Raw genomic sequence first — 54664 nt, 5'->3', positions numbered from 1 at the left:
GCCCAGCTTCTTCGCCGTCGCGCTGATGATACGCAGGTTAGCCTGATGCGGCACCAGCCAGTCGAGGGCGGAGCGATCGAGATTGTTCGCTTCCAGCGTTTCTTCAACGATATGGGCCAGTTCAGTCACGGCAACCTTGAACACCTCGTTACCCGCCATCGTCAGATAAATCGAGCTGTCCGGGTTAACGCGATCGGCGTTAGGCAGCGTTAACAGCTCGCCGTAGCGACCGTCAGCATGAAGATGCGTGGAGATGATGCCCGGCTCGTCGGACTGCCCCAGCAGCACCGCGCCCGCACCGTCGCCAAAAATAATGATCGTGCCGCGATCGGCTGGATCGCAGGTACGCGCCAGCACGTCAGCACCGATTACCAGCGCATATTTGACGGCACCAGATTTTACGTACTGATCGGCGATGCTCAGCGCATAGGTAAAGCCCGCACACGCTGCTGCCACATCAAATGCCGGGCAGCCTTTAATGCCGAGCATGTTCTGTACCTGACACGCTGCGCTTGGGAAGGCATGCGTGGCGGAGGTTGTCGCCACCACGATAAGCCCGATCTGATCTTTATCAATCCCGGCCATTTCAAGCGCACGCTGTGCAGCTTCGAAGCCCATGGTAGAGACAGTTTCGTCTGGCGCGGCGATACGGCGTTCACGGATACCTGTGCGCGTGACAATCCACTCGTCAGACGTATCTACCATTTTTTCAAGATCGGCGTTGGTACGCACTTGTGTTGGCAGGTAGCTGCCGGTACCTAAAATCTTCGTATACATGTACGCTCAGTCACTTTTAGCTAATACAGATCCCAGGCGAGCGGCAATTCTCTGAGGAACTTGTCGCTGCACCGCCTGCACTGCCTGTTCAATCGCGACGGTAAATGCTCGCTGATTGGCGGCGCCATGACTCTTAATCACGATGCCGCGCAATCCTAACAGACAGGCGCCATTATACTGGTCGGGGTTGAGGTGACTGAATCGCCGCGTCAGGCTTTTTTGTAACCAACGCTTTAATAAAATCAGCCACCAGGACCTTTTTTTACCGTCTCCCTGAGATTTCAGCAGAGAAAGGAACATTCTTACGACCCCTTCCATGGTCTTCAACGTTACGTTTCCGGTGAAGCCATCACACACTAATACATCCGTTTTGCCCGTCAGCAGCTCATTGGCTTCGAGATAACCAATATAGTTGATGGACGGGACCTGTTTGAGTATTTCCGCAGCGTCGCGGATACTGTCCAGGCCTTTGGTTTCTTCTTCACCAATGTTCAACAACGCAACGCGGGGATGCGTAATCCCGACCACGTCTTCTGCCAGCACCGACCCCATGACGGCAAACTGAGCCAGCATTGTACTATCACAATCCACGTTAGCGCCCAGATCGAGCACCACCGTTTTGCCCTTCTGCTGATGCGGTAACACCGTCACCAGCGCCGGACGCTCAATGCCCTCAATCGGCTTGAGCAATAATTTCGACAGGCCCATCAGCGCGCCGGTATTTCCCGCGCTGACGCAAGCCTGCGCTCGCCCTTCTTTCACCAGCTCCAGCGCAATTCGCATAGAGCTGCCGCGGCTATTGCGAATAGCCTGCGATGGCCGGGCATCACTGGCAATAACTGACTGCGCAGGGATAATCTGCAGACGCGAACGTTGTTCAAAGTCAGCTTTAGCGAGTAATGGCGTGATTGTGTCGGGATTACCGACTAAAAGAAGTGTGAGTTGCGAATTAGAATTCAGTGCCTGCAAAGCTGCAGGCACTGTCACGGTAGGGCCAAAATCTCCCCCCATGACATCTAACGCCAGGGTTAGACGTGTCAAGGTATCGTCGCAGCCTGGTTCGGTAAACTCCCCGTTTGCACGGGGAAGTTCCTCACTAAGCCTAATCACGCTGACGCGTGATTACTTAGTGATAACCTTGCGGCCGCGGTAGAAACCGTCAGCGGTGATGTGGTGACGCAGGTGTTTCTCACCAGAAGTCTTGTCTACAGACAGGCTGGTAACTGCAGTCAGTGCGTCATGGGAACGACGCATGCCACGTTTGGAACGGGTTGGTTTATTCTGTTGTACGGCCATGGACCTTACTCCTCAATTACTTACGCTTTAAGCTGGCTAATACGGCAAATGGGTTTGGTTTTTGCGCTTCATCAGGCAGTTCCCCAAAGACCATGTCCGCCTCGGACACTTCACAGTGTTCAGAATCATGCACCGGAACCACTGGCAAGGTGAGGATGATTTCATCTTCAACCAGAGCCAGAAGATCGATTTCACCGAATTCGTTAACCTCAATCGGCTCATACGCTTCCGGGAGTGCTTCAGCCTGTTCGTCAGAACGAACCGGACTAAAACAATACGTTGTGTGAACATGCTGTACAAACGGTTTCCCGCAACGCTGGCACTCGAGCGTTACCGTTACCTTCGCATCACCGGTTAAAACGGCAAGACGCTGGTTGTCGATAGCGAACGACATGGAGCATTCTACATCACTGTCCACACTGACTACGGATTCGGCAATACGCTCCGCCTGATCGGAAGAATAGATTCCTTCGTAATCGAGGCGTTTTTGAGCCGTACGAACCGGATCAAGAGTCAGGGGTAATTTTACCTTTTGCATAGGGCGCGCATATTAACTTTGTAACGTCATAGAGTCAAAGAAAAAGGCAACCAGAGCTGCCTTTTGCCAATTATTCGCACACATTGCGGCCTGTAGTTTAAAATGGCTGGCATCGATACGCTATATCTGGTGATAAAAATATGCCAAATCTCGTACTTGCTTCCACTTCACCCTATCGCCGAATGCTGCTGGAAAAGCTCGGGATCCCGTTTGAATGTGCGGCACCGGACGTTGATGAGACCCCACAACCCGGCGAGTCGCCGCGACATCTGGTAACCCGTCTTGCGCAGGAGAAAGCGCAGTCGCTTGCCGAACGTTACCCTGCACATCTGATTATAGGCTCCGATCAGGTTTGTGTGCTTGACGGTGAAATCACCGGTAAACCGCATACCGAAGAGAACGCCTGCAAGCAGTTGATGTGCGCACGCGGCAGTATTGTGACCTTTTATACGGGCCTGGCGCTCTATAACTCGGCCTCCGGCCACCTGCAAACCGAATGCGAGCCGTTCGACGTCCATTTTCGCCATCTCAGCGAGCAGGAGATTATGGATTACGTGCGCCGGGAACGCCCGCTGAACTGCGCGGGGAGCTTCAAAAGTGAAGGTTTGGGGATTGCGCTATTCGATAAGCTGGACGGTCGAGACCCGAATACGCTGGTGGGGTTACCGCTGATTGCGCTATGCCAGATGTTTAGGCGAGAAGCGTGTAATCCGCTGACGGCGTAACCGCTGCGGCCTGATGCCCTCTCCCCAGGGAAAAGGTGCAAACATTAAAAACGGCAACGTCGTTGCCGTTTTACGTTTACCTTAGCCGCGCAGAACCTTGAGGCAGCGCTTCAGCTGCTCATCCAGCGGCGCTTCAATACGGATGATTTCACCGGTATTGGGATGGGTAAACTTCAGCGCAGCCGCATGCAGGAACAGACGAGACAGCCCCGTGCCCGCCAGCTGCTTGTCAAACTCGCGGTCACCGTAACGATCGTCAAAGGCAATCGGATGGCCTGCAAACTGGGTATGTACGCGGATCTGGTGGGTTCGCCCCGTCACCGGGCTACAGCGAACCAGCGTGGCAAATTCGTAGCGCTCTTCAACTTTAAAGCGCGTCTCGGACGGCTTCCCCTCCTGGTTCACGCGAACAATGCGCTCACCGCTTTGCAGAATATTTTTCAGCAGCGGTGCCTGCACCACTTTCACATGGGACTGCCACTGGCCGCGCACCAGCGCCAGGTAATCCTTCTGCATCCCTTTTTCACGCAGCTGTTCATGCAGCGAACGCAGCGCGGAACGTTTTTTTGCCACCAGCAGTACGCCAGAGGTATCACGGTCAAGGCGGTGAACCAGCTCAAGGAAACGCGCTTCCGGGCGCAGGGCCCGCAGCCCTTCAATTACGCCAAAGCTCAGTCCACTTCCCCCGTGCACCGCGGTTCCTGAAGGTTTGTTCAACACCAGGATGTGGTCGTCCTCATAAAGGATAACGTCACTCAGGGCCGCGACTTTTTGCAGCTTCGGCGAAACCGCCTCTTCTTCGCGCTCCGCAACGCGGACCGGTGGAATGCGCACTTCATCACCCGCTTCGAGCTTATATTCGGGCTTCACGCGCTTTTTGTTCACCCGCACCTCGCCCTTGCGCAGGATGCGGTAAATCATACTTTTTGGCACGCCTTTCAGCTGGGTGCGCAAAAAGTTATCGATACGTTGCCCCGCTTCGTCTTCGGCAATGGCAACCATTTTTACGGCTGGAGTCTCTGTTTTCATGGTTGGCGATTCTAAATATCGTCTGGCATTAGCGCCACTCATTTTTCTATGCTTATATTTACTTTTATCCGGAACGCTCCCCTTTCGCGCAATCGATTTGGTGGTTATTAAACCAATCGCCTCGTTGAAGTGAAGAAACTGTGAGTAACCGGGTGATAATTGGTAAAAGTCATCTTGCTATAACCCGGCGAGCAGTGGAATAATGAATCCGTTTTCCGCGTTAAATCCGGGTTTTGTAAGGATGTCGACGGAATGACCAATTTTGTCTGACCGATCATCCACGCAGCAATGGCGTAAGACGTATTGATCTTTCAGGCAGTTAGCGGGCTGCGGGTTGCAGTACTTCCCGGTATAAGGATTGTTCTCTGGAGAGTTTTCCCAGGCAATTCCCCTGATAATTGCGCTGTGTTTCCGTATGAAACACGGGCAACCGACACTCTGCGCCTCTTAAGCGAGCGACAACCGTGAGGTTGGCGACGTGAATAGACACGAGGCCATCGGTTCATACCCCGGAAAGCGTCACCTTGCCCGCAGCTTTGTCGTCAATGTAAGAATAACGAGTAAGTTACGATGAAAAGAATGTTAATCAACGCAACTCAGCAAGAAGAGTTGCGTGTCGCCCTTGTGGATGGGCAGCGCCTGTACGATCTGGATATCGAAAGTCCTGGACACGAACAGAAAAAAGCGAACATTTACAAAGGTAAAATCACCCGCATTGAACCAAGCCTTGAGGCTGCATTTGTCGATTACGGTGCTGAGCGTCATGGTTTCCTTCCTCTTAAAGAAATCGCCCGCGAATATTTTCCTGCGAACTACAGCTCCCATGGCCGTCCGAACATTAAAGATGTTCTGCGTGAAGGTCAGGAAGTTATCGTTCAGATCGATAAAGAAGAGCGCGGCAACAAAGGTGCCGCACTGACCACCTTTATCAGTCTGGCAGGAAGCTATCTGGTACTGATGCCAAACAACCCGCGTGCGGGTGGTATCTCACGCCGTATCGAAGGTGATGACCGTACCGAGCTGAAAGAAGCGCTGGCAAGCCTTGAGCTGCCGGACGGCATGGGGCTTATCGTGCGCACCGCAGGCGTCGGCAAATCTGCCGAAGCATTGCAGTGGGACCTGAGCTTCCGCCTGAAGCACTGGGAAGCCATTAAGAAAGCGGCGGAAAGCCGCCCTGCTCCGTTCCTGATCCACCAGGAAAGCAACGTCATCGTGCGTGCCTTCCGCGATTACCTGCGTCAGGACATCGGGGAAATCCTGATTGATAACCCGAAAGTGCTTGAGCTGGCTCGCCAGCACATCGCCGCGCTGGGCCGTCCGGATTTCACCAGCAAAATCAAACTGTACACCGGTGAAATCCCGCTGTTCAGCCACTATCAAATTGAATCCCAGATCGAGTCGGCCTTCCAGCGTGAAGTGCGTCTGCCATCCGGCGGCTCTATCGTTATCGATACAACCGAAGCGCTGACCGCCATCGACATCAACTCCGCGCGTGCAACCCGCGGCGGCGATATCGAAGAGACCGCCTTCAACACCAACCTTGAAGCCGCTGATGAAATTGCCCGCCAGCTTCGCCTGCGCGACCTGGGCGGTCTGATCGTCATCGACTTCATCGACATGACCCCGGTTCGCCACCAGCGTGCGGTTGAAAACCGCCTGCGTGAAGCCGTTCGCCAGGATCGTGCGCGTATTCAGATCAGCCATATTTCCCGCTTTGGCCTGCTGGAGATGTCCCGCCAGCGCCTCAGCCCGTCACTCGGCGAATCCAGCCATCACGTCTGCCCACGCTGTTCCGGTACGGGTACCGTGCGTGACAACGAATCTCTCTCCCTCTCCATTCTGCGTCTGATTGAAGAAGAAGCGCTGAAGGAGAACACCAAAGAGGTTCACGCCATCGTTCCGGTGCCAATTGCTTCTTACCTGCTGAACGAAAAACGTGCGGCGGTAAGCGCAATCGAAGCGCGCCAGGGCGGCGTTCGCTGCATCATCGTGCCAAACGACGAGATGCAGACTCCGCACTATCACGTGCTGCGTGTCCGTAAAGGTGAAGAGACAAGCACCCTCAGCTACCTGCTGCCTAAGCTGCATGAAGAAGAGATGGCACTGCCATCCGATGAGGAGCCTGCCGAGCGTAAACTGCCCGAGCAGCCGGCTTTAGCGACCTTCATCATGCCTGAAGCCCCGCCGGAAGCGACGCTGGAAAAACCGGCAGCCAAACCGGCTGAGCAAAAAGCTGCCCCTGCCGCGCCAAAAGCGCAGCCTGAGCAGCCTGGTCTCCTGAGCCGCCTCTTCGGTGCGCTGAAGAAGATGTTCGCTGGCGAAGAAGCGCAACCTGAGCAGCCGAAAGAGGCACCGAAAGAAGCGAAGCCAGAGCGTCAGCAGGAACGCCGCAAGCGTCAGAACAATCGTCGCGACCGCAACGACCGCAATGAGCGCAATGAGCGTGGCGATCGTAATGAACGCCGTGACAATCGTTCCGACAACAACGAAGGCCGCGAGCAGCGCGAGGACAACCGTCGCAACCGTCGCGAGAAGCAACAGCAGAATGTTGAAGATCGTGAAATTCGCCAGCAGGCGGGCGACGAGTCCGAGAAGAGCAAACCGCGTGACGAGCAGCAGCCGCGCCGCGAGCGTAACCGTCGCCGTAACGACGAGAAGCGCCAGGCGCAGCAGGAAGTTAAAAGCCTGAACCGCGAAGCGCCTGTTGAACAGCAGGAAGCCGAGCAGGAAGAGCGCACGCAGGTTATGCCGCGTCGCAAGCAGCGCCAGCTCGCACAGAAGGTGCGCGTGGGCGAAGTTCAGGCTGAAGAAATCGCCGTTGTCGCGGTTGAAGCAGCGGACAGCGCAACCGGTACGCAGGTGGCGAAAGTCGATCTGCCTGCGGTGGTAGAAAATCAGGTTGAGCAGGACGAAAGCGGTGAAAACCGCGACAACGCGGGTATGCCGCGTCGCTCACGCCGTTCTCCGCGTCATCTGCGCGTTAGCGGCCAGCGTCGTCGTCGCTATCGTGACGAGCGTTACCCTACCCAGTCACCGATGCCGCTGACCGTGGCGTGTGCGTCGCCTGAAATGGCCTCCGGTAAGGTCTGGATCCGCTATCCGGTTGCTCGTCCGGAGCAGGCTGTTGAAGAACAGGCTGTGACCGAAGAGGTAATTGCACCGGTAGTAGCGGCAGAAGAAGTCGTGACTGAAGCGGCAACCGTGGTTGAACCTCAGGAGGTTGAACCTCAGGCTGTAGAAACGACAGAGCCTCAGGCAGTGGAAGTTGAAACTACCCATCCTGAAGTTATTGCTGCGCCGGTTGATGCCGCACCGCAGATTATTGCCGAAGAAGATGCCGTAGTGGCTGAAGAGGTAGCGGAGCACGCTGAACCTGCACCAGCAGTGGAAGAAACCGCAGACTCTGCTGTCGAAACGGTTACCGAAGAGGTGGTTCAGGACGTCGAGATTCAGGTTGAGCCTGTTGTCGAAGAAGCGAAAGCGCCTGAAGTGAAGCCAGCTCCGGTTGAAGTTATCGCCGCACCAGCGCCTGCGCACGTTGCAACGGCACCTATGACCCGCGCGCCGGCACCAGAGTATGTGCCTGAAGCGCCGCGCCATAGCGACTGGGTACGCCCGGAATTCAACTTCGAAGGTAAAGGTGCTGCCGGTGGCCATAGCGCAACGCATAAGGCTACTGCCCCAGCTACCCGTCCGCAGTCCGTGGAATAACGCACGCTAAGTCAAAAAGCCGACCTCCGGGTCGGCTTTTTTTATGGCTGCTGCACGGGCTTTCTCATCCCCGTCAACTCCGGCATTATCTGGCGCATCATCTCAAGAAAGCGCCGCAGGCGCGCCGGATAATAACGAGACCATGGATAAACCAGATGCACCGGTAACGCCTCCGGTTGCCACTCCGGCAACAAATGCACCAGACGCCCTTCCCGAATATCGTTCTGAACCGTCCAGCTGGATACAACCGCCACGCCAAGCCCGGTTAGCGCCGTATTGCGTGCCACGTACAGGCTGTCGGTGCTCAGGCGTGGCGTAATGGCTACCCGCACCGGTACCGGGGAGGCATCATGGAAAAGCTCCACATGGCGCTGGTAAAAAGAGCTGATGGCAATCCAGGGAAGCTGCTGCAAATCTTCCGGCGTATTAACCGCCGGAAAGCGGGCCAGTAACTCCGGTGAAGCCACCACCGAGCGCGGCACTTCGGCCAGCAGCACGGATACGGTTGCCGGATCGACCTCAGCGCCCACCCGGATAGCGCAGTCGAGATTGTCCCCGAGAAAATCAGCTGACCGATCGTTGAGCAGCCACTCAATGGAAAGTAGCGGATAGCGCTGCAAAAATTCGGTTAATGGTTTCAGAAGCTGATCCTGACCAAACGCGTGCGGTGCCCGCACCCGCAGCACCCCCACCGGTTCATCCTCCGACTGCCCCACCTCATCTTCCAGCGCCAGCCAGCTGTCAATGACCCGGCGCGCGTGCTGATAGCAGCGTTCGCCGTCATCGGTCAGCCGCATCGTGTGGGTGGTGCGCAGCATCAGGCGCACCCCAAGCATTGTCTCAAGCGACTGTAGTCGCCGGCTTACCGTGGCCTGGGTTGTCGCCAGCTGCCGCGCCGCGGCGGAAAGCGATCCTGCCTCAACGATACGTACAAACGTCCGCATCAGTTCCACCCTGTCTATACGCTCAGCTCTTTTCATATTCCACCGCGCCATACGTCCAACGTATAAGCGTTTTACCACCGTGCCCGCTACCGCCGCAAGGCGTAGTGAGAAAAAATAGCCCCACACGATGAATGAGGAACGTCATATGAACACAACAACTGCCGCCCGGGCCGTAAGCCGCTGGGTAATCTTAATGCTGGCGCTCGGGGCTGGCTTCAGCGTGGCATCCATCTATTATGCCCAGCCTCTGCTGCCGCTGATGGGCGCAGACCTGCACCTGAGCATCGAAGGAATGGGCATGGTGCCGACGCTTACGCAGGCGGGTTACGCCTTAGGGATCCTGTTCCTGTTACCGCTCGGCGATCGCCATGACCGCAGGACGTTAATTCTGATAAAAAGCGCGGCCCTGGCGCTGTTCCTGCTGGCCTGTAGCCTGACAGGACAGCTGCACTCCCTGCTGCTCGCCAGCCTGCTGATCGGCATGGCCGCCACCATGGCGCAGGACATCGTCCCCGCCGCGGCGATCCTGGCGCCCGAAGGGAAACAGGGAAAAACCGTCGGCACGGTGATGACCGGCCTGCTGTTGGGCATTCTGCTCTCCCGAACCGTAAGCGGCGTGGTAGGTGAAGCCTTTGGCTGGCGGGTGATGTACCAGCTGGCTGCCGCAAGCATTGCGTTTGTCGGTGTGGTGATGTGGGCCGTGCTTCCCCGCTTTGCCGTTCACTCCACGCTGAGCTATCCGGCCCTTCTGCGCTCTATGGAGCACCTCTGGCGTCGCTACCCGGCGCTGCGTCGGGCCGCACTGGCACAGGGTTTTCTGTCGATTGCCTTTAGCGCGTTCTGGTCGACGCTGGCGGTGATGCTGCTGGAACGTTATCACCTCGGCAGCGCCGTGGCGGGTGGGTTTGGTATTGCCGGAGCCGCCGGGGCGCTGGCCGCACCGCTGGCAGGAGGCTTGGCCGATAAGCTGGGTGCCGGTAAAGTAACCCAGCTGGGTGCCGCGCTGGTGACCGTCTCGTTTGCCCTGATGTTCCTGATGCCGGCGCTGGGCGTACATGGCCAGCTGATCCTGATAGCCCTTTCCGCTGTCGGTTTCGATCTCGGCTTGCAGTCCAGCCTCGTGGCGCACCAGAATCTGGTTTACAGCCTTGAGCAGCAGGCGCGTGGACGCCTTAACGCCCTGCTGTTTACCGTCGTCTTTATCGGGATGGCGCTGGGTTCGGCATTAGGCAGCAATATCTATACCCTGGCAGGCTGGTCTGGCGTGGTGGCGCTGGCAACCCTGTGCGGCGCGATTGCGCTGGTCATCAGGCTGGTAGAAAGCGCCCGGGTGACGTCTGCGCAGGCTGAAGGTGTATAAAAAAAATGCCCAACCCCTGCGGGTTGGGCAGTCAAAACATACCCAGTTTCATGGCATGTTCTAAAAGGCGAAAGTCTTATCTGTTAAGCTGGAACAAAGACATACCCTGCATATCGCTAAAGGCCTTGTACGAGGCCTGCAGCGCCGCCTGCTGCATGGTGTAGGAGGAAATCGCAGCGTTCCAGTCCACGTCAACCAGGTCGCTCATCTGCTGAGTCTGCCCCAGCGCGCGCTCGTCACCCAGCGCATCCAGCTTGTCCAGCTCGTTCAGTTTGGTGCCCAGGTCAGCGCGCACCGTCAGTATGTTGTCCAGCGAGTTGCTGAGGCCGCGGTTAGCTTTATCAATACTTTGCGTCAGGGCCTCGGCTTTTGCAGCATCACCCTCGATTGGGTCTTTCAGCGCGGCAATCGCCGTATCGAGAATTTTGAACAGGTTCGTTTCCTGCGTGCTGCCTGCGGGTTCCGGCTTGGCATTACTGGTAAAGGTGTCAAAGACTTCAGTGCCGGTATGGCCGATCTGCATCGTGCGAGCGGAATCAACCTGCTGAGAAATCCCGATATCGCCGCCGCTGTAATTGCCGTTAGCCTGATCGAACGGCGCTTTATCCGTTTTGTATCCGGCAAAGATATAGCGGCCGTTACCGTCAGTGCTGTTTGCCAGGTTCATCAGCTGATCGCGAATACCCTGCAAGTCGTTCGCCAGCGAGGCCCGGTCGCTATCGCTTAATGAACCGTTGCCGGCGTACACGATTTTCTCCTGCGCCGACTGAATCGCGCTATTAACCTGGCCGAGAACGCTCTCTTCGAGGGACACTTTCTGCGTGGCAAAGGTGCGCGCCAGGGCAAACTGGCTATTCTGGGACTGCGCCTGAGAAAGTACCACCGCCTGGGATGCCGCAATCGGGTCGTCAGACGGACGGTTTACGCGCTTACCGGTGGACATCTGCTCGCCAAAGCCTAACCAGCGGCTCTGGGAATCGGTGATGCCACGCATGTTCTGTTCGTACATCATTTGGGTGCTAATACGCATTTTTCACCTCGTCTTTAGCGAATATTGATTAACGCGTCAAAAAGCGTATTGGCCGTTTGCAGAACCTGAGCATTCGCCAGGTAATACTGCTGGTAGCGCTGCAGGTTGCCGTACTCTTCGTCGAGGTTAACCCCGGAGATAGACTGCTGCTGGTTGCTTAACTGCGTCACCACGTTGGCTTTCGTCTGGCTGCTGGTTTTCAGCGATGCCGTAGTGCTGCCTACGGTACTGACCAGCGCGGCATAGGCGTCGTTGAAGGTTTTGTTGCCGCCAACGACTTTGCTGTTTTGCAGATCCACCAGCGCCTTGCCGTTACGGTTATCGCTCTCGCCGCCGTCAGCGGCTTCCGCCATCGCCAGCTGGGATTCATCAGAGATAGCCACGCTCATGTTGACGATGCTGTTAACGACCGGCTTGACGATAAAGCTGTCTTTAGTGGCGGCGGTGCCGGAGACGTTCACCGTCAGGCCGTCAAAGGTCATCTTACCGCTGGCATCCGGCGTGGCCTTGAAGGAGGTTTTGTCTGCCAGACGCGTAACCGTCCAGTCGGTACCGTTAAACTCGAGCCTGTAATCGGTCGCCTGCACGTCCGAGCTTTTCGCCACGGTCGCCGTCACGCTCGCGCCGGGCAACGAGTTTTTGCTGTTGCTCACCACGGCCGGCGAGCCAATGTTAAACAGCGCTTTACCCTGATCGCCGTTGGCATCAAAGCCCTTTTCATGCTGGGTATTCATCGCATCGGCAAAGGCCAGCGCCAGCTGGTTCAGGGTATTACGCGCTTTATCCAGATCTTCCGAACGGAAGGTTAACAGGCCGCCCAGCGATCCGGTGTTCAGCGCTTTTTCAGGAATTTCAATTGCGCCCGCGACTTCATCAACATACGCCACCGCGATGCGGGTTGGGTCTGCGCTGGAGCTTACCGCTGCCAGCTGATTCGCCTTGCTGCCCTGAACCAGGCTATAGCCGTTGCCGAACGAAACGTTATAGGTACCGCTGTCCTGGACAGAGACCTCAACGCCGACAATCTTGTTCAGTTCGCTGACCAGCTGATCGCGCTGATCGAGCAGGTTGTTTGGCGATGCGCCAGCCCCCACGCCCGTCAGACGGGAAATCTGATCGTTGAGGTTGGCGATCTGCTGCGCGTAGTTGTTGATCTGATCGACGCTGGTCGCAATCGCGGTATTCACCTGCGAATCCTGATCGCGGAGGTACTGATCGTTAACCTTGAACTGGTTTACCAGCCCGTCCGCCTTGCCCAGCACCGTCTGACGGGCAGCCGGATCTTCGGCGTTGCTCACCAGGGTTTGCAGGCTTTTGAAGAAATCCTGCAGAGTGCTGGAAACGGAGTTGGTGGTATCCGAGAGCACGTCGTCAATCTTTGACATCTGCTGGTAGCGCGTGGTCAGCCCGCTGCTCTGGTTCTGCGCCGCGCGCAGCTGGTTGGTGATAAAGGCGTCATATTCACGCTGAACACCGGAGACATACACTCCGTTACCCACCCAGCCACCGCCGGTCAGGGTGCTGTTTGATGCCCCCAGGATGGTAGTCTGGCGGGTATAACCTGCCACGTTATAGCTTGAAATATTATTACTGACGGTATTGAGTGCCGACTGGGCAGCACTGAGGCCACTCATGGCGCTGTTAATCAGACTGGACATGGGGGTTCCTTTTATACGTTCAGACACGAGTCCTGATGAAGGTTATCGGCAACCTCCACCGGGACTTGAGAACTTTCAGAACAGATTTTCGAGATCGGCGCTATAGGCTTTGCTGACCTTCTCGGACATGGATTTCAGCTGCTGGATCATGCTGGTCAGCTTGCGGGCATAGTTAGGATCGGTGGCGTATCCGGCATTCTGTAACGCCTGTGCGCCCTGCTCTGGCGTGGCCGCTTGCGTCACGGCGGTATAGCGCGGATTTCGGCTCAGCAGGCCGACATAATCCGACAAGGCTTCCAGATACGAGCTGTAGACGCGGAATTTGGCCTTCACCTTCACTGCCGTACCGTTTTCATATTCGGTGGTGGTGATTTCCGTGGTCGGCCCCTTCCAGCTGGAGGAGGCCTTCACGCCAAAGATGTTAAAGCTCGGCTCGCCGTTTTCCCTGCGGATTTGCCGCTGCCCCCAGCCGGACTCCAGCGCCGCCTGCGCCAGGATCAGGTGGTGCGGCACGCCGCTCTCCTCGCTGGCGAGACGGGCGGGCAGCGAAAGCTGCGCCAGGAAGTCTTTACTGTCTCCGGAAAGCGGTTCGCCACGCGCCTCTGCCGGCTTCGGCATCGCCTTACGCACCATCTGCGTCAGCGCCTGATTCTGATAACTGGTCACCTTTTCCAGATCGAACTTCAGCGGCACCTGCTGTGGAGCCTCCTCTGGCGGAAGCCCCTGCGCCGCTGCGGTCTGCTTAACAATCATGTCCGCCAGGCCGAGCCCCTTACCGGCGGTCATCTGCTGGGCAATCTGCTGATCGTACATGCTGGTGTAAAGCCGCGTGGAGTCGCTGCTGAACATGCCGTCTTTCGGCAGCGTTTCACGCATGCTTTTCAGCATCATCTGCACGAACATGCCTTCCACCTGGCGGGCGACCGGGCGGATATTCGCCGCCGGATCCTGGCCTGCTTTGGTCTTCAGCTCGTTGAGCGACTGGGCATCCCAGGCGGCACTGGTCAACAGTTTGCTATCGGTCAGCATTTAGATGATTTCCAGTTTGGCGCGCAGACAGCCTGCGCTTTGCATGGATTGCAGAATGGACATCAGATCCATTGGCGTTGCACCCAGCGCGTTCAGGGCACGCACCACGCTGTTCAGGTTGGCGCTGGAGCGCACGCTCTGCAGCGAACCGCCGCTCTGACGTAAATCAATCTGCGTTTGCGGCGTCACCACGGTCTGGCCGCCGCCGAACGGCGTATCGGGCTGGCTGACGTTGGCGGAACGGTTAACCGTCACGGAGAGGTTACCCTGCGCGACGGCACAGCTGTCCAGCGTCACTTCACGGTTCATGACCACCGAGCCGGTACGGGAGTTGATGATCACTTTCGCGTCCTGAAGCGGCACGTTCACTTCCATATTCTGGATATCGGCCAGCATTCGCACCTGGTTACTGCTGCCTGTAGAGGTACGGATCTGCACGGTGCGGGCATCCAGCGCGGTGGCGCTGCCGTAGCCGCGGCTGCGGTTGATGGTGTCAGCGATCTGCTGCGCCATCGTGAAGTCTTCCGTATTCAGCTGCAGGTTAATGGTGTTGCCGGTGCCGAACTGGGTCGGGAGTTCGCGTTCGATGATCGCGCCGTTGGTAATGCGTCCACCGTTCAGCTGGTTCACCTGCACGCTGCTGCCGCCCGCCGACGCGCCTGCCCCGCCAACCAGAATATTGCCCTGCGCCAGGGCGTACACCTGGCTGTCGACGCCCTTCAGCGGGGTCATCAGCAGCGTGCCGCCGCGCAGGCTTTTGGCGTTACCCATAGACGAGACCACCACGTCAATGGTCTGGCCCTGGCGCGCAAAGGCCGGATAAGACGCGGTCACCATCACGGCCGCCACGTTTTTCAGCTGCATATTGGTCCCGGCCGGTACGGTAATACCAAGCTGGGAGAGCATGTTGTTCAGGCTCTGGGTGGTGAACGGCGTCTGGGTCGTCTGGTCACCGGTACCGTCAAGCCCCACCACCAGACCATAGCCAATCAGGGAGTTTTCACGCACGCCCTGCACGCTGGTGAGATCGCGAATGCGGTCGGCCTGCGCAACGGCTGCAGCCAGCGACAGCGCCACGGCGAAGAGAAATTTATACATAGGTCACCTCGCTTACATCGGCGATAGGTTAAGGAAGAAGCGCTGCAGCCAGCCCATATTTTGCGCCTCGTTGATATAGCCGTTGCCGACGTATTCGATGCGCGCATCCGCCACCTGGGTGGACGGTACGGTGTTGGTGCCGCTGATGGTGCGAGGGTTAACCACACCGGAGAAGCGAATGAATTCCGTGCCCTGGTTAATGGCGATCTGTTTCTCACCCACCACGTGCAGGTTGCCGTTCACCAGAACCTGGTCGACCGTTACCGTCAGCGTGCCGCTGAAGGTATTGCTGGCGTTCGCCCCGCCTTTACCGTTAAAGGTGTTGCCGCCAGAGGCTTCCACGTCCGCACGGGCGTTGCCGAACAGACCCTGCAGATAGCGCGGCACGGTGTCGAAGCCAAAATTGGTTTTGCCGTCGCGGCTGGCGTTCGCCGACGAGCTCTTGCTCGCGCTGACGTTTTCCTGCAGCACAATGGTCAGCGTATCGCCAACGTTACGCGGACGACGGTCTTCAAACAGCGGCTGATAGCCGTAGTTAATCGGCTGCGCGGTCTGGAAAATGGAGCCGTTCACCACCGGCGCGGGGCCGGGAACGGGTTGGGCGGTAGTCGCACCCTGTACCAATGGTTTAGACGGGATCCAGGCACACCCGCTGAGGGTGACGGCCAGAACTGTCAGTATCGGATAACGAAACGCCGCGTTTTTTTGCATTGCCTTCATCTTCGAAAACAGGGAGCCGGTGCGGCGTTTACCGCACCGGGCTACGCCTTAGAGTTGCGTCAGTTTTTGCAGCATCTGGTCGGTCGTCGACACTGCTTTACTGTTAATTTCATACGCGCGCTGAACCTGGATCATATTCACCAGCTCTTCCGCCACGTTGACGTTCGAGGTTTCTACATACCCCTGGTACAGCAGCCCCGCACCGTTCAGGCCCGGAGTACTTTCATTTGGCGTACCGGAGGATTGCGTTTCGGTGTAGAGGTTCTCGCCGATGCTTTCGAGGCCGGTATCGTTCATGAAGGTCGTCAGGTTGAGCTGGCCAACCTGAACCGGTGCCGCCTGGCCCTGCTGAGTCACGCTCACGATGCCGTCGCGACCAATGGTAATGCTCAGGGCGTTCGCCGGAATGGTGATTGCAGGCTGAACCTGGAAACCGCCCGCCGTCACCAGCTGACCGTTCTGGTCCACCTGGAAGGAGCCATCGCGCGTGTAGGCAGAGGTGCCGTCCGGCAGCTGGACCTGGAAGAAGCCCTGGCCTTTAATAGCAACGTCTTTACTGTTGTTGGTCTGGGACAGGTTACCCTGGCTGTGCAGACGCTCGGTGGCAACCGGGCGCACGCCGGTACCGATTTGCAGACCGGAAGGCAGCGTGGTTTGCTCGGATGACTGCGCCCCCGGCTGACGAATCGTTTGGTAAAGCAAATCTTCGAAAACCGCACGCTGGCGCTTGAAACCGTTGGTGCTGACGTTAGCCAGGTTGTTGGCAATGACATCCATGTTGGTTTGCTGGGCGTCCAGACCGGTTTTCGCGATCCATAAAGAACTGATCATAAGGAGTCCTGTTAGCTGATAGCCAGAAGTTGGTTAGCCTTGCCCGCGTTTTCATTGACGCTGCTGATGATCTTCATCTGCATTTCAAAGCGGCGGGCGCTGGCGATCATGTCGGTCATGGCTTCTACCGGTTTGACGTTACTGCCTTCCAGCACGCCGGACATCACGCGGATGGTCGGGTCGGCCTGTAACGTCGCACCGCGGGCGGCCTGGGCCGCCTGGGTCAGACGGAACATCCCGTCATCGCCACGCTGCACTTCATTGCCTTCCGCTTTCACCAGCTTGAGGCGACCAACGGGCGCAACGGTGTTGGCCGGGTCGCCCGGATTTAACGCCGAGATCGTCCCGTCTGCCGCAATGGTCAGCTCTGACCCTTCAGGCACCGTCAGCGGTCCCGCTTCGCCCATAACCGGATGACCCTGAATCGTCAGCTGTCCGGTGGCGCTCACCTGAATATTGCCGTTGCGGGTATAACCTTCCCCGCCGTCAGGCGTCTGCACCGCCAGCCAGCCGTCCTGCTGAAGGGCAACGTCCAGCGGACGCGCGGTGTAATCCATCTGGCCCGGCGTCATGTCGGCGCCCGGCGTGGAGGCGGTCACCAGCGTACGCGTCGGCAGCGTCAGACCTTCTACCGGCACCGCGCGCAGGGCGTTAAGCTGGGCGCGAAAGCCAGGCGTTGAGGCGTTCGCCAGGTTGCTGGCGGTAACAGCCTGCTGATTGAGCGTCTGGCTTGCCGCGCCCATCGCTGTATATATTGCGTGATCCATTGCGCTTTCCCGTCAGCTGCTTAACGCAGGTTAACCAGCGTGTTGAGGATCTGATCCTGGGTTTTGATGGTCTGCGCATTGGACTGGTAGTTACGTTGCGCGACGATCATGTTCACCAGCTCTTTACTCAGATCGACGTTGGAGGCTTCCAGCGCGCCGTTGGTCAGCGTGCCGAAGTTACCGGAACCCGCGGTACCCAGCAGGGCAACGCCGGAGGACTGGGTGGCAGACCAGACGTTATTTCCTTCGGACTTCAGACCTTCGTTGTTGGCGAAGTTTGCCAGCACGATCTGGCCCAGCACCTGGGTCTGTTCGTTTGAATAGTTACCCACAACGGTGCCGTCATCGTTAATCTGGTAGCTCACCAGATCGCCCGGCTTGTAGCCGTTCTGGTTAGTCGCCACGATGTTGTTCGCGCCGGTGTTTTGCTGCATGGAGTTAGCGAAGCTCATGGCAAACGTGGCCGGCGTTGCGCCCGGAACGGTACCCGTCGTGATATTGACGTTTCCGCCGCCCGTCAGCACGCCGCTCTCGTTAAAGGTCAGCGTGGTCTCTTCCGTTATCGCGCCGCCCGCCACGCTGCCGTCCTGGGAAAAGACTTTCCACGAGTTGGCCGGCGTTGCGTTCTTAACGTAGAACAGGTTCATGTTGTGGGCATTACCCTGGCTGTCAAACACCGTCACGGTGCCTTTCTTGTTGTAAGAGTCAGGGTTGGCCGGGTCGAAGGCGACGGTTGGCGCGGTATCGGTGGAGTTCAGGTTGATCTGCTGAGAAGCCGTGGTGGTGGATTTCGCCGCCATCAGCGTCGTTGGAATGGAAATCGCCTGCGGGTTCGCACCGGTTTGCACCGTTGGCGGCGTACCCGCAACCGGATAACCGGTTAACTGAAGCCCCTGCATGTTCACCAGGTTACGGTTTTCGTCCAGCTTGAACTGGCCGTTACGGCTGTAGAACACGGAACCGTTAGCATCCACCATGCGGAAGAAACCGTTCTGGCTGATGGCAACGTCCAGACCGCGACCGGTGTTGGTGGTCGTGCCGTCGGTGAAGTCCTGGGTGATGCCCGCGACCTTCACGCCCAGGCCCACCTTAGAGCCTGCAAACATGTCTGCGAAAGACGCAGTACCGGATTTAAAACCATAGGTCGCGGAGTTGGCGATGTTGTTGCCAATGACGTCCAGGTTGGTGGCCGCAGCATTCAGGCCGCTGACCGCTTGAGAAAAGGCCATGACTTACTCCTGATAAGTATTAAGGCTTAGATAATCTGCCGAACTTCGTCGAGCGTGGTGGTACCGGAGGTACCCAAATCCAGTTTGTTTCCGTCGCTACCCCGGATGACGCCCTGAACCAGCGCAAACTGCAGCGGCTGAGCCACCAGCTGGGTGGTACCGCTGCTGGCGCTAATCGCCACCTGATACGATCCGTTAGGCGCTTTGGTACCGTCGGTCAGGCTGCCGTCCCAGGTAAAGGTATGGACGCCCGCTTTCAGCTCGCCAATCTCAATCGTGCGCACCACGTTACCGCTGGCGTCTTTGATGGTGGCGGTGACCTTGTCTGCCGGCTGCTGCAACTCAACGCCAAACGGCGTGGTGGTGGTAGTGGACGTGCCATCGGTGGTGCTGGTGCCAGCCAGAATAGTGGTGCCCGGGATCATCACCCCGTGGCCAATCAGGTTGGCGGCCTGCAGGGACTGGCTGTTGTCGATTTGTCCGGAAACAGAGCCGAGCGTGGTGTTCAGCTTCTCGATGCCGCTGACGGTACTGATCTGCGCAAGCTGCGTGGTCAGTTCGTTGTTCTGCATCGGGTTGGTAGGGTCCTGGTTCTTCAGCTGCGCCACCAGCAGGGTCAAAAAGCTGCTCTGTAAATCGGAGGCATTACTCCCCGTAAGGGAGCTGGAACCGGTGGCGCTTCTGGCGCTGTTGACGCCCGTATTTGTCGGGTCATTCACGTTTACGGCGATGGACATGCGTGTCTCCTTTACTGGCCGAGAGTGAGTGTTTTGAGCATCATGCTCTTCACGGTATTAAGCACTTCGACGTTTGCCTGGTAGCTGCGGGATGCGGACATGGAGTTCACCATCTCCCCGACCACATCCACGTTCGGCATTTTCACGTAACCGCTGGCATCCGCGAGCGGGTTGCCCGGCTCGTAAACCAGCTTGTCAGGCGCCTGGCTTTCAACCACCTCCGCCACCTTCACGCCGCCCGTTGCCGCACCCGGTGCGGCATTGACCTGAAAGACCACCTGCTTCGCGCGGTACGGCTGTCCGTCCGGCCCGGTTACGCTGTCGGCGTTGGCAAGGTTACTGGCGGCCACGTTCAGCCGCTGGGACTGCGCCGTTAGCGCCGAACCGGCGATATCAAAAATATTCAGCAAGGCCATTTACTAGTTGCCCCCCTGCAGGACGGTCATCATGCCTTTGATTTGTCCGCCGAGCAGCGTCAGGCCTGTCTGGTATTGCAGGCTGTTATCGGCAAACTGTGTACGCTCCCGGTCCATGTCGACGGTGTTACCGTCAAGCGAGGGCTGATCGGGAATACGGTAAAGCAGGTCGGTTGGTGGCGCGGTCATCGCCTGAGCGGGAATATGACGTGAAGACGTCAGGGCAAGTGCGACACCCGTTCCTTCGGCACGTCCACGCTCCATCACTTTTTTGAGTTCACTGGAAAAATCAATATCGCGCGCCTGATACCCCGGGGTATCCGCGTTAGCGATATTGGCGGCTAAAATCTCCTGCCGCTGGGCGCGTAAGTTGAGCGCTTCCTGCTGAAAACGTAACGCGGCGTCGAGTTTATCGAGCATGTCTCCTCCGCTGATGGCAAAATTTCAGTTCACAGCTTAAATCTCAGGGCGTCTCCCTTATCGACGGAATAAGCGCAAAATGCGTCGCTATTTGTTGCGTTGATGCAAAACCGCTGCGGGTAGAATTTGGTTAATTCTGGAAATGGTGGGACATGCGATGCAGACTTTAAAACGTGGCCTGGCGGCAACCCTGCTGCTTGTAAGCCCCCTCGTGCAGGCTGGGGGCGTAGAAGAACAGCTCAACGCCTTCTTTGCACAGAAGCTGGCCGGTTTTAGCGATGACGTTCGCGTGACGGTGCGTACTCCATCCAATCTTTATCCAACCTGTGAGGCACCGTCGTTCAGCGTTACCGGCAGCACAAAGCTTTGGGGCAACGTGAACGTGCTGGCGCGCTGCGCCAACGAAAAGCGCTATTTACAGGTTGCGGTTCAGGCGACGGGCAATTATGTTGTCGCCGCGGTCCCCATTCCCAGAGGCAGCCTGTTGCAGCCAGAGAGCGTGACGCTGAAGCGAGGCAGGCTGGATCAGCTTCCGCCACGCACCATGCTCGATATTAACCAAGCGCAGGAGGCCGTCAGCCTGCGCGACGTCGCGCCGGGACAGGCGATACAGCTCTCTATGCTGCGCCAGGCGTGGCGGGTAAAAGCCGGTCAGCAGGTGATGGTGGTTGCCAACGGAGAGGGCTTTAGCATCAACAGCGAGGGGAAGGCACTGAACAATGCCGCCGTGGCGCAAAACGCGCGGGTCAGAATGTCCTCAGGCCAGGTGGTCAGCGGCACCGTCGGTCCTGATGGGAATATTCTGATTAACCTGTAATCTTTTTAAAGATTTCGCGGCGACTGCCGATAAATATTCAACAAATGATGATGTCAGGCGCCAACGCCGCGAACCCTCGATGAGGACAACACTATGAGCATTGATCGTACATCAGCCCTGAAGCCGGTTAGCACTGTACAACCTCGCGAAACGAATGACACGCCAGCGCAGAAAACGCGTCTGGAAAAAACCTCGACGGCTAACAGCACCAGCGTCACCCTGAGCGATGCCCAGTCGAAGCTGATGCAGCCAGGCAGCAGCGATATCAACATGGAACGCGTTGAGGCCCTGAAAACGGCCATCCGTAACGGTGAACTGAAAATGGATACCAGCAAAATTGCTGATGCGCTGATTCAGGACGCCCAGAGTTTCCTGCAGAGTAACTAATCGTATGAGTCGACTGTCAGAAATACTGGATCAGATGACGGTGGTCCTGAACGATCTGAAAACCGTGATGGACGCAGAACAGCAGCACCTCTCTTCTGGTCAAATCAACGGCAGCGCGTTGCAACGCATTACTGAAGACAAAAGCTCGCTTCTGGCGACGCTGGATTATCTCGAAAAACAGCGTCGCGCTGAGCAGGATCAGAAACGCAGCGCCAATGACGAGATGAATGAACGCTGGCAGACCATTACAGAAAAAACCCAGCATCTGCGCGATCTCAACCAGCACAACGGCTGGCTGCTGGAAGGTCAGATTATCCGGAACCAGCAGGCGCTTGAGGTGTTAAAGCCCCATAAAGAGCCAGGGCTGTACGGTGCGGATGGCCAGGCAGCCACGGCACGTATTACGGGCGGGAAAAAGATTTCGATTTGACGCGATAGCGGCAGGTCATGAAGCGGGGAGCACCGTCCGGTGAACTCCCCTTTTGTCGTTTATACCGTGCGGCGGGTAAACTCTTTTACCTTGAAGCCGAGCACCGCCAGCGTGGCAAAGTAGGCCACCACGCCCACGGCCACCACGGCCATCAGGCGCATCAGACGGTAAGGCATGGTGCCCTGCGCCCAGTCGGGCATCACGTACAGCATGCCAGCCAGCGCTGCCGCCATCACCAGTACCGCGATCACCAGACGCAGCAGAAAACGTGCCCAGCCAGGCTGCGGCGTAAAGATATCCTGCTTGCGCAGCTGCCAGTACAGCAGCCCGGCGTTCAGGCAGGCTGCCAGGCCAATCGACAATGACAAACCCGCATGCTTCAGGGGACCGATAAACGTCAGGTTCATCAGCTGCGTCATAATCAGCGTCACAATGGCAATCTTAACCGGCGTTTTGATGTCCTGACGGGAGTAAAAGCCCGGCGCCAGCACCTTAACCACAATCAGCCCCATTAAGCCCACCGAGTAGGCGATAAGCGCCCGCTGCGTCATGGCCGCATCAAAGGCGGTGAATTTCCCGTACTGGAACAGCGATACCGTCAGCGGTTTCGCCAGGATCCCCAGCGCCACCGCGCTGGGCAACGCCAGCAGGAAACAGAGACGCAGACCCCAGTCCATCAGGCGGCAATATTCATCGTGATTGCCGCTGGCAAAACTTTTCGACAGCGACGGCAGCAGAATGGTCCCCAGCGCCACGCCCAGCACGCCGGACGGAAACTCCATCAGACGGTCAGCGTAATACATCCAGGAGACCGAGCCCGACACCAGGAAAGAGGCAAAGATGGTATTGATGATGAGCGAGATCTGGCTGACGGACACCCCGAGTATCGCCGGCCCCATCTGTTTGATAACCCGCATTGCGCCGGCATCTTTGAAATTAATGCGCGGCAGGACCAGCATGCCAATCTTTTTCAGGTGCGGAAGCTGGTAAGCAAGCTGCAGCACGCCGCCGACGGTCACGGCCCAGGCCAGCGCCAGCACCGGCGGGTTAAAATGCGGCGCGGCAAACAGGGCAAAGCCGATCATGCTGACGTTAAGGAACGTGGGGGCAAACGCCGGAACGGAGAAGCGGTTCCAGGTATTCAGGATCGCCCCCACCAGCGACGCCAGCGAAATCAGCAGAATATAGGGAAACGTGATACGCAGCAGCTGCGTGGTCAGGGCAAACTTATCCGCCGTGTCGGCAAAACCCGGCGCCGTCACCATGATCACCCAGGGGGCGGCCAGCATCCCCAGCACGGTAACGATCGCCAGCGCCAGCGTCAGCAGGCCGGAGACGTAGGCAACAAACACGCGGGTGGCATCTTCACCCTGCTTGCTTTTATATTCCGCGAGGATCGGGACAAACGCCTGCGAGAACGCCCCTTCGGCAAAGATGCGGCGCAGCAGGTTCGGCAGCTTAAACGCGACGAAAAAGGCGTCAGTCGCCATTCCTGCGCCAAAAACCCTGGCCACAATGGCGTCGCGCGCAAAGCCAAGCACGCGAGAAAACATGGTCATCGAGCTGACGGCCGCCAGCGATTTTAATAAGTTCATTAACGTGAAGTTCCACAACCATACGGCAAAACGCCTGCAAAGCAGGCGTTGAAGAAGCGCTTAGTCTACCGCGATTTAAACGAATTACTATCGGCAGATGTTACAGCGGGTTATTCCGACATCGCTTCGCGCCAGAGTCGTTCTACGATGCGTTGCGCCAGAATCGCCTGCTCTCCGGACGTTTCAGGAACCGTCTGATTTTGCACGCAGGTGATGAAGTGACGCGCGCAGCCGACGAAGCCCCGCTGCTCCAGCGTGCTCTGCCAGCCGGGTACGGGTAACGTGACCACGCCCTTGCCCTTCTCTTCCCGCCACTCTCGCATATCGGTTACGTCATACAGCGCGCCATCCGTTACGGCCTGCACGGACTCGCGCTGGCTGCCCGCACGGCGGTGCATGCTGGTCGTAACCTGCAAATGCTCAACGGCAAAATGATGTTCGGCGTAAACCATCTCTCCCTGCTCGTTGGTGAGCAACGTGCCGCTTTGCAGCTGCGCATTGCCGTTGCTCAGCCACAGCGCCGTGTCCACCACGTGCAGATAGTCATCCAGCAGCGTGAAGCGCAGATCGTTTGGGCCAACGCTGTCGGTACGGTGCTTGTCCATTCGCAGCGAGGCAAAGGACCCGGACTGCGCCTTAAGCTGCTGGTAGAGAGGCGCGAAGCGGCGGTTGAAACCGACCATAAGCGTCAGGTTTTTACGCGCGGCCAGATCTATCAGCCTTTCAGCATCCTGCACGTTTTCCGCCAGCGGCTTATCCACGCAGACGTGCACGCCCGCGTTCAGCAGCTCGCTCACGACCTGGTAATGCGTCGCGGTTGAAGTATGTACAAATACCGCATCGCATTCTCGGGCCAAATCCTGCAGCGAACCCGCATAAGGGATGCGCCAGGTTTCGCAGATACGCTCTGCCTTTTCGCGAGTGGGCGACCACGCCCCCTGCAGCGTCCAGTCCGACGCTGCGCCTAAAACCGGCAGCCAGGCTTTTTGCGCAATCCCGCCCAGCCCCACAACACCAATGCGTAATGTCGTCACGATTAATCTCCCAGATGAGCGAGTAAAGCATCCAGACGCTGCTTCAGCCCGGCAACCTCGTCCTCCAGCGCTTCCACGCGGGCAGCCAGGCTGTCTGCCGCAGGCGTGCTGGCTCCAACGGCCAGCGCGGAGGTGTCCACGTCGCCGCTGAAAAGATGCATATAGCGGCTTTCACGCTTGCCCGGCTCGCGGGCCAGGCGCACCACGTAAGGGCCGTCGTCACGGGAAGCCAGCCCGTCCAGCGTCTGTTCAACCTCCTGCATATCACGAAACTCATGCATGCGGGAGGCGCGAGTGCGCAGCTCGCCCGGCGTCTGCGCCCCGCGCAGCAGCAGCGTGGCGATCGCCGCCACTTCTGCGGCGCTGAATTTTAGATCGCCAAATTCAGAATTGCAGAAGCGCTGTTCGTACTTGGTGACGCGATTACCGAAGCCGCTGACGGTGCGCAGATAATGGCGTTTCACCAGCTCGTCGAGCGTGTCCTGCACCTCGTGTTCGGCGAGGTTCATAACCGGATCACGGTTCGTCTTTTGATTGCAGGCCATCGTAACGGCATTGACGGAAAGGGGATACTGTTCCGGCGTCGTGACCTGTTTTTCCAGCAGGCAGCCGATCACGCGCGCTTCGGTGCCATTTAAACGATATTTCATTTTTTCTCCTTAACGACCCGCGGTCCAGTCCTGCGTGGTGAGCGCGGTAAGAACATGGTCCCGCCACTCGCCGTCAATCAGCAGATAATCTTTGGCATAGCCCTCTTTTTCAAACCCCAGGCGGGCCAGCAGATCGCCGCTGCGCTTGTTGTGCGGCATGTAGTTCGCCATGATGCGATGAATATGTTGCGTACGCTGCATATAGCGAATCGCCGCCGTCAGCGCCTCAAACATAAGCCCCTGCCCCTGCCATTTCTGGCCAATGGAGTATCCGAGGTAGCAGGCATGAAACGATCCGCGCACCACGTTTGAAAAATTGGCGATACCAACGATCTCTTTCTCTTCCGGATCGAGAAGCGCGAAGTAAAACGCACTTCCCTGCTTATGAAATTCCGCAATCATGCTGAGGCGCGCCTGCCAGCCGGAGGGGTAGCAGTGGCTCTCGTCCCGAACGGGTTCCCAGGGTTTTAAAAACTGGCGATTCTCGGCGTAATAATCCGCCAGACGCCAGGCATCACGCTCATGCACCAGACGAACGACCAGCCTGTCCGTTGTCAGACGCACTTTCGGCACATTACTGCGATAGCCAAACATCGATACCACTCCTTCCCGTCGCTTCTGCTCTGCCTGTTAGCTTTACTATACCTGCGCCCGTGCCTTCTGTGAAAACAGTGACATACCATTTTTATCGCTTTTTGCATTTTTCGATGAGAACTCTCTATCAAAGCACCTTTTTGATAAAAAAATATTGTCGCCTTCAGGTATGGGAAAAATCCCAGCGACACCGCAGAATGTTAGCGTGCTCACCTTTTATTTTCCCTGGAGGGAAAATGTCCCGCGTATCACAGGCCAGGAGCCTGGGTAAATATTTCCTGCTCGTCGATAACATGCTGGTCGTGCTCGGCTTTTTTGTCGTTTTTCCGCTGATATCGATCCGCTTTGTCGATCAAATGGGCTGGGCGGCGCTGATGGTCGGTATTGCCTTGGGCTTGCGCCAGTTTGTTCAGCAGGGACTGGGCGTGTTCGGCGGCGCCATTGCCGATCGCTTTGGCGCAAAACCGATGATTGTCACCGGCATGCTGTTACGCGCGGCGGGCTTTGCCACCATGGCTATCGCCCATGAGCCGTGGCTGCTGTGGTTCTCCTGCTTCCTTTCCGGGATTGGCGGCACCCTTTTCGATCCACCGCGTACCGCGCTGGTGGTCAAGCTCATTCGTCCGCAGCACCGGGGAAGGTTCTTCTCAATCTTGATGATGCAGGACAGCGCGGGCGCTGTCGTGGGCGCTCTGCTGGGAAGCTGGCTGCTGCAATACGATTTCCGCCTGGTCTGCGCCACCGGTGCGGTCTTATTTATGCTCTGCGCCCTGTTTAACGGCCTGTATCTTCCGGCGTGGAAGCTGTCGACGGTCAAAGCGCCGGTGCGTGAAGGGCTTGACCGCGTGCTGAGCGATAAACGCTTCGTGACGTATGTTCTGACGCTCACCGGCTACTATATGCTCGCCGTGCAGGTCATGCTGATGCTGCCGATTATGGTTAATGATATTGCAGGCACGCCGGCGGCGGTGAAATGGATGTATGCCATTGAGGCCTGCCTGTCTCTGACCCTGCTTTACCCGATTGCCCGCTGGAGCGAGCGTCGTTTCCGGCTCGAGCACCGCCTGATGGCCGGGCTTTTGCTGATGACGCTGAGCATGATGCCCATCGGTCTGGTGAGCTCGCTTCAGCAGCTGTTTATGCTGATCTGCACGTTCTACATCGGCTCCATCATTGCCGAGCCGGCGCGTGAAACGCTGAGCGCGTCACTTGCCGACGCCCGTGCCCGCGGCAGCTATATGGGGTTCAGCCGCCTCGGACTGGCCCTTGGCGGTGCGCTGGGCTACACCGGTGGCGGCTGGCTGTTCGATGCCGGAAAAGCGCTCCATCAGCCGGAGCTGCCGTGGGTAATGCTCGGCATGGTCGGCTTTATGACGCTCGTTGCCCTCTGGTGGCAGTTCAGCGATAAACGCAGCACGCGCGGCATGCTGGAGCCTGGCGCCTGACCTTCCGCGGGGAGTGTTCTGCGCCCTTCACTATCGGTTTTTTCTGCTGGTTTCTGCGGGATCACCCTGACATACTGGCGTATCAGGACAGATGCGCCGATTTTATGTTGAGGAACGCCATGAAAAAGATCGTTATTGCCGCTGCGTTAATTGTCAGCGGGCTGCTGGTGGGATGTAACCAGCTTACGCAGTACACCGTCAGTGAGCAGGAAATTAATCAGGCGCTGGAAAAACATAATAACTTTTCAAAAGATATCGGCGTGCCCGGCCTTGCGGATGCGCATATCGTCCTGACGAATCTCGCCAGCCAGATCGGGCGCGAAGAGCCAAACAAGGTTACCCTTTCCGGCGATGCCAGCCTGGACATGACCTCGCTCTTCGGCAATCAGAAAGCAGATATTAAACTGAAGCTCAAGGCGCTGCCGGTCTTCAATAAAGAGAAAGGGGCGATTTTCCTGCAGGAGATGGAAATCGTCGATGCGGTTGTGACGCCGGAGAAAATGAAACCGGTGCTGCAAACGCTGATGCCTTACCTTAACCAGTCATTGCAGAACTACTTTAACCAGCAGCCTGCCTATGTCCTGAGCGAAGACAAGAGCAAAGGCGAATCGCTGGCGAAAAAATATGCCAAAGGGATAGAGGTGAAACCGGGAGAGATTATCATACCGTTCACCGACTAACCGCACAGGGCGCTCAGGCGCCCTTTTTTTTACGGAAAAGTGTGCAAACGAAAACGTTTACGCTTATGATTTGTGTCCGGCAAAAACAGCCATCTTATGACTGATCCCTTTCAAGCCGGAGCTTCCATGACTGTACAATCCCAGGTTCTCAAAATCCGCCGCCCTGACGACTGGCATATCCATCTGCGCGATGGCGATATGCTGAAAACCGTCGTGCCTTATACCAGCGAAATCTATGGCCGCGCGATTGTAATGCCCAACCTGGTTCCGCCAGTCACTACCGTCGATGCCGCTGTCGCCTACCGCCAGCGCATCCTTGACGCCGTTCCGGCCGGACACGATTTCACCCCGCTGATGACCTGCTACCTGACGGACTCTCTGGATCCGAATGAAGTCGAGCGCGGCTTTAACGAAGGCGTGTTCACCGCCGCTAAGCTCTACCCCGCCAATGCCACCACCAACTCCAGCCACGGGGTGACCAGCATCGACGCCATCATGCCCGTGCTGGAGCGTATGCAAAAGCTGGGAATGCCGCTGCTGGTGCACGGGGAAGTGACTCACGCAGAAATTGACATTTTCGATCGCGAAGCGCGTTTTATCGAAACGGTGATGGAGCCGCTGCGCCAGCGTCTTCCGGCACTGAAGGTGGTGTTTGAGCACATCACGACGAAAGATGCCGCGGAGTACGTCCGCGACGGTAACGAGCTGATCGCTGCCACCATCACCCCTCAGCACCTGATGTTTAACCGTAACCACATGCTGGTGGGCGGCGTGCGTCCACACCTGTACTGCCTGCCGATCCTCAAGCGTAATATCCACCAGCAGGCGCTGCGTGAGCTGGTCGCCAGCGGCTTCTCCCGCGCCTTCCTGGGCACCGACTCCGCCCCGCACGCCCGCCATCGTAAAGAGGCAAGCTGCGGCTGTGCGGGTTGCTTCAACGCGCCAACCGCGCTCGCAAGCTACGCAACCGTGTTTGAAGAGATGAATGCGTTAGCGCATTTTGAAGCGTTCTGCTCCCTCAACGGCCCGCGCTTCTATGGGCTGCCGGTCAATGACAGCTTCATTGAACTGGAGCGTAAGGAAAGCCAGGTCGAAGAATCTATCGCACTCACCGATGATACGCTGATCCCATTCCTGGCAGGTGAAACCGTAAGCTGGTCGGTCAAACGCTAAAAAAACCACGCCCCCTGTTGTCAAACCGCCTAGATAACTGTATAAATACACAGTACATTACACAGGGGGCATTTATGCGTATTGAAGTCACGATTGCCAAAACCAACGTTCTGCCTGCTGGCGCGCTTGACGCCCTGGCGGGTGAGTTATCCCGACGTATTAACAGCACATTTCCTGAAAACGGTGGCGCCGTAACGGTACGTTATGCAACGGCAAACCATCTCTCCGTCATCGGCGGAGCGAAAGAAGACAAAGAACGCATCAGCGAAATTTTGCAGGAAACCTGGGAAAGCGCCGACGACTGGTTCATCACGGATTAAAATTTGCTCCCTCATTGCGTTTTTTTGCCGGGTCGCCCCGGCTTTTTTTCGTTTCGCTTCCCGAAAGTTCAAAATATTTCAGCATCTTCTTAGAAAATCGTGAACAAGATGGCGTTTTATTGTTCGAACAATCCTAAAAACCATAAAAATGTGTTGCTACCCATTTATTTTTTCCTGCGGAACCCTTATTAATTGGTATACTGAAAATGCTTCAGAAAAACATGCATTGAACCTCAAAGTCGTTGTCTTCTAACACGCATTAAGGGGGTTATAATGGAAAAGAATAGTGAAGTCATCCAGACCCATCCGCTTGTTGGCTGGGATATCAGCACCGTAGACAGCTACGACGCGCTGATGCTGCGTTTGCACTACCAGACCCCGAATCAGCTAAACCGTGACGAAGCGGAAGTGGGACAGACGCTGTGGCTTACAACAGACGTCGCCCGTCAGTTTATCTCTATTTTGGAAGCAGGCATTGCAAAAATAGAATCTGGCGACTATCAGGAAAATGAGTATAAACGGCATTAATCTCATGCCCGCATTTTCACTCCACAGGCACCCTCGCGGTGCCTTATTTATTTCTTTCTTGTATAAGCCCGCACAGTTAATTACTCTGCTAACAAAGCGTTAGTGAAGAGAAGCCTATGACTTACGATTTAATCATTATTGGAAGCGGCTCCGTAGGATCTGCCGCCGGCTATTACGCCACGCAGGCCGGCCTGAATGTGCTGATGATCGACGCGCACCTTCCCCCGCATTCAGAAGGAAGCCATCACGGCGATACCCGCCTGATCCGTCACGCTTATGGTGAGGGTGAACGTTACGTACCGCTTGTGCTTCGTGCACAAACGCTGTGGGACGAGCTTGCCGCGCAGACCGAGGAGCGCATATTTGAGCGCACCGGGATTATCAATCTTGGGCCAGCCGACTCGGCGTTTCTGTCCACCGTCGAAGAGAGCGCAAAAGCTTTCCACCTGGACGTCGAGCGTCTGGACGCGAACGGCATAATGGCGCGCTGGCCGGAAATTTCCGTTCCTGACGATTACATTGGTTTGTTTGAGGCCAACTCTGGCGTACTGCACTGCGAAACGGCCATTAAAACCTGGATTGATTTAGCCGCCAGGGCGGGCTGCGCGCAGCTGTTTAATTGCCCGGTTACGGCCATCAGCCACCATGCCGGGGGTGCTACGGTCACCACACCTGACGGCGAGTATACTGCGACGCGCCTGCTGGTGAGTGCGGGAACGTGGGTAACGAAGCTGCTGCCGGACCTGCCCGTCCAGCCGGTACGCAAGGCCTTCTCCTGGTTCCAGTCTGATGGACGCTACAGCAGCCAGAATAAATTCCCGGCGTTCACCGGCGAGTTACCCAACGGCGATCAGTTCTACGGTTTCCCTTCCGAAAAAGACGCGCTCAAGATCGGCAAACACAACGGCGGACAAATCATCACCTCTCCTGAAGAGCGCAAGCCGTTCGGGGCTTATCCGCAGGATGGTTCCGAAGCCTTTATGTTCCTGCGCAACATCCTGCCGGGCGTGGGCGGCCTGCTGTATGGCGCGGCGTGCACCTATGACAACACGCCAGATGAAGACTTTATCATCGACACCCTGCCCGGACACGACAACACCCTGATCGTAACCGGGCTTAGCGGTCACGGGTTTAAATTTGCCTCGGTGTTGGGGGAAATCGCCGCCCAGTTCGCCCAGGGTATTTCGCCTCAGTTTGATCTGAAACCCTTCGCGCTCTCGCGCTTTGACCGATAATACCTCCCCAGGCTCCGAATAACCGGAGCCTGTTTAGCTACAGAGGCGTTATGCGCAGACTGGTAAATTACCTTATCAATAACATCCGCGAGCATTTCATGCTCTACCTTCTTCTCTGGTCGCTGCTGGCGATTATCGATGTCATTTATATTGTCTTCTTCTGAAAACTCTCGCTGACGTTTACTGACACTCCCTTAAGTTTATTTAACTTCCTTTTTTTTAAAAATCAGCCCCTCAAATTTATTGAACGAAGCAATTGAAATACATTGCGGAAAAACATTCAAATTCGCTGAAATAAATTAAATAAAAATCATTATCCTTTTTTTTCAGTTGCATTATTTATTTATCACGTTCATTTTTACTGCTCGAACATCTGAAAACGGAAATTCATATGCAATGGCGAAACTCTTCCAGCCGCTACGGAATAATATCCATGTGTTTACACTGGCTATTTGCCCTTGCCGTCTATGCCATGTTTGGTCTCGGGCTGTGGATGGTGACGCTGAGCTATTATGACGGCTGGTATCACCAGGCTCCCGAGCTGCACAAAAGCATCGGGGTGCTGCTGATGATGGGGCTGGTTTTCCGTATCATCTGGCGGCATGTCTCTCCCCCGCCGCCGGCGCCCAAAAGCCACAGCCGATTCACCCGCATCGCTGCAGTTGGCGCACATATCGTACTCTATGCCCTGCTGTTGGCTATTCTTGTCAGCGGCTATCTCATTTCGACCGCAGACGGCAAGCCGATTAGCGTGTTTGGGCTTTTCGACGTCCCCGCCACGCTGGCCGATGCGGGCGCGCAGGCTGACACCGCAGGTGTGGTTCATCTGTGGCTGGCATGGAGCGTTGTGATCCTCTCAGTTCTGCATGGCCTCGCGGCTCTGAAACACCACTTTATTGATAAAGACGATACGCTTAAGCGCATGCTTGGCCGTTCGTCAGCTGACTCTGGAGCATAAAATGAAAAAACGCCTGTTGGGTATCGCATTAGGTTCGCTGTTATTTACTGCCGGTTCGGCCGTTGCCGCTGACTATAAAATTGATAAAGAGGGCCAGCACGCCTTCGTCAATTTCCGCATTCAGCATCTGGGCTACAGCTGGTTATATGGCACGTTCAATGACTTCGACGGCACCTTTAGTTTTGACGAGAAAAATCCCGCTGCCGATAAGGTGAATGTCACCATCAATACCAACAGCGTTGATACTAACCACGCCGAGCGTGATAAGCATCTGCGCAGCGCCGAGTTCCTGAACGTGGCGAAATTCCCGCAGGCTACCTTCGCCTCGACAGACGTGAAGAAAGACGGGGACAAGCTCAATATTACCGGTAATCTGACGCTGAATGGCGTGACAAAACCAGTCACTCTTGAAGCGAAATTAATGGGACAGGGCGACGATCCGTGGGGCGGAAAACGTGCTGGCTTTGAAGCGGCAGGTAAAATTCATCTGAAGGACTTTAATATCACCACCGATTTAGGCCCGGCGTCGCAGGACGTGGAGCTGATTATTTCAGTGGAAGGCGTACAGCAGAAGTCGTAAAAACAGGCCCGGCCGGCAATCGCGCCGCCGGGCAGTTATTTATTCCGGGTCCGGAATACCCAGTTTCGTATTCAGTCGACCCCGGGATTTATTAAAGATCTTATTCCCGTTCTCGCGCCCTGCCCGACGGCGGCGCTGCTCCTCTTCCGGCAACACGCTCTCTTCGCTGCACAGCTCGCTACAGCAGCCGTTAAACTTTTCGGCGCAGGCCGGGCACTGAATAAACAGCAGGTGACACCCGTCGTTTTTGCAGTTGGTGTGCGTGTCGCACGGCGTACCGCACTGGTGGCAGTGCGCAATCACATCTTCTGAAATGCGCTCGCCCATACGCTCATCAAACACAAAGTTTTTACCGATAAAACGCACCGGTAAGCCCTGTTCGCGGGCGCGGCGAGCGTATTCGATGATCCCGCCTTCAATGTGCCAGACCTTATTAAAGCCGTTGTGCTTCATCCAGGCGCTGGCTTTTTCGCAGCGTATCCCCCCGGTGCAGTACATAACGATCTTTTTGTCTTTATGCTCCTGCATCATCTCGACGGCTTTCGGCAGCTGTTCACGGAAGGTGTCGGCCGGAATTTCCATCGCGTTCTCGAAATGCCCCACTTCATACTCGTAGTGGTTACGCATATCGATGAATACCGCATCCGGATCGTCGAGCATGGCGTTTACTTCAGCGGCCTTGAGGTATTCCCCCACGTCACCGGCATTGAAGGTCGGATCGTCGATCCCGTCTGCGACAATACGTTCGCGCACTTTCATGCGCAGCACCCAGAAGGATTTTCCGTCATCGTCCAGCGCGACGTTCAGGCGCAGCCCGTCAAGCGCCGGATCAAACCCGTAAAGGCAATCACGGAACGCGCCGACTTTGCTTTCCGGCACGCTGATCTGGGCGTTGATACCCTCACGCGCCAGATAGACGCGGCCAAACACGTTCAGGCTGGTGAAAGCCTGGTAAAGCGCATCGCGGGTGGCCTGCGGATCGTTGATGGTGAAATATTTATAGAAAGAGATGGTCGTGCGCGGCTCGGTTTCGGCTAACATACGCGCTTTCAGCATCTCATTCGAAACCCGGTTGTGTAACACTGGCATGGTGTACAAGTCCTGCAATCGTCAGAGAGAAGTAAAAATCGGTCGGCATCATATAGCAAACAAAGACAATTTACATCCACACAATTTACGCTACATTTCAGTCAACCTGATTAAACAGACTTAACAGGTACGGTCATCCTGCATGTTTCGATGACAGACATTTTGGCTATGCCTTAAAAAATGAGACAATAGCTCCTCAGGACGTTAGAACACAGGACAGACATGACCCAGTTACCGAAATTTACTGCCGCGCTTTTGCATCCCCGCTATTGGTTAACATGGTCAGGCATTGGCTTGTTGTGGCTTATTGTACAACTTCCTTATCCCGTTCTCTTCCGGATGGGTAAAGGTCTGGGTCGCATTGCTCAACAGTTTATGAAGCGTCGCGCCAGGATCGCGTATCGCAACCTTGAGCTTTGCTTTCCTCAGATGAGCGAATCTGAGCGCCACGACATGGTGGTGAAAAACTTCGAATCTGTCGGCATGGGGCTGATGGAGACCGGTATGGCCTGGTTCTGGTCGGATAAACGCATGGCGCGCTGGACAGAGGTAGCCGGTACCGGTATGGATCCGGTGCATAATCTCCAGGCTAACCAGACCGGCGTTCTGCTGATTGGCGTCCATTTCCTGACGCTCGAAATTGGCGCGCGCATGTTCGGCATGCAGGCGCCGGGCATTGGCGTGTATCGTCCTAACGACAACCCGGTGATCGATTTGATCCAGACCAACGGCCGCATGCGCTCCAATAAAAGCATGATCGACCGTAAAGACCTGAAGGGGATGATCCGCGCCCTTAAATCAGGTGAAGTGGTCTGGTATGCCCCCGATCATGACTACGGCCCGCAATCCAGCGTGTTTGTTCCGTTCTTCGCGGTAGAGGACGCGGCTACCACTACCGGGACCTGGATGCTGGCGCGGATGTCGAAAGCGGCTATCGTGCCGTTTGTGCCGCGCCGCAAGCCGGACGGTTCGGGCTATCAGCTCATTATGCTGGAGCCGGAACTCGCGCCACCGCTGGATGACGCAGAAACCACCGCGCGGTGGATGAACGGCATCGTCGAGCAATGCATCATGCTTGCGCCGGAGCAGTACATGTGGCTGCATCGACGCTTCAAAACCCGCCCGGAGGGCGTCCCTTCCCGGTATTAAACTGCATGCGGCCTTCCGGGGCCGCATCGCGTTTTAGCTTTAAAAGCTCTCCCGCATTGCGACAACCATAACCCAGGCGCATAATTAGCAGGCTTATTACCTCACTGGTCACGGTGCCCTGCACCTCTTAATGCGGATAGTTATGTCCCCCTCAGATGCTCCCATAAACTGGAAACGTAACCTGACGGTTGCGTGGCTGGGTTGTTTTCTTACTGGCGCCGCCTTTAGCCTGGTGATGCCCTTCCTGCCCCTCTACGTTGAACAGCTGGGCGTCACCGGCCACGGCGCGCTGAACATGTGGTCGGGGCTGGTATTCAGCATTACGTTCCTGTTTTCCGCCATTGCATCGCCGTTCTGGGGCGGGCTTGCTGACCGTAAAGGCCGAAAAATCATGCTGCTGCGCTCGGCGCTCGGAATGGCCATTATCATGCTGCTGATGGGGGTGGCGCAGAACGTCTGGCAGTTCCTGATACTGCGCGCGCTCCTGGGCCTGCTCGGCGGGTTTATCCCGAATGCCAACGCCCTTATCGCCACCCAGATCCCGCGTCATAAAAGCGGCTGGGCGCTCGGCACGCTCTCCACCGGGGGAGTAAGCGGCGCGCTGCTTGGCCCGCTGGCAGGCGGGCTGCTTGCCGACCACTACGGTCTTCGGCCGGTCTTCTTCATTACCGCCAGCGTGCTGTTTCTCTGTTTCCTCGTGACGCTTATCTGCATCCGCGAGAACTTTACGCCCGTGGCCAAAAAAGAGATGCTGCGCGCCCGCGACGTGCTGGCCTCGCTAAAAAATCCGAAGCTGGTGCTGAGCCTGTTCGTCACCACCATGATTATCCAGGTGGCGACCGGCTCGATCGCCCCTATCCTCACGCTCTACGTGCGCGATCTGGCCGGAAACGTCAGCAGCATCGCGTTTATCAGCGGACTGATCGCCTCCGTTCCCGGCGTGGCCGCGTTACTGAGCGCGCCACGGCTCGGCAGGCTGGGCGATCGCATTGGCCCGGAAAAAATCCTGATCTGCGCCCTGATCGTCTCCGTTCTGCTGCTGATCCCCATGTCGATGGTGAACTCACCGTGGCAGCTCGGCGTGTTGCGCTTCCTGCTGGGAGCAGCGGATGGTGCGTTGCTCCCGGCGGTGCAGACGCTGCTGGTCTATAACTCCACCAACCAGATTGCCGGACGTATTTTCAGCTACAACCAGTCGTTTCGCGATCTGGGTAACGTCACCGGGCCGCTGGTCGGGGCGGGGATTTCGGCCAGCTTCGGCTTCCGGGCCGTTTTCATCGTTACGGCTGGCGTCGTGCTGTTCAACGCGGTTTATTCGTGGCTCAGTTTATCCCGGGCGCTACGTCCGGCGCGGGAATAAGACACTATCGTGACGGCTAATTTTCGCATTCGTACTTGCAAAAGCAGATAATCAGCTATCCTTTCCCTGAATACCTTCACGAAAAACAGGGAGACACCAATGACCATGTACGCCACGCTGGAAGAAGCTATCGATGCCGCTCGCGAAGAATTCCTCGCCGATAACCCCGGCATTGAGGAAGAAGATGCTGACGTGCAACAGTTCAATATTCAGAAATACGTCCTTCAGGACGGCGATATTATGTGGCAGGCCGAGTTCTTTGCTGATGAGGGCGAAGACGGAGAATGTTTGCCGTTATTGAGTGGTGAAGGTGCGCAGGCCGTATTCGACGGCGACTATGACGAAATTGAGTTACGTCAGGAGTGGCTCGAAGAAAATACGCTGCATGAATGGGATGAAGGCGAGTTTCAGCTCGAACCGCCGCTGGATACGGAAGAAGGTCAGGCCGCAGCGGACGAATGGGACGAGCGATAAGTTACCGCTACTCGTACGGGCCGTGGCTGGCATCGATGGGCAGCAATAGCGTATCGAAAATCAGCGAAAACGGCAGATCGAGCACGGTGAGATAGCGCCATGCGGAATCGCGAACGTCCCACTGCACGCCGGGATAATACTGATTCCCGTGGCCCTGTCCGGGAATGGTGCGGCTGATAATGCTGCCGCAGCCGCTGAGCAGGCATGCCGTTATGATAACGATGAAGATTTTCATTGTTTAACCTCTAAAAAAATACCGGCGCTTAAGCCGGTATTTTATGTGGCGGGTAAAGAAGCGTTACTTCGCCTTCAGCGCAAGCGGATTCAGCTTCACGTCCTTATAGTAGTTCACCCACGAAGAGTATCTCTCCGGCGCGGACCACACGCGGTAGTGAAGCCTTGCCATCGTCACCGGATCGCTCAGCAGTACCAGACGACGGTCGCGGTTAAGCTTTTCTGGCGTCTCGTTCAGCGCCTGCTCAACGTGACGATCGCGGGCGATCTCCAGCACCTGGCTGGCACGGTGACGCGCGGTCGCCATTGCTGTCGCCAGTGCGTTAAATGACGGGTTAAACACGGCGTGCATAAAGCCATCATCGAGCGAGCGTTTGCGGTTCTGCTCCAGATAGGTATCGGTATCAACCAGCACCTGCGGCGGAGAATACTCTTCCGGGATCAGGAACAGCTTCCAGCGCTTGGTGCGCAGGCCCACCGTCGAACGGCTGGAGATCACCGACACAAACGGCGACAGGATCAGCGAGAAGACGATTGGCGCAAGCCAGAATAGGAAACGCAGATCCAGCCATGCCATACCGACCGCCCACACCAGGCCCAGCAGCAGCTGGGAGCCATGGCGCATAAACGCTTCGCTCCACGGCGTAGAGTCATCGTCACGCTGCGGCGAATTCCACACCACTTCCCATCCCAGGAACGCGCTCACCACGAACACCGTATGGAACAGCATGCGCACCGGTGCCAGCAGGACCGAGAATAGCACTTCCAGCAGCAGCGAGAGGGTAACGCGTAAGAAACCGCCGTACTCTTTCGAGCCTTTGCACCAGATCAGAATGATGCTGAGCAGCTTAGGCAGGAACAGCAGCACCATGGTTGAGGCAAACAGCGCAATCGCCAGTTCCGGACGCCACTGCGGCCACACCGGGAACAGCTGGCGCGGTTGCAGGAAGTACTGCGGTTCCGTCAGGGCATGCACGACCTGCAGCGCGGTGGAGAGCGCCAGGAACATAAACCACAGCGGCGCGGACAGATAGGACATCACGCCCGTCAGGAACACCGCGCGGTGAACAGGGTGCATCCCTTTCACCAGGAACAGGCGGAAGTTCATCAGGTTACCGTGACACCAGCGGCGGTCACGCTTGAGTTCATCCAGCAGGTTCGGCGGCAGCTCTTCATAGGAGCCCGGCAGATCGTAGGCAATCCAGACGCCCCACCCTGCACGACGCATCAGCGCAGCTTCCACAAAGTCATGCGACAGAATGGACCCGGCGAACGACCCTTCACCCGGCAGCGGCGCCAGCGCACAGTGCTCGATGAACGGCTTCACGCGGATAATGGCGTTGTGGCCCCAGTAGTGAGATTCACCCAGCTGCCAGAAGTGCAGACCGGCGGTAAACAGCGGTCCGTAGACGCGGGTGGCAAACTGCTGGCAGCGCGCATACAGCGTGTCCATGCCGGACGCCTTAGGCGAGGACTGAATGATACCCGCGTTCGGGTTGGCTTCCATCAGACGGACCAACCCGCTCAGGCAGTCGCCGCTCATCACGGAGTCCGCATCCAGCACGACCATGTAGCTGTACTGGTTACCCCAGCGACGGCAGAAGTCATCGATGTTCCCGCTCTTACGCTTCACGCGGCGGCGGCGGCGACGGTAGAAAATCTGCCCTTCACCCTGCACTTCGGCAATCAGCTCCATCCAGGCCTTTTGCTCTGCCACGCAGATGTCCGGGTTGTAGCTGTCGCTCAGGATATAGACGTCGAAATGCGCCGCGTTACCGGTAGCCTTTACGGACTCCCAGGTCGCACGAAGCCCCGCGAATACGCGGTCAACGTCTTCGTTACAGATAGGCATAATCAGCGCGGTACGGTGCTCAGGATTGAGGGGTTCATCCCCGACCGTCGACGCGGAAATGCTGTATTTGTCACGCCCCATCAGCAGCTGCAGGAAGCCCATCAGCGCGGTCCAGAACCCGGCGGAGACCCAGCAGAACAGCACGGCGAACAGCAGGAGGATACCGCTCTGTAAGATATACGGCAGCAGCTGCATGAAGGAGACCCAGATATCCTGGCCAATCATGTCAGCAGGATTAATCAACGCCCAGCCCTGGTACGGCAGAATAGATTTCATGTACCAGGTGGCGACGACGGTCTGCGCCAGCGTCAGCAGCAGCAGAATGTAGCGACGAATGGTTCCCACGGTACGCCACTTCTGCTCAGACGCCTGCTGCTCTTTGGTCAGACGTGACAGATAGCGCGGCGTAACGTCACGCCCGCGCAGGCGATCCCAGAAGCGGCCCACCGGGTTGGTGCGCCACGGATCGGGGAACATGGAGGAACGCGTGGCCTTCGGCATTGCCTGCAGCTGGTCACGCCCTTCGTCATCCTTGATCAACTGCCCTTCCGCCAGCGAGTCCGGCCACGCCTGTTCCAGGCGTGCCTTCACTGACCCCAGCGGCGTGTCATCATCACGAGAAAACGGACGATGTTCGCCATCCAGCGCGGTGTGAACCGCGCGGATGTCGCTCGCAGGGAGTGCCGCTTTTTCAATGTCCGTCAGCGGCATGGCATCAATATATTCAGATGTATTATTCATTGGCAGGTAGCTGGTAGCTCCAGGTTTCACTCAGCGGCTTATCGTTACTGACCAGCGCGGCGCGCATTTCAGTGGTCTGTTTCGGATCCTTCACTTTCACGCGCAGGGTCAAACGCCACCCTTTGGTTACCGGGTTGTAGCGCACGGCATTTTCAACGATTTCACCGTTATCGCCAATGCTGGCCTGTGCCGTCACGGCAGTATCCGGCGCCAGTTTTTTCATATCCTGGCCGGTGAAGTCCACGATGAATGCCAGCGTACCGTCCGGCTGACGAATAAGGTTGGACTGCTTCACATCACCCGTTGAACGACGCGTCTGCATAACGTACGCGTTATCCGGTGCGTGGAGCTTGTCTTCGTCACGGCTGAAGGTGATCGCATATTTGAAGTTCATCTCTTTACCGGCTTCCGGCAGCTGATCCGGCGTCCAGTAAGCCACGATGTTGTCGTTCGTTTCATCGTTGGTTGGAATTTCAACCAGCTCGACCTTACCTTTACCCCAGTCGCCCTTCGGCGTAACCCAGGCGCTCGGGCGCAGATCGTAGCGGTCATCCAGATCTTCAAAGCGGGAGAACTGACGGCCACGCTGCAGAAGACCAAAGCCCTGCGGGTTTTCCATCGCAAAGCTGCTGACGGCCAGATGTTTCGGGTTGTTCAGCGGACGCCAGATCCACTCGCCGTTACCGGCATGGATGGACAGGCCATTGGAGTCATGCAGCTCGGGACGGAAGTTGGTCGCCGGAGACGGCTGGTTCGGCCCGAACAGGAACATGCTGGTCAACGGCGCAACGCCCAGCTTGCCCACTTTATCGCGCAGGTAAACTTTAGACTGCACGTCCACCACCGTGTCACGCCCTGGCATAATCACGAAGCGATAAGCGCCAGTCGCACGAGGGGAGTCAAGGAGCGCATAGATGGTGAGACGTTTGTCGGTTGGCTTTGGACGTTCGATCCAGAACTCGCGGAAACGCGGAAACTCTTCACCTGATGGCAGCGCGGTATCAATGGCCAGGCCGCGCGCAGAAAGCCCGTACACCTGCCCCGCGCCGATTACGCGGAAGTAGCTGGCGCCAAGCATGCTGACGATTTCGTCGTTTTTATCTTTGCTGTTGATCGGGTAAAGCACCTTGAAGCCTGCGAAGCCGAGGTCTTTCACCGTATCTTTATCGTGTTGCACATTGCCAAAATTGAAATAATCCGGGCTGTACTTGATTTTGCGAACCGCGGTTGCCGTCACTTCATTGATGGCAACAGGCGTGTCGAAGTACATACCCTGATGATAAAATTCAAGCTTGAACGGGGTTTTAATATTGTTCCAGTACGCTTTATCGTGATTGAACTGGATCTGCTGATAGTCCGCGTATTTCATGTCGCGGAAAACGGAGGGCAGGTTACTTTTTGGCGCTTCATAGCTCTTGCCCGCCATCGATTTTGCCTGTTTTGCGACATCATCGATGTTAAAGGCCAGTGCAGATGAGGTATACAGAGACAACAGCACTGCAACACCCAACCAACGCATTTTCATTACTTGTGGTTTATGTTTCATAATAAGTAAGCACTTCCCCCTTTGTGTGCTTATATCGATCCGATCCATTTTAATGGAAACTCAGGCAATCCGACAACATTATCACTGCTTTGTTCAGCTCGCTGGCTCATGGAATAAGCAAATGAAAGAACCCGCTTTTCACTTTGCGTGCTTATCCTGGAGACAGGGTGTCGGTCTTGGTGTAGGGTTGGCTCCGAATGTAACCATTAAGAGCCTTATGGATAAGGCGAAAAGTCTGAGAATGCGCAACGCGATATGAGCACACCCCCTGTAGAACGTGAATATTTCCTCGACTCGATCCGCGCATGGCTGATGCTGTTGGGGATCCCTTTTCACATTTCACTGATTTATTCCAGCCATACCTGGCACGTGAACAGCCAGATGCCTTCGTGGTGGCTTACGCTGTTTAACGATTTTATTCACGCCTTCCGCATGCAGGTGTTTTTCGTCATTTCCGGCTATTTCTCCTACATGCTCTTTTTGCGCTATCCCCTGAAGCGATGGTGGAAGGTCCGCGTGGAGCGCGTTGGGATACCGATGTTGACGGCGATCCCCCTGTTAACGCTGCCGCAGTTTATTATGCTGCAGTACGTCAAAGGAAAGACGGAAAGCTGGCCGAATCTCTCTCTGTATGAAAAATACAACACCCTGGCCTGGGAGCTGATATCTCATCTCTGGTTCCTGCTGGTGCTGGTGGTGCTAACCACGGTAAGCCTCGCGATCTTCAGCTGGCTGCGCCAGCGGGCGAGCACAGCATCCCGCACCTTCTTCTCCAGCATCACCCTGGGCAAGCTGTCGCTGCTGTTTTTTGCGCTGGGAATCGCTTATGCGGCCCTCAGGCGCACCCTTTTCATTGTCTACCCGCCCATTCTGAGCGACGGGCTGTTTAATTTCGTGGTGATGCAAACGCTATTCTACATTCCCTTCTTCCTGATCGGGGCGCTGGCATTCATTCATCCGCGGCTTAAGGCGCTGTTTACTACCCCCTCCCCCTGGTGTGCCGTGGGTGCTGCTCTGGCCTTCGCGGCCTACTTGCTCAATCAGCGCTACGGCAGCGGGGACGCGTGGATGTACGAAACGGAAAGCGTGATAACCATGCTGATGGGCCTGTGGATGGTGAACGTGGTGTTCGCGCTCGGCCATCGCCTGCTGAATTTTAAATCCAGCCGCGTGACCTACTTCGTTAATGCTTCGCTGTTTATCTACCTGGTTCACCACCCGCTGACGCTGTTCTTCGGCGCTTACATCACGCCGCATATTGCGTCAAACGCGCTGGGCTTTTTCACCGGCCTCGTCTTTGTGGTTGGCATTGCCGTTGTGCTGTATGAAATCCACCTGCGGATCCCGCTATTGCGCTTCCTGTTCTCAGGAAAACCACAGGTTAAAGCAGGATAAAAAAACGGCGCCGCAAGGGCGCCGTTTTTGCCTCCCAGACATCAAAATGCCTGGCTGCGCTCGGTCAGCAGCCGTTGATACAGGTCGGCGGTCTCTTCATCGAAACAGACAAAAATGACTTTTTCCGGCATGGGCTTGAGGGAAAGGTAGTGATAAACGGTATTCACGGCGATAGCTGCAGCCGCCTCTTTTGGATAACCGTAAACGCCCGTGCTGATGGCCGGGAATGCCATCGTCTTATACCCGTTATCTGCCGCAAGCCGCAGGCAGTTGCGATACGCCTGCTCCAGAATTTCAGCCTCATGGCGATCTCCCCCGTGCCAGACGGGGCCCACGGTATGGATCACCGCTTTGGCCGGCAGATCGCCCGCCAGCGTAATAACAGCATGCCCCGGCGGGCACTCTCCCTGCTGCTGTCTTACGACCTTACACGCCTCAAGGAGCCGAGGTCCGGCGGCCCGGTGAATGGCACCATCCACGCCGCCCCCACCCAGCAGGGAAGAATTGGCAGCGTTAACGATCACGTCTACGTGCACCGTCGTGATATCGCCATGAACTACGTCGATTTGCGGTCTCATAAACACCCCCTACACCCCGCCTTTTTCACCAGTGTATCGCAGAGGGCGAAGGAGAAAAACCGTCGTACCAGAATCGGCGATTAACGGTAGTCCACCTGAACGACCGCGAGCGTTTTCTGTTCATTCAGGTATTTCATGGTGACGGCGGCCAGATTGGACCGAGACTGATGGCCGCTTAAAGCCTCGTCATAGCTGATGGTTTGCGTGTTGATATGGTTATTATCCGGGCAGGAAATGGAAAGCTGCCGATGCTGCTGAGGAGTGACGTCGCAAGGATCGGCCACAATCGCGCCGCGAAAATGAATAATCCCTCCCTTTTCAATCGTGGCTGAATACGCCGGAGAAAAAAAGGCGGACAGGATCAGTCCCATACCGGAAATAATACACGCTGCGGATTTGATCATTATTTGTACTCCTCAATGAAATTCGTCCTTGAGGGGTAAAAACGCTCCGTTATGACCTATGAAGTATCACGTTACGGAACCAAATTGCGGGGTTCTTGATATCAGCATAGCTCACCTTCGCAGGTCCGCCACTTTTATAAATCATTGATTTCATGAATTATTAAAGCGTACTCATCGGCGCGGTCCACTGCTGGGATAAATGAAGCGATTTTCCATCGGTAACGGTGACAATTATTTTTACCGCATCCCCTGAACCCATATTTAAACGTATACGGGTTAAATCAATCGGCTGATTAGCGGGGATAAAAAGGGTATTTTTCTGCCGGGAGATACTTTTCCCAGCCGGCCCCTGGCGTACGGATAAAACGCCGACCCGGCAGCGGCAGGCGTCCACCAGAGTGACCCGCGGAATAATGGAGATCGTTTCGTCCTGCCGTGAGGTATTGAACGTTATCTGGCCTGAAAGCGCGGCCAGGAGAATGAGTGTGCTCATGAGGTCCTCACGAAAAAAAACAGGGCACACGCCCTGTTTTTAGCATGGAGCAGAATCAGTACTGATGCGCGGTGGCGTTGTTGCCGAAGCCAACCTGCTGCACGGTCACCGTTGAACCGGACGCGGTCTGGTCTACAGCCGCGCCGTTACCGCCACCGAACTGTTTCACGCTGATAACCGAGTCTTTGCTGTTCCACTGGTCAATGGTTGCACTGTTACCAAAGCCTTTTTGCAGCAGATCGATGGAGCTGTCATCAGAGCCCTGCCCTACATCTGCGCCGTTACCGCCACCATGCTGGGTAATGGTCAGTTCAGAGTCTCTGGCATCCGTCTGCAGGGCCAGCGCGGAGTTACCGCCACCGTACTGGTAAATGCTCAGGGTTGAGTCAGGGCCATTATTGCCGCCTCCCCATCCACCGCCGTGGCCGCCGCCAAACTGTGGTACCGCACCTGCGAAAGCACTGCCAGAAACTACGATTGCTGCAATAACTGCCACTTTGAAAAGTTTCATGGTAAACCCCCATCGGATTGATTAAGCCGTCGCGGATGGCTAGCGTTGAATAACGCGAATAGCCATTTGCGACTGTCTCTGTACTACAACTGCTGTTTTCTGCGTACCGTACTGCGTTATATTCGCCCTGTTACCCGAGCCTTTCTGGATAATCATGGCGGTATTACCGAAAGCCCCCTGCTTGATACTCGCATCGTTGCCGTTACCGGACTGATCGATATAAGCAAGGTTATAAGCCCCTGACTGATCGACGTTCGCTCGGTTATTTCCCCCATCCTGAGAAATTACGGACAGTAATTTAGCACCGCCCTGGCGAACATCAGCATTATTCCCGGATCCCTGTTGACCAATAATGGCGGCCTGATTATATGAAGCTTTACTTAATTCATTAATCGCGAAGTTATATTCAGAAACGGCTAAATCTGAAGATCCTGCGATTACAAATCCAGGCGCACCCAGTAATGTAAACATCATAAGCAACGTTTTGTTTTTCATGCTGTCACCCTGGGCCTGGCTATAAAAGAAACGTTTACTCCGTCGTTAACGCGATTCGTTTTGTTAACGCCGCGTTACGAAAAACATTATGTCTGCCGGAAGTTATTTAATATCTCACCCGTGCTTATTATTTTTATATACCGCTTCACCTCAAAGTCGTAAATTTCGCCCCGGAAGCTGCCACGCACGTCAAATGCAGAAACAAGATACTCGCTTTGCCGTTGTACAACGAACAGGCGGACCGTCTAACTTTGGCTGGCCTCCTGCGCATGAAAAAGCACATCCTTTACGATCCGCGTGACGCGAAGCAAGTTTTCTTAAGAAAACCGTCCTGCTTAGAAAGGGCTTACTTTTTTTACGCTTCTCATACCCTCTGCCGGCTGGCCTGCGATAATACAAAGCAATAAACATCAGCCGGTTATAATAGTTTGCATGACGGATAAAATCTGTGCATCATTATTCACCTGTACAACTTTCACATTAACGTAAAATCAATATCTCTCGCGAAATACACATTTTAATATCCAGAGTTACATTCTGTTACAGGATTAACACTTGCTTTAAAGTTTGCAATAGCTAGATTGAAAACAGCAGCACGTTATTTGTTTTTAAATTTACCGCCTCCTCTGGAGGTGGTTTTTAACTACACACAGCAGTGCCACACCTGTCAGTACTTCTGGTTCCTCTTTCAATTACACGAGAGGGCAGCTGCCGGGTGTCATAAATAAAGTGGGGTTTCATCATGTTTAATGAAGTCCATAGCTTACCCGGTCATACGTTATTGTTGATCACCAAACCTTCTTTACAGGCTACAGCGTTGTTGCAGCACTTAAAGCAATGTCTTTCACTGAGCGGGAAACTGCATAATATTCAACGTTCTTTTGATGACATCGCGCCTGGCAGCATCATTTTACTCGATATGATGGAAGCGGATAAAAAACTAATCCATTACTGGCAGGATAATTTAAGCAGGAAAAACAATAATATCCGTTTGCTATTATTGAATACCCCTGATGAGTATCCCTTCCGCGAAATAGAGAGCTGGCCACATATCAACGGCGTATTTTACGTCACTGAAGAAGAGAACCGTGTCGTAGAGGGGTTGCAGAGCATATTGCGCGGAGAGTGTTATTTCTCGCAAAAGCTTGCCAGCTACCTGATTACCCACTCCGGCAATTATCGCTATAACAGTTCAGAATCCGCACTTCTGACGCACCGTGAGAAAGAGATCCTGAACAAACTGCGTATCGGTGCTTCAAATATTGAAATCGCCCGTTCGTTATTTATCAGCGAAAATACGGTTAAGACGCATCTTTATAATCTTTTCAAAAAGATAGCTGTTAAAAATCGCACGCAGGCGGTGTCGTGGGCAAACGATAACCTCAGGCGCTAATAGCATGAAAAGCACGCTGAACTGGATTGCCGCCGCAGGCTTCCTGTTTGCTGTCGGAAGCCTTCAGGCTGTTGAGGTTGAAGTTCCGGGGCTGTTAACCGACCACACCGTTACCTCTGTCGGACACGATTTTTATCGCGCCTTCAGCGATAAGTGGGAAAGCGACTACCCCGGTAATTTAACCATCAACGAGAGGCCCAGCGCGCGCTGGGGAAGCTGGATCACAATAACCGCTAATCAGGACGTTATTTACCAGACCTTTTTATTCCCAACGAAAAGAGACTTCGATCGAAACGTCGCTTTCGCGCTGGCACAAACAGAAGACGCTATTAACCGCCTGCAGTTAGACAAAGCTCTTTTGAGCACCGGCGATTTAGCAAAAGATGAGTTCTAGCAACGATACCTATTTCGGAGGCTGTTATGCGTCTCGCACACACGGTGATTTCGTTAATGCTCATTGCGCCATTAAGCTGGGCCGGAAATATGACCTTTCAGTTCCGCAACCCCAATTTTGGCGGCAACCCGAATAACGGGGCATTTATGCTTAATCAGGCTCAGGCTCAAAACTCGTATAAGGACCCCAGCTATGACGATGATTTCGGTATCGAGACCCCGTCTGCGCTGGATAACTTCACTCAGGCCATCCAGTCGCAAATATTAGGAGGCTTGTTAACCAATATTAATACCGGCAAACCCGGCCGCATGGTGACTAACGACTTTATCGTCGATATTGCCAACAAAGATGGGCAGCTTCAGTTAAATGTGACCGATCGTAAAACCGGAAGAACGTCGACAATCCAGGTTTCCGGCTTGCAGACCAGTTCAACTGATTTCTGAACACCTCCGAAATAAGGACAATCATCATGCAGCGCTTTTTTATTTTAGTTGCGGTGTGCTTATTAAGCGGTTGTTTAACTGCTCCGCCGAAAGAAGCCGCTAAGCCAACGTTAATGCCCCGCGCCCAGAGCTATCGCGACCTGACGCATCTGCCGGTGCCAACCGGGAAGATATTCGTCTCGGTGTATAACATTCAGGACGAAACGGGACAGTTCAAACCGTATCCGGCCAGCAACTTCTCGACGGCCGTCCCGCAGAGCGCAACCGCGATGCTGGTTACCGCCCTGAAAGATTCGCGCTGGTTTATCCCGCTGGAGCGTCAGGGACTGCAAAACCTGCTGAACGAACGAAAAATCATTCGTGCCGCTCAGGAGAATGGGACCGTCGGCGTCAATAACCGCATGCCGCTTCAGTCTCTCACCGCAGCCAATATCATGGTGGAAGGGTCGATTATCGGCTACGAAAGCAACGTGAAATCGGGCGGCGCAGGTGCGCGTTACTTTGGAATTGGAGCCGACACGCAGTATCAGCTGGATCAGATTGCCGTTAGCCTGCGCGTGGTTAACGTGAGTACGGGCGAAATTTTGTCCTCCGTAACCACCAGCAAAACGATTCTCTCTTATGAGGTGCAGGCGGGGGTATTCCGCTTTATTGACTATCAGCGTTTGCTGGAAGGTGAAATTGGCTACACCGCCAACGAGCCGGTTATGCTGTGCCTGATGTCGGCCATCGAAACCGGGGTGATTTTCCTGATTAACGACGGTATCGATCGCGGCCTGTGGGATCTTCAGAATAAGAGTGACGTAAGAAATGCGGTTCTGGTGAAGTACCGCGAGATGTCGGTGCCGCCGGAATCCTGATCGGCAGCGCTAAAAAAGGCGAGATATCACTCTCGCCTTTTTTTATTCACTTACCGCCGTAACGTTCTGGGGCTTTTCTCGTCGGGCTGCAAGCCACAGGCCGCTGTTCTTCATGGCATAGCCAAACAGTAATCCCAGCATTACCGAAGGCACCACCAGCTTCCACTCCCCCTGCCCGGCAAAGGTGGCGCAGGCGCCCATAAACGTGCCGGGCACGAAGGAGAGCAGCAGATGTTTTGCCTGAATGCACATCAGGAAGGCCACAACCCCGGTCATGACGTAACCCAGCATCTCGATATGCGGTGCCAGCGCGCTGCCCTTCATGATGACCATCGCCCAGGCTACCCCGCTCAGCAGGGTACAGCCCGAAATAAACAGCCCCTTCAGGCCACCCTGCGGGCAGGCGAAATAGGCCGTGCAGCCAAGGAAACCCGCCCAGCTCAACAAACCGAGAGACACTGCTACCCATCCCCAGATGCCGGAGAGGATGCCTGTCGTGAGTGCAATACAAAGTAAGATATTCATGGTGCGCATCTTAGCAGATGCGCACCGGGGAAATGAGATCGGAAGCACATTACGTGCAAGTTGAAATGTATCGTTGCAGGTTTTTTGTGACTTAAATCACTCTTCGTTCTCTTCTTCCAGCTCATCCCACATCGCAGCGATGGCATCGCGCGTCAGGGGTGCCAGCGTTCTCCAGAATGGCGAGGTGGCGTGAGCCTCAACTTTGCCGAGGAAAGTGCCGCACCAGGGCAGCAGGTACGTGTCGAACAGGGTTTCAATCGCCTCATTCTCATCGTCTCCCGCGTTATCTTCAATCCACGAGGCCGCCAGCAGCAGCGTACCGATATGATCGGCTGGCATATCCGTCAGCGGCATGCCGCGTTCTGAAAGAAATGCCCGCACCTCCGCCTCGGTTGCACCTTCCTGCCAGGCAGAACGATACGGCGAAACGCGACACTCTTCCCCCACGAACAGCGCGTTGTAATCGGTTGAAATCTGCTGCATGTCGCAGCTTTTTTGCAAACGTTCCAGCAAATCATCCTGCTCCAGCGGCCAATTCTGCGCCAGTTTACCTTCACGGATGAGGGTAAACAGCGGAACCAGCAGCGGGTCCTGCGGCTGGCGATAATATAAGGTGCCCAGCACGCGGCAAAGGATGGAAAACTCATTCATGTTTCTGTTCCGTTATTAATTAAAGATCGGCAAATTCATCAATCGGTGCCATGCCGCGCGACTCAAGGAAGTCGAGCATACGCCGCGGCGTGACGTTCAGGATCCGTTCTTCCGGGAAGTTCACGTCCTGTAAAATTTTCAGGCACTCGCTGAAGTCACCCAGCGTGAAGGCGGTGTGTGAATCAGAGCCCAGCGCCACCATCCCGCCCGCGTCACGCACGGCCGCCGCCACGGCGCGACAGTTTGCTTCACTGCCCTTGCGCGAGTGAACAAACGAGGAGTTATTAATTTCCAGCGCCACGCGGTGTTTTGCCGCCGCCTGCGCCACGGCCTCAATATCAATCGGGTATTTAGGGTTGCCCGGATGGCTGATAATGTGCACGTTGCCGCTGGCTATGGTGGCGATCATCGCCGCGGTATTGGTGTCTTTATCCTGCGGCGCAAAAACGGGCTCATGAAAACCGGCGAGGATCAGATCTAACGAGGTCAGCATCGGGCCGGTGCAGTCAATGTCACCGTCGATATTTTTGATATTCGCTTCAATGCCGCGCAGTATCCCGATGCCGTCTACCAGACGAGGCCAGATACGCATATTCACAAAATGCCAGTAGTGCGGCGCATCCGCCATATCCGGGCCGTGATCGGTTATCGCAAACAGCTTAATGCCCTTAAGCTTCGCCTGCGCGATGTAATCATGGAGGTTGCTGTAAGCGTGGGTGCTGGCGACGGTATGCATATGCAGGTCAACGGGATACATCTTTCTCTCCTCTGCGTTTTTTCCAAAGGATAGCAGTTATCAGCGGCGAATATTAGCAAAAACCCGGCTAACGCCGGGTTTCTCTCAGTAGCCTCGCTGTCTGTCGACCTGTCCGGTCACCGCGTTGCCCTTCTCTATCTCGCTGATGGTATGCGAGATATACGCTACGGCCTCTGCCGGACGCGTCACGGCCGCAACATGTGGCGTCATCGCCACGCGGGGGTGAGCCCAGAGCGGGCTTTCCGCCGGCAGCGGCTCGCGGCTATACACGTCCAGCATAGCGCCTTTCAGCTTACCGCTGTCCAGCGCGTTCAGCAGATCGTCCTCTACAACGTGCACCCCGCGCGCCAGGTTCATCAGGTAGCTCTGGTCAGCCAGCTGGTTGAGCAGCGCACCGTTAATAATGCCAACCGTCTCCCCCGTATTTGGCAGCAGGTTAATGAGGACACGCGTCTGTTTCAGGAACGCGGGGAGTTCGTCCATGCCGGCAAAGCTCTCGACGCCCGGGTAATTCTTGCGGCTGCGGCTCCAGCAGCGCAGCGGGAAGCCCCACGGCGCGAGCGCTTCTGCCACTTTTGAGCCTAATACCCCTGCCCCGAGGATGCCGATGGTAAAATCTTCACGCTGATAGTCCGGGAGCGGTTCCCAGTGGGCCTTCTGCTTAAACGCCTGATAATCGTCGAAGCGGCGGAACCAGTGCAGCACCTGGCTCACGGCATATTCCTGCATCTGCTGGCCCATGCCGGTATCTTCCAGCCGGAACAGGGGAATATCCTCCGCCAGCATTTCCGGGTGTGCCTTCAGCTTACTTAAAATGGAATCCACGCCAGCGCCGAGGGCAAACACCGCCTTCAGCCTGCGCCCCTGAAGCATTTCAACCGGCGGATGCCAGACGAGGGCGTAGTCGGCATGTTCATTATCGCCCCGCTTCCACTCGCGAACGCGTGCGCCAGGCAGTGCAGCCGCGATCGCGTCAATCCAGTAAGCCGTATCAAAAGTGGGGTGATAGAAGATAATATCCATAGTCATTCCTGCCTTTTTTGCGCGGTTTTATTTTCATTTTCAACTGGATTGCCAGCATAACAAATTTAACGGGAAACCGCGTTGCTGATAAAAGAGGCGCTTTTCGCACATTTCGGAATCAGGTTGCCTGAAGTTTGTCTAAACGCGCTAAATTACTGAAAAAGTGAGTTGACGGCAGTACGGCTTTTCCTTACATTAGCGCCCGTCCCGACAACAACGGGATGACAATATGGTGAGGTGTCCGAGTGGCTGAAGGAGCACGCCTGGAAAGTGTGTATACGGCAACGTATCGGGGGTTCGAATCCCCCCCTCACCGCCATATTTAAAGAAGAGCTCGTACGAAAGTACGGGCTTTTTTTTTCGCATATTGCACGCCTGTGGGGGGATGAGAACCCCCGACCGGGGTTCGACAACTGGCGACAGCCAGTTGGACAGACTGAGAGCGCAGCGAACAGGCTGCCCGCAGGGCGAGCGAAGCGAGTCAATCCCCCCCTCACCGCCATATTTAAAGAAGAGCTCGTACGAAAGTACGGGCTTTTTTTCACATATTGCACACCTGTGGGGGGGATGAGAATCCCCGACCGGGGTTCGACAACTGGCGACAGCCAGTTGGACAGACTGCGAGCGCAGCGAACAGGCTGCCCGCAGGGCGAGCGAAGCGAGTCAATCCCCCCCTCACCCTAACCCTCTCCCCAGAGGGTAGAGGGGATAGTTCGGTGCTCGCATTCAGTTGTCCCCCGGAAACGTTACTCCTCCACCATCCGGGCATATTCTTCGGTAAGAAAATCCACCAGCGTCCTGACCGACGGCAGTAAACCGCGCCGGGAAGGATATACTGCGTGAATCACTTCCCGTCTTGGCTCCCACGCGTCCAGTACCCGAACCAGTTCCCCTGACGCAAGCTGATCTTTCACCATCAAAATCGGCAGCTGCACCACGCCCACGCCCGCCATCGCCGCTTCCCGCAGCGCCAGCATGTCGGTCGTCACCAGGCGCGGCGTAAAGTGAACCTCTGCTTTCGCCCCCTCCGGCCCGCTCAGATCCCACTTATGCAGGTGCCTGCCGGCCCCCATACTTAAACCCGGCCATTTGCTGAGTTCAGAGGGCATCGACGGGCTACCCATCCGTTCAATCAGGGACGGTCCGGCAACCAGGCAGTGTCCCCTGTCAGCCAGCACCCTTAACACTAAATCGCTGTCGTCAAACGGACGCGGGCGAACGCGGATCGCCACATCCACTCCCTCACCGACCAGATCGACCCGGCGGTTGGTCGCTTCCAGCTGGAGGTTAATCCCCGGATAGCGTGCCATAAACGTTGCCAGCATTGGCCCCACGTGAACGTGCAGTAACGTCACCGGACAGGCGATCCTGACCATACCGCGCGGTTCAGCCTGTAAGGCAGCCACGGCCTCCTCCGCCGCTTCGGCCTCTACCAGCATCGCTTTACAGTGCTGATAAAACGTCTGCCCCACCTCAGTCACCGTGAACTGCCGCGTGGTGCGCTGTATCAACCGAACGCCGAGCCGCTCCTCCAGCTGTGCGATCCGGCGACTCAGTTTGGATTTAGGCTGATCCAGCGCTCGCCCTGCCGCCGCAAACCCACCATGGTCCACCACCTTCACGAACCACGCGAAATCATTGAGATCCTGCATATGCCCCCATTGTTCTATTTGAAGAACAGTGAATGTCATTTTCGCTATCTACCGGGATATTAACCCTGAATATAAGCTAATTACATCAACAGAACATCAGGAGTTAATCATGAAAAACGTAACTGGCGTTTATACCGCACCCCGTCCGCACTGGGTCGGCGACGGTTTTCCCGTTCGTTCGATGTTTTCTTACCAGACGCATGGCGAAACGCTAAGCCCGTTTCTGCTGCTGGATTACGCCGGGCCTCACACCTTCCCGGCGGATGGCGTAAAACGCGGCGTGGGCGAGCATCCTCATCGCGGCTTTGAAACGGTCACCATCGTCTACGCCGGTGAGGTTGAGCATCGTGACTCCACCGGCAGAGGCGGCGTGATTGGCCCGGGAGACGTGCAGTGGATGACGGCTGGCGCAGGCATTCTGCACGAGGAGTTCCACTCCGGCGCGTTCGCGCAGAAAGGCGGCGAACTGAAAATGATGCAGCTGTGGGTCAACCTGCCCGCCAAAGACAAGATGGCGACGCCGGGCTACCAGAGCATCACTCGGGCGGATATCCCGTCGGTTACCCTTCCGGATAACAGCGGAACGCTACGCGTCATCGCTGGACGCTATGAAGATGTAACCGGCCCGGCTCATACCTTCTCGCCGCTGAATGTGTGGGATCTCTCGCTGAATCAGGGCAGCCATCTGACGCTCCATCAGCCAGAGGGCTGGAGCGCGGCGCTGGTTGTCGTTGAGGGCAGCGTGACGGTAAATGGCGCCACGCCGGCGGGTGAAGCGCAGCTGGTCGTGCTAAGCCAGAGCGGTGACAAGCTGCATCTCGAAGCCAGCAGCGACGCGAAGGTGCTGCTGATGGCCGGGGAGCCGCTGAATGAACCGATTGTCGGCTATGGCCCGTTTGTGATGAACAGTAAAACCGAAATCGCCGAGGCAATTCGCGATTTCAACTCCGGCCGCTTTGGCCAGATCTGAACGTAATAAAGGAGCGCATTATGTCTCCCCCTGCAAACTTCAACGGTGCACGTCCCGTTATTGACGTAAATGATGCAGTCATGCTGCTTATCGATCACCAGAGCGGGCTGTTCCAGACCGTTGGCGACATGCCAATGCCCGAGCTGCGCGCCCGTGCGGCGGCGCTGGCAAAAATTGCCTCGCTGGCGAAGATCCCGGTGATCACCACGGCGTCGGTGCCACAGGGACCAAACGGCCCGCTTATCCCGGAGATCCACGCCAACGCGCCGCACGCGCAGTACGTTGCGCGTAAGGGCGAGATCAACGCCTGGGATAACCCGGAGTTTGTGGCGGCGGTAAAAGCCACGGGGCGTAAAACGCTGATTATCGCGGGCACTATCACCAGCGTCTGCATGGCTTTTCCCTCTATCAGCGCGGTGGCGGATGGCTACAAAGTGTTTGCGGTAATAGATGCGTCCGGCACCTACAGCAAGATGGCCCAGGAGATCACTCTTGCCCGCGTGGTGCAGGCAGGCGTGGTGCCGATGGATACGGCAGCCGTTGCTTCTGAGATTCAGCGGACATGGAATCGTGAAGATGCGGCTGAATGGGCTGAGGTTTACACGCATATCTTCCCGGCCTACCAGCTGCTCATCGAAAGCTACGGCAAAGCGCAGGACGTGGTGAAAAACAGCGAAGTGCTCGATTCACAGCGTTAATCCTACGCTGTGCGGCAAAAGCTGATTAAGGCTTAACCGAACAGGCACGAATGCAGAAAATCTGCTTGACCGTTTTGGCGCAACTCCCTATAGTAGCGCCCCGTTGCCCCCCAAGCGGTCAGGCAGCAAAACAATATGGTGAGGTGTCCGAGTGGCTGAAGGAGCACGCCTGGAAAGTGTGTATACGGCAACGTATCGGGGGTTCGAATCCCCCCCTCACCGCCATACTTTAAGAA

The 54664-nt window shown here is 56.1% G+C and carries 60 protein-coding genes, 2 tRNA genes and 2 other RNA genes (1 of these 64 cut by a window edge); 29 read left to right on the top strand and 35 right to left on the bottom strand.

Going from position 1 to position 54664, the window contains the following annotated elements; translation table 11 throughout:
* The 4 genes from OWK27_RS16385 to yceD form a co-directional block, all read right to left on the bottom strand.
* On the bottom strand, positions 1-777 hold the 5' portion of the coding sequence (locus OWK27_RS16385) for a beta-ketoacyl-ACP synthase III (protein WP_148421738.1). It extends 177 nt beyond the left edge of the window; the window shows 777 of its 954 coding nt (coding positions 1-777); it begins with the start codon at positions 775-777; its stop codon lies off the left edge, out of view.
* A 6-nt stretch (positions 778-783) separates the two neighbouring features.
* The gene (gene plsX / locus OWK27_RS16380) at positions 784-1818 is read right to left on the bottom strand and encodes a phosphate acyltransferase PlsX (protein ID WP_267590780.1); all 1035 of its coding nucleotides are present in this window, start codon (positions 1816-1818) and stop codon (positions 784-786) included.
* An 81-nt stretch (positions 1819-1899) separates the two neighbouring features.
* Positions 1900-2073 (bottom strand): 50S ribosomal protein L32, encoded by a 174-nt coding sequence (gene rpmF / locus OWK27_RS16375; protein ID WP_003857964.1) that lies wholly within the window; start codon positions 2071-2073, stop codon positions 1900-1902.
* A 16-nt stretch (positions 2074-2089) separates the two neighbouring features.
* Complete coding sequence (gene yceD, locus OWK27_RS16370) at positions 2090-2611, bottom strand: 23S rRNA accumulation protein YceD (RefSeq protein ID WP_006174678.1); 522 nt, start codon at positions 2609-2611, stop codon at positions 2090-2092.
* A gap of 140 nt (positions 2612-2751) precedes the next feature.
* On the opposite strand from yceD, the gene OWK27_RS16365 reads away from it, so the two are divergent.
* A complete protein-coding gene (locus tag OWK27_RS16365; protein ID WP_267590779.1) occupies positions 2752-3336 on the top strand; it encodes a Maf family protein in 585 nt (194 codons plus the stop codon).
* 81 nt (positions 3337-3417) lie between these two features.
* Here OWK27_RS16365 and rluC read toward each other — a convergent pair whose 3' ends face one another.
* Positions 3418-4365: a 23S rRNA pseudouridine(955/2504/2580) synthase RluC gene (gene rluC, locus OWK27_RS16360; protein ID WP_176678637.1), complete on the bottom strand. Its 948-nt coding sequence runs from the start codon at positions 4363-4365 to the stop codon at positions 3418-3420.
* Positions 4366-4935: 570 nt separating this feature from the next.
* On the opposite strand from rluC, the gene rne reads away from it, so the two are divergent.
* Positions 4936-8076: a ribonuclease E gene (gene rne / locus OWK27_RS16355; protein ID WP_267590778.1), complete on the top strand. Its 3141-nt coding sequence runs from the start codon at positions 4936-4938 to the stop codon at positions 8074-8076.
* Between the two features lie 41 nt (positions 8077-8117).
* Here the strand turns inward: rne and OWK27_RS16350 are convergent, their stop codons facing one another.
* Positions 8118-9071, bottom strand: a complete 954-nt coding sequence (locus tag OWK27_RS16350; protein WP_267590830.1) for a LysR family transcriptional regulator — start codon at positions 9069-9071, stop codon at positions 8118-8120.
* Between the two features lie 94 nt (positions 9072-9165).
* Here OWK27_RS16350 and OWK27_RS16345 point away from each other — a divergent pair, with 94 nt between their 5' ends.
* The gene (locus OWK27_RS16345) at positions 9166-10380 is read left to right on the top strand and encodes an MFS transporter (protein ID WP_267590777.1); all 1215 of its coding nucleotides are present in this window, start codon (positions 9166-9168) and stop codon (positions 10378-10380) included.
* A 76-nt stretch (positions 10381-10456) separates the two neighbouring features.
* Here OWK27_RS16345 and flgL read toward each other — a convergent pair whose 3' ends face one another.
* From flgL to flgB, 11 genes are all read right to left on the bottom strand, one after another.
* Positions 10457-11410 (bottom strand): flagellar hook-associated protein FlgL, encoded by a 954-nt coding sequence (flgL, locus tag OWK27_RS16340; protein WP_267590776.1) that lies wholly within the window; start codon positions 11408-11410, stop codon positions 10457-10459.
* A gap of 14 nt (positions 11411-11424) precedes the next feature.
* Positions 11425-13068 (bottom strand): flagellar hook-associated protein FlgK, encoded by a 1644-nt coding sequence (gene flgK, locus OWK27_RS16335; protein ID WP_267590775.1) that lies wholly within the window; start codon positions 13066-13068, stop codon positions 11425-11427.
* A gap of 75 nt (positions 13069-13143) precedes the next feature.
* Entirely contained in the window at positions 13144-14097 is a 954-nt protein-coding gene (flgJ, locus tag OWK27_RS16330) for a flagellar assembly peptidoglycan hydrolase FlgJ (protein WP_148421747.1), read from the bottom strand.
* Complete coding sequence (locus OWK27_RS16325; protein WP_148421748.1) at positions 14098-15195, bottom strand: flagellar basal body P-ring protein FlgI; 1098 nt, start codon at positions 15193-15195, stop codon at positions 14098-14100.
* A gap of 12 nt (positions 15196-15207) precedes the next feature.
* Positions 15208-15906 (bottom strand): flagellar basal body L-ring protein FlgH, encoded by a 699-nt coding sequence (gene flgH / locus OWK27_RS16320; RefSeq protein ID WP_003857987.1) that lies wholly within the window; start codon positions 15904-15906, stop codon positions 15208-15210.
* 57 nt (positions 15907-15963) lie between these two features.
* Entirely contained in the window at positions 15964-16746 is a 783-nt protein-coding gene (gene flgG / locus OWK27_RS16315; protein WP_000625853.1) for a flagellar basal-body rod protein FlgG, read from the bottom strand.
* Positions 16747-16757: 11 nt separating this feature from the next.
* Positions 16758-17513, bottom strand: coding sequence for a flagellar basal body rod protein FlgF (locus OWK27_RS16310; protein WP_148421749.1), 756 nt, complete (start codon positions 17511-17513; stop codon positions 16758-16760).
* Between the two features lie 20 nt (positions 17514-17533).
* Positions 17534-18742, bottom strand: a complete 1209-nt coding sequence (gene flgE / locus OWK27_RS16305) for a flagellar hook protein FlgE (RefSeq protein ID WP_148421750.1) — start codon at positions 18740-18742, stop codon at positions 17534-17536.
* Positions 18743-18768: 26 nt separating this feature from the next.
* Positions 18769-19479 carry a flagellar hook assembly protein FlgD gene (flgD, locus tag OWK27_RS16300; protein WP_148421751.1) on the bottom strand — a complete coding sequence of 237 codons (711 nt, stop codon included), beginning with the start codon at positions 19477-19479 and terminating at the stop codon, positions 18769-18771.
* Between the two features lie 11 nt (positions 19480-19490).
* A complete protein-coding gene (flgC, locus tag OWK27_RS16295) occupies positions 19491-19895 on the bottom strand; it encodes a flagellar basal body rod protein FlgC (protein ID WP_148421752.1) in 405 nt (134 codons plus the stop codon).
* Between the two features lie 3 nt (positions 19896-19898).
* Positions 19899-20315: a flagellar basal body rod protein FlgB gene (flgB, locus tag OWK27_RS16290; RefSeq protein ID WP_148421753.1), complete on the bottom strand. Its 417-nt coding sequence runs from the start codon at positions 20313-20315 to the stop codon at positions 19899-19901.
* 157 nt (positions 20316-20472) lie between these two features.
* On the opposite strand from flgB, the gene flgA reads away from it, so the two are divergent.
* The 3 genes from flgA (at position 20473) to flgN (ending at position 21949) form a co-directional block, all read left to right on the top strand.
* Positions 20473-21132 (top strand): flagellar basal body P-ring formation chaperone FlgA, encoded by a 660-nt coding sequence (gene flgA / locus OWK27_RS16285; RefSeq protein WP_148421754.1) that lies wholly within the window; start codon positions 20473-20475, stop codon positions 21130-21132.
* Between the two features lie 93 nt (positions 21133-21225).
* Positions 21226-21519 (top strand): flagellar biosynthesis anti-sigma factor FlgM, encoded by a 294-nt coding sequence (gene flgM / locus OWK27_RS16280; RefSeq protein ID WP_148421755.1) that lies wholly within the window; start codon positions 21226-21228, stop codon positions 21517-21519.
* Between the two features lie 4 nt (positions 21520-21523).
* Positions 21524-21949 carry a flagella biosynthesis chaperone FlgN gene (gene flgN, locus OWK27_RS16275; RefSeq protein ID WP_176610636.1) on the top strand — a complete coding sequence of 142 codons (426 nt, stop codon included), beginning with the start codon at positions 21524-21526 and terminating at the stop codon, positions 21947-21949.
* A gap of 59 nt (positions 21950-22008) precedes the next feature.
* Here the strand turns inward: flgN and murJ are convergent, their stop codons facing one another.
* From murJ to rimJ, 4 genes are all read right to left on the bottom strand, one after another.
* On the bottom strand, positions 22009-23544 hold the full coding sequence (gene murJ, locus OWK27_RS16270; RefSeq protein WP_267590774.1) for a murein biosynthesis integral membrane protein MurJ: 1536 nt from the start codon (positions 23542-23544) through the stop codon (positions 22009-22011).
* A gap of 110 nt (positions 23545-23654) precedes the next feature.
* The gene (locus OWK27_RS16265) at positions 23655-24578 is read right to left on the bottom strand and encodes a Gfo/Idh/MocA family protein (protein WP_148421758.1); all 924 of its coding nucleotides are present in this window, start codon (positions 24576-24578) and stop codon (positions 23655-23657) included.
* 2 nt (positions 24579-24580) lie between these two features.
* Positions 24581-25228 carry a YceH family protein gene (locus OWK27_RS16260; protein ID WP_267590773.1) on the bottom strand — a complete coding sequence of 216 codons (648 nt, stop codon included), beginning with the start codon at positions 25226-25228 and terminating at the stop codon, positions 24581-24583.
* A gap of 9 nt (positions 25229-25237) precedes the next feature.
* Positions 25238-25822 (bottom strand): ribosomal protein S5-alanine N-acetyltransferase, encoded by a 585-nt coding sequence (gene rimJ, locus OWK27_RS16255; RefSeq protein WP_047353553.1) that lies wholly within the window; start codon positions 25820-25822, stop codon positions 25238-25240.
* Between the two features lie 236 nt (positions 25823-26058).
* Here rimJ and mdtH point away from each other — a divergent pair, with 236 nt between their 5' ends.
* The 9 genes from mdtH (at position 26059) to OWK27_RS16210 (ending at position 32741) form a co-directional block, all read left to right on the top strand.
* Positions 26059-27267: a multidrug efflux MFS transporter MdtH gene (mdtH, locus tag OWK27_RS16250; RefSeq protein WP_148421760.1), complete on the top strand. Its 1209-nt coding sequence runs from the start codon at positions 26059-26061 to the stop codon at positions 27265-27267.
* A gap of 119 nt (positions 27268-27386) precedes the next feature.
* Positions 27387-27947, top strand: coding sequence for a lipoprotein (locus OWK27_RS16245; RefSeq protein WP_017384739.1), 561 nt, complete (start codon positions 27387-27389; stop codon positions 27945-27947).
* 126 nt (positions 27948-28073) lie between these two features.
* Entirely contained in the window at positions 28074-29120 is a 1047-nt protein-coding gene (gene pyrC, locus OWK27_RS16240; RefSeq protein ID WP_148421761.1) for a dihydroorotase, read from the top strand.
* Positions 29121-29194: 74 nt separating this feature from the next.
* Positions 29195-29440: a DNA damage-inducible protein I gene (gene dinI / locus OWK27_RS16235; protein ID WP_176610640.1), complete on the top strand. Its 246-nt coding sequence runs from the start codon at positions 29195-29197 to the stop codon at positions 29438-29440.
* 273 nt (positions 29441-29713) lie between these two features.
* Positions 29714-29968, top strand: a complete 255-nt coding sequence (bssS, locus tag OWK27_RS16230) for a biofilm formation regulator BssS (protein WP_003858012.1) — start codon at positions 29714-29716, stop codon at positions 29966-29968.
* Positions 29969-30084: 116 nt separating this feature from the next.
* On the top strand, positions 30085-31203 hold the full coding sequence (gene solA, locus OWK27_RS16225) for an N-methyl-L-tryptophan oxidase (protein WP_267590772.1): 1119 nt from the start codon (positions 30085-30087) through the stop codon (positions 31201-31203).
* 50 nt (positions 31204-31253) lie between these two features.
* Positions 31254-31367: a DUF2770 family protein gene (locus tag OWK27_RS16220; RefSeq protein ID WP_148421764.1), complete on the top strand. Its 114-nt coding sequence runs from the start codon at positions 31254-31256 to the stop codon at positions 31365-31367.
* 227 nt (positions 31368-31594) lie between these two features.
* Positions 31595-32161, top strand: a complete 567-nt coding sequence (locus OWK27_RS16215) for a cytochrome b (RefSeq protein WP_176610642.1) — start codon at positions 31595-31597, stop codon at positions 32159-32161.
* A 1-nt stretch (position 32162) separates the two neighbouring features.
* The gene (locus OWK27_RS16210) at positions 32163-32741 is read left to right on the top strand and encodes a YceI family protein (protein ID WP_148421766.1); all 579 of its coding nucleotides are present in this window, start codon (positions 32163-32165) and stop codon (positions 32739-32741) included.
* A gap of 39 nt (positions 32742-32780) precedes the next feature.
* Here the strand turns inward: OWK27_RS16210 and OWK27_RS16205 are convergent, their stop codons facing one another.
* Entirely contained in the window at positions 32781-33830 is a 1050-nt protein-coding gene (locus tag OWK27_RS16205) for a rhodanese-related sulfurtransferase (protein WP_148421767.1), read from the bottom strand.
* 222 nt (positions 33831-34052) lie between these two features.
* Between OWK27_RS16205 and OWK27_RS16200 the strand changes: the two genes are divergently transcribed.
* From OWK27_RS16200 to OWK27_RS16190, 3 genes are all read left to right on the top strand, one after another.
* Positions 34053-34979: a Kdo(2)-lipid IV(A) acyltransferase gene (locus OWK27_RS16200; RefSeq protein WP_148421768.1), complete on the top strand. Its 927-nt coding sequence runs from the start codon at positions 34053-34055 to the stop codon at positions 34977-34979.
* A gap of 142 nt (positions 34980-35121) precedes the next feature.
* Positions 35122-36339 carry a multidrug efflux MFS transporter MdtG gene (gene mdtG / locus OWK27_RS16195; RefSeq protein WP_193356308.1) on the top strand — a complete coding sequence of 406 codons (1218 nt, stop codon included), beginning with the start codon at positions 35122-35124 and terminating at the stop codon, positions 36337-36339.
* A 99-nt stretch (positions 36340-36438) separates the two neighbouring features.
* Positions 36439-36813, top strand: coding sequence for a MysB family protein (locus OWK27_RS16190; protein WP_148421770.1), 375 nt, complete (start codon positions 36439-36441; stop codon positions 36811-36813).
* A gap of 7 nt (positions 36814-36820) precedes the next feature.
* Here OWK27_RS16190 and OWK27_RS16185 read toward each other — a convergent pair whose 3' ends face one another.
* From OWK27_RS16185 to mdoG, 3 genes are all read right to left on the bottom strand, one after another.
* Positions 36821-37048: a YceK/YidQ family lipoprotein gene (locus tag OWK27_RS16185; RefSeq protein WP_148421771.1), complete on the bottom strand. Its 228-nt coding sequence runs from the start codon at positions 37046-37048 to the stop codon at positions 36821-36823.
* Positions 37049-37111: 63 nt separating this feature from the next.
* Entirely contained in the window at positions 37112-39640 is a 2529-nt protein-coding gene (gene mdoH, locus OWK27_RS16180) for a glucans biosynthesis glucosyltransferase MdoH (protein WP_176610646.1), read from the bottom strand.
* On the bottom strand, positions 39633-41186 hold the full coding sequence (mdoG, locus tag OWK27_RS16175; protein ID WP_193356310.1) for a glucans biosynthesis protein MdoG: 1554 nt from the start codon (positions 41184-41186) through the stop codon (positions 39633-39635). Before mdoG ends, mdoH begins: the two co-directional genes overlap by 8 nt.
* 255 nt (positions 41187-41441) lie before the next feature.
* Between mdoG and mdoC the strand changes: the two genes are divergently transcribed.
* On the top strand, positions 41442-42581 hold the full coding sequence (gene mdoC, locus OWK27_RS16170; protein WP_148421774.1) for a glucans biosynthesis protein MdoC: 1140 nt from the start codon (positions 41442-41444) through the stop codon (positions 42579-42581).
* A 41-nt stretch (positions 42582-42622) separates the two neighbouring features.
* Here mdoC and ymdB read toward each other — a convergent pair whose 3' ends face one another.
* From ymdB to csgB, 5 genes are all read right to left on the bottom strand, one after another.
* Positions 42623-43159 carry an O-acetyl-ADP-ribose deacetylase gene (ymdB, locus tag OWK27_RS16165; RefSeq protein WP_176610648.1) on the bottom strand — a complete coding sequence of 179 codons (537 nt, stop codon included), beginning with the start codon at positions 43157-43159 and terminating at the stop codon, positions 42623-42625.
* A gap of 80 nt (positions 43160-43239) precedes the next feature.
* Positions 43240-43563, bottom strand: coding sequence for a type 1 fimbrial protein (locus tag OWK27_RS16160; protein ID WP_148421776.1), 324 nt, complete (start codon positions 43561-43563; stop codon positions 43240-43242).
* Positions 43564-43723: 160 nt separating this feature from the next.
* Positions 43724-44056 (bottom strand): curli assembly chaperone CsgC, encoded by a 333-nt coding sequence (csgC, locus tag OWK27_RS16155; protein WP_267590771.1) that lies wholly within the window; start codon positions 44054-44056, stop codon positions 43724-43726.
* A gap of 55 nt (positions 44057-44111) precedes the next feature.
* The gene (gene csgA, locus OWK27_RS16150; RefSeq protein WP_148421778.1) at positions 44112-44567 is read right to left on the bottom strand and encodes a curli major subunit CsgA; all 456 of its coding nucleotides are present in this window, start codon (positions 44565-44567) and stop codon (positions 44112-44114) included.
* 39 nt (positions 44568-44606) lie between these two features.
* Complete coding sequence (gene csgB, locus OWK27_RS16145) at positions 44607-45062, bottom strand: curli minor subunit CsgB (RefSeq protein WP_242174544.1); 456 nt, start codon at positions 45060-45062, stop codon at positions 44607-44609.
* 742 nt (positions 45063-45804) lie between these two features.
* Between csgB and csgD the strand changes: the two genes are divergently transcribed.
* Genes csgD through csgG form a run of 4 tightly spaced genes read left to right on the top strand, consistent with a single transcriptional unit; the run spans position 45805 to position 48152 of the window.
* The gene (gene csgD / locus OWK27_RS16140) at positions 45805-46455 is read left to right on the top strand and encodes a biofilm master transcriptional regulator CsgD (protein ID WP_176610651.1); all 651 of its coding nucleotides are present in this window, start codon (positions 45805-45807) and stop codon (positions 46453-46455) included.
* 4 nt (positions 46456-46459) lie between these two features.
* Positions 46460-46849, top strand: a complete 390-nt coding sequence (gene csgE, locus OWK27_RS16135) for a curli production assembly/transport protein CsgE (protein ID WP_148421781.1) — start codon at positions 46460-46462, stop codon at positions 46847-46849.
* Positions 46850-46875: 26 nt separating this feature from the next.
* On the top strand, positions 46876-47292 hold the full coding sequence (gene csgF, locus OWK27_RS16130) for a curli production assembly/transport protein CsgF (RefSeq protein ID WP_006809295.1): 417 nt from the start codon (positions 46876-46878) through the stop codon (positions 47290-47292).
* Between the two features lie 26 nt (positions 47293-47318).
* On the top strand, positions 47319-48152 hold the full coding sequence (gene csgG / locus OWK27_RS16125) for a curli production assembly/transport protein CsgG (RefSeq protein ID WP_148421783.1): 834 nt from the start codon (positions 47319-47321) through the stop codon (positions 48150-48152).
* A 42-nt stretch (positions 48153-48194) separates the two neighbouring features.
* Here the strand turns inward: csgG and OWK27_RS16120 are convergent, their stop codons facing one another.
* From OWK27_RS16120 to ghrA, 4 genes are all read right to left on the bottom strand, one after another.
* A complete protein-coding gene (locus tag OWK27_RS16120; protein WP_267590770.1) occupies positions 48195-48677 on the bottom strand; it encodes a DUF1097 domain-containing protein in 483 nt (160 codons plus the stop codon).
* Between the two features lie 96 nt (positions 48678-48773).
* Positions 48774-49328: a TorD/DmsD family molecular chaperone gene (locus tag OWK27_RS16115; protein ID WP_148421787.1), complete on the bottom strand. Its 555-nt coding sequence runs from the start codon at positions 49326-49328 to the stop codon at positions 48774-48776.
* Between the two features lie 19 nt (positions 49329-49347).
* Entirely contained in the window at positions 49348-50085 is a 738-nt protein-coding gene (locus OWK27_RS16110) for a phosphatase (protein WP_267590769.1), read from the bottom strand.
* A gap of 84 nt (positions 50086-50169) precedes the next feature.
* Entirely contained in the window at positions 50170-51108 is a 939-nt protein-coding gene (gene ghrA / locus OWK27_RS16105) for a glyoxylate/hydroxypyruvate reductase GhrA (protein WP_267590768.1), read from the bottom strand.
* A gap of 231 nt (positions 51109-51339) precedes the next feature.
* Here ghrA and OWK27_RS16100 point away from each other — a divergent pair.
* From OWK27_RS16100 to OWK27_RS16090, 3 genes are all read left to right on the top strand, one after another.
* A tRNA-Ser gene (locus OWK27_RS16100) sits at positions 51340-51427 on the top strand.
* Between the two features lie 45 nt (positions 51428-51472).
* A non-coding RNA gene (locus OWK27_RS16095) (RtT sRNA) lies at positions 51473-51610 on the top strand.
* Positions 51611-51655: 45 nt separating this feature from the next.
* A non-coding RNA gene (locus OWK27_RS16090) (RtT sRNA) lies at positions 51656-51791 on the top strand.
* A gap of 63 nt (positions 51792-51854) precedes the next feature.
* Here the strand turns inward: OWK27_RS16090 and OWK27_RS16085 are convergent.
* A complete protein-coding gene (locus tag OWK27_RS16085; protein WP_267590767.1) occupies positions 51855-52760 on the bottom strand; it encodes a LysR family transcriptional regulator in 906 nt (301 codons plus the stop codon).
* Between the two features lie 109 nt (positions 52761-52869).
* Between OWK27_RS16085 and OWK27_RS16080 the strand changes: the two genes are divergently transcribed.
* The 3 genes from OWK27_RS16080 to OWK27_RS16070 all read left to right on the top strand — a co-directional run bounded on the left by OWK27_RS16080 (position 52870) and on the right by OWK27_RS16070 (position 54653).
* On the top strand, positions 52870-53730 hold the full coding sequence (locus OWK27_RS16080; RefSeq protein ID WP_267590766.1) for a pirin family protein: 861 nt from the start codon (positions 52870-52872) through the stop codon (positions 53728-53730).
* Between the two features lie 20 nt (positions 53731-53750).
* Positions 53751-54428: an isochorismatase family protein gene (locus tag OWK27_RS16075; protein WP_267590765.1), complete on the top strand. Its 678-nt coding sequence runs from the start codon at positions 53751-53753 to the stop codon at positions 54426-54428.
* Between the two features lie 137 nt (positions 54429-54565).
* Positions 54566-54653 (top strand) — tRNA-Ser (locus OWK27_RS16070).
* Positions 54654-54664 lie beyond the last annotated feature (11 nt).

The organism is Enterobacter cloacae complex sp. 2022EL-00788 (assembly GCF_026627565.1).
Lineage (GTDB): Bacteria > Pseudomonadota > Gammaproteobacteria > Enterobacterales > Enterobacteriaceae > Enterobacter > Enterobacter pasteurii.
This window is presented reverse-complemented; position numbering and strand designations above follow the sequence as displayed.

Coding starts and splice junctions, on each gene's coding strand:
- OWK27_RS16310 (WP_148421749.1), bottom strand. CDS start 17,513: ATGGATCACGCAATATATACAGCGATGGGCGCGGCAAGCCAGACGCTC.
- csgB (WP_242174544.1), bottom strand. CDS start 45,062: ATGAAAAACAAAACGTTGCTTATGATGTTTACATTACTGGGTGCGCCT.
- OWK27_RS16190 (WP_148421770.1), top strand. CDS start 36,439: ATGACCATGTACGCCACGCTGGAAGAAGCTATCGATGCCGCTCGCGAA.
- OWK27_RS16210 (WP_148421766.1), top strand. CDS start 32,163: ATGAAAAAACGCCTGTTGGGTATCGCATTAGGTTCGCTGTTATTTACT.
- mdtG (WP_193356308.1), top strand. CDS start 35,122: ATGTCCCCCTCAGATGCTCCCATAAACTGGAAACGTAACCTGACGGTT.
- OWK27_RS16365 (WP_267590779.1), top strand. CDS start 2,752: ATGCCAAATCTCGTACTTGCTTCCACTTCACCCTATCGCCGAATGCTG.
- csgD (WP_176610651.1), top strand. CDS start 45,805: ATGTTTAATGAAGTCCATAGCTTACCCGGTCATACGTTATTGTTGATC.
- OWK27_RS16075 (WP_267590765.1), top strand. CDS start 53,751: ATGTCTCCCCCTGCAAACTTCAACGGTGCACGTCCCGTTATTGACGTA.
- OWK27_RS16160 (WP_148421776.1), bottom strand. CDS start 43,563: ATGATCAAATCCGCAGCGTGTATTATTTCCGGTATGGGACTGATCCTG.
- OWK27_RS16080 (WP_267590766.1), top strand. CDS start 52,870: ATGAAAAACGTAACTGGCGTTTATACCGCACCCCGTCCGCACTGGGTC.
- flgE (WP_148421750.1), bottom strand. CDS start 18,742: ATGGCCTTTTCTCAAGCGGTCAGCGGCCTGAATGCTGCGGCCACCAAC.
- rimJ (WP_047353553.1), bottom strand. CDS start 25,822: ATGTTTGGCTATCGCAGTAATGTGCCGAAAGTGCGTCTGACAACGGAC.
- OWK27_RS16120 (WP_267590770.1), bottom strand. CDS start 48,677: ATGAATATCTTACTTTGTATTGCACTCACGACAGGCATCCTCTCCGGC.
- flgG (WP_000625853.1), bottom strand. CDS start 16,746: ATGATCAGTTCTTTATGGATCGCGAAAACCGGTCTGGACGCCCAGCAA.
- flgH (WP_003857987.1), bottom strand. CDS start 15,906: ATGCAAAAAAACGCGGCGTTTCGTTATCCGATACTGACAGTTCTGGCC.
- solA (WP_267590772.1), top strand. CDS start 30,085: ATGACTTACGATTTAATCATTATTGGAAGCGGCTCCGTAGGATCTGCC.
- ghrA (WP_267590768.1), bottom strand. CDS start 51,108: ATGGATATTATCTTCTATCACCCCACTTTTGATACGGCTTACTGGATT.
- OWK27_RS16245 (WP_017384739.1), top strand. CDS start 27,387: ATGAAAAAGATCGTTATTGCCGCTGCGTTAATTGTCAGCGGGCTGCTG.
- dinI (WP_176610640.1), top strand. CDS start 29,195: ATGCGTATTGAAGTCACGATTGCCAAAACCAACGTTCTGCCTGCTGGC.
- flgA (WP_148421754.1), top strand. CDS start 20,473: ATGCAGACTTTAAAACGTGGCCTGGCGGCAACCCTGCTGCTTGTAAGC.
- flgM (WP_148421755.1), top strand. CDS start 21,226: ATGAGCATTGATCGTACATCAGCCCTGAAGCCGGTTAGCACTGTACAA.
- ymdB (WP_176610648.1), bottom strand. CDS start 43,159: ATGAGACCGCAAATCGACGTAGTTCATGGCGATATCACGACGGTGCAC.
- flgD (WP_148421751.1), bottom strand. CDS start 19,479: ATGTCCATCGCCGTAAACGTGAATGACCCGACAAATACGGGCGTCAAC.
- flgN (WP_176610636.1), top strand. CDS start 21,524: ATGAGTCGACTGTCAGAAATACTGGATCAGATGACGGTGGTCCTGAAC.
- OWK27_RS16215 (WP_176610642.1), top strand. CDS start 31,595: ATGCAATGGCGAAACTCTTCCAGCCGCTACGGAATAATATCCATGTGT.
- OWK27_RS16345 (WP_267590777.1), top strand. CDS start 9,166: ATGAACACAACAACTGCCGCCCGGGCCGTAAGCCGCTGGGTAATCTTA.
- OWK27_RS16110 (WP_267590769.1), bottom strand. CDS start 50,085: ATGTATCCCGTTGACCTGCATATGCATACCGTCGCCAGCACCCACGCT.
- murJ (WP_267590774.1), bottom strand. CDS start 23,544: ATGAACTTATTAAAATCGCTGGCGGCCGTCAGCTCGATGACCATGTTT.
- OWK27_RS16185 (WP_148421771.1), bottom strand. CDS start 37,048: ATGAAAATCTTCATCGTTATCATAACGGCATGCCTGCTCAGCGGCTGC.
- flgK (WP_267590775.1), bottom strand. CDS start 13,068: ATGTCCAGTCTGATTAACAGCGCCATGAGTGGCCTCAGTGCTGCCCAG.
- flgC (WP_148421752.1), bottom strand. CDS start 19,895: ATGGCCTTGCTGAATATTTTTGATATCGCCGGTTCGGCGCTAACGGCG.
- flgB (WP_148421753.1), bottom strand. CDS start 20,315: ATGCTCGATAAACTCGACGCCGCGTTACGTTTTCAGCAGGAAGCGCTC.
- OWK27_RS16205 (WP_148421767.1), bottom strand. CDS start 33,830: ATGCCAGTGTTACACAACCGGGTTTCGAATGAGATGCTGAAAGCGCGT.
- bssS (WP_003858012.1), top strand. CDS start 29,714: ATGGAAAAGAATAGTGAAGTCATCCAGACCCATCCGCTTGTTGGCTGG.
- mdoG (WP_193356310.1), bottom strand. CDS start 41,186: ATGAAACATAAACCACAAGTAATGAAAATGCGTTGGTTGGGTGTTGCA.
- csgC (WP_267590771.1), bottom strand. CDS start 44,056: ATGAGCACACTCATTCTCCTGGCCGCGCTTTCAGGCCAGATAACGTTC.
- OWK27_RS16220 (WP_148421764.1), top strand. CDS start 31,254: ATGCGCAGACTGGTAAATTACCTTATCAATAACATCCGCGAGCATTTC.
- csgA (WP_148421778.1), bottom strand. CDS start 44,567: ATGAAACTTTTCAAAGTGGCAGTTATTGCAGCAATCGTAGTTTCTGGC.
- OWK27_RS16115 (WP_148421787.1), bottom strand. CDS start 49,328: ATGAATGAGTTTTCCATCCTTTGCCGCGTGCTGGGCACCTTATATTAT.
- OWK27_RS16260 (WP_267590773.1), bottom strand. CDS start 25,228: ATGAAATATCGTTTAAATGGCACCGAAGCGCGCGTGATCGGCTGCCTG.
- csgF (WP_006809295.1), top strand. CDS start 46,876: ATGCGTCTCGCACACACGGTGATTTCGTTAATGCTCATTGCGCCATTA.
- pyrC (WP_148421761.1), top strand. CDS start 28,074: ATGACTGTACAATCCCAGGTTCTCAAAATCCGCCGCCCTGACGACTGG.
- OWK27_RS16085 (WP_267590767.1), bottom strand. CDS start 52,760: ATGCAGGATCTCAATGATTTCGCGTGGTTCGTGAAGGTGGTGGACCAT.
- OWK27_RS16200 (WP_148421768.1), top strand. CDS start 34,053: ATGACCCAGTTACCGAAATTTACTGCCGCGCTTTTGCATCCCCGCTAT.
- csgE (WP_148421781.1), top strand. CDS start 46,460: ATGAAAAGCACGCTGAACTGGATTGCCGCCGCAGGCTTCCTGTTTGCT.
- flgL (WP_267590776.1), bottom strand. CDS start 11,410: ATGCGTATTAGCACCCAAATGATGTACGAACAGAACATGCGTGGCATC.
- yceD (WP_006174678.1), bottom strand. CDS start 2,611: ATGCAAAAGGTAAAATTACCCCTGACTCTTGATCCGGTTCGTACGGCT.
- flgJ (WP_148421747.1), bottom strand. CDS start 14,097: ATGCTGACCGATAGCAAACTGTTGACCAGTGCCGCCTGGGATGCCCAG.
- OWK27_RS16325 (WP_148421748.1), bottom strand. CDS start 15,195: ATGTATAAATTTCTCTTCGCCGTGGCGCTGTCGCTGGCTGCAGCCGTT.
- mdtH (WP_148421760.1), top strand. CDS start 26,059: ATGTCCCGCGTATCACAGGCCAGGAGCCTGGGTAAATATTTCCTGCTC.
- mdoC (WP_148421774.1), top strand. CDS start 41,442: ATGAGCACACCCCCTGTAGAACGTGAATATTTCCTCGACTCGATCCGC.
- rluC (WP_176678637.1), bottom strand. CDS start 4,365: ATGAAAACAGAGACTCCAGCCGTAAAAATGGTTGCCATTGCCGAAGAC.
- rpmF (WP_003857964.1), bottom strand. CDS start 2,073: ATGGCCGTACAACAGAATAAACCAACCCGTTCCAAACGTGGCATGCGT.
- csgG (WP_148421783.1), top strand. CDS start 47,319: ATGCAGCGCTTTTTTATTTTAGTTGCGGTGTGCTTATTAAGCGGTTGT.
- rne (WP_267590778.1), top strand. CDS start 4,936: ATGAAAAGAATGTTAATCAACGCAACTCAGCAAGAAGAGTTGCGTGTC.
- mdoH (WP_176610646.1), bottom strand. CDS start 39,640: ATGAATAATACATCTGAATATATTGATGCCATGCCGCTGACGGACATT.
- OWK27_RS16350 (WP_267590830.1), bottom strand. CDS start 9,071: ATGGCGCGGTGGAATATGAAAAGAGCTGAGCGTATAGACAGGGTGGAA.